51 protein-coding genes, 4 pseudogenes and 1 riboswitch (2 of these 56 only partly in view) are annotated in these 56,233 nt (G+C 72.6%); of the genes and pseudogenes, 31 read left to right on the forward strand and 24 right to left on the reverse strand.

Annotated features, from left to right (window positions below; all coding sequences use genetic code 11):
* On the forward strand, positions 1-901 hold the 3' portion of the coding sequence (locus ACQPZA_RS34615) for a LacI family DNA-binding transcriptional regulator (protein WP_169397046.1). It extends 143 nt beyond the left edge of the window; 901 of the gene's 1,044 nt are visible here — the last part of the coding sequence; the start codon falls outside the window, past its left edge; it ends in the stop codon at positions 899-901.
* Between the two features lie 246 nt (positions 902-1,147).
* A pseudogene (locus ACQPZA_RS34620) lies at positions 1,148-2,083 on the forward strand (NAD(P)-dependent oxidoreductase); the annotation flags it as partial.
* Positions 2,084-2,099: 16 nt separating this feature from the next.
* Here the strand turns inward: ACQPZA_RS34620 and ACQPZA_RS34625 are convergent.
* Positions 2,100-3,761, reverse strand: coding sequence for a DNA repair helicase XPB (locus ACQPZA_RS34625; protein WP_169397045.1), 1,662 nt, complete (start codon positions 3,759-3,761; stop codon positions 2,100-2,102).
* 457 nt (positions 3,762-4,218) lie between these two features.
* On the opposite strand from ACQPZA_RS34625, the gene ACQPZA_RS34630 reads away from it, so the two are divergent.
* The 4 genes from ACQPZA_RS34630 (at position 4,219) to ACQPZA_RS34645 (ending at position 9,871) form a co-directional block, all read left to right on the forward strand.
* On the forward strand, positions 4,219-8,103 hold the full coding sequence (locus ACQPZA_RS34630) for a nitrate- and nitrite sensing domain-containing protein (protein ID WP_433276471.1): 3,885 nt from the start codon (positions 4,219-4,221) through the stop codon (positions 8,101-8,103).
* A complete protein-coding gene (locus tag ACQPZA_RS34635) occupies positions 8,100-8,525 on the forward strand; it encodes a roadblock/LC7 domain-containing protein (protein ID WP_169397043.1) in 426 nt (141 codons plus the stop codon). Before ACQPZA_RS34630 ends, ACQPZA_RS34635 begins: the two co-directional genes overlap by 4 nt.
* A 79-nt stretch (positions 8,526-8,604) precedes the next feature.
* Positions 8,605-9,225, forward strand: coding sequence for a DUF742 domain-containing protein (locus tag ACQPZA_RS34640; protein WP_433276473.1), 621 nt, complete (start codon positions 8,605-8,607; stop codon positions 9,223-9,225).
* Positions 9,226-9,298: 73 nt separating this feature from the next.
* Positions 9,299-9,871: a GTP-binding protein gene (locus ACQPZA_RS34645; protein WP_169397042.1), complete on the forward strand. Its 573-nt coding sequence runs from the start codon at positions 9,299-9,301 to the stop codon at positions 9,869-9,871.
* Positions 9,872-9,974: 103 nt separating this feature from the next.
* Here ACQPZA_RS34645 and ACQPZA_RS34650 read toward each other — a convergent pair whose 3' ends face one another.
* The gene (locus ACQPZA_RS34650) at positions 9,975-12,215 is read right to left on the reverse strand and encodes a helicase-associated domain-containing protein (RefSeq protein WP_433276476.1); all 2,241 of its coding nucleotides are present in this window, start codon (positions 12,213-12,215) and stop codon (positions 9,975-9,977) included.
* Positions 12,216-12,402: 187 nt separating this feature from the next.
* Between ACQPZA_RS34650 and ACQPZA_RS34655 the strand changes: the two genes are divergently transcribed.
* Together ACQPZA_RS34655 and ACQPZA_RS34660 are read left to right on the forward strand one after the other, a co-directional pair.
* Positions 12,403-12,582, forward strand: coding sequence for a hypothetical protein (locus tag ACQPZA_RS34655; RefSeq protein WP_169397040.1), 180 nt, complete (start codon positions 12,403-12,405; stop codon positions 12,580-12,582).
* A complete protein-coding gene (locus tag ACQPZA_RS34660; protein WP_433283108.1) occupies positions 12,579-13,166 on the forward strand; it encodes a nucleotidyltransferase family protein in 588 nt (195 codons plus the stop codon). Before ACQPZA_RS34655 ends, ACQPZA_RS34660 begins: the two co-directional genes overlap by 4 nt.
* A gap of 50 nt (positions 13,167-13,216) precedes the next feature.
* On the opposite strand, the gene ACQPZA_RS34665 is transcribed toward ACQPZA_RS34660, so the two are convergent.
* Positions 13,217-13,816, reverse strand: coding sequence for a transglycosylase family protein (locus tag ACQPZA_RS34665; RefSeq protein WP_433276478.1), 600 nt, complete (start codon positions 13,814-13,816; stop codon positions 13,217-13,219).
* 411 nt (positions 13,817-14,227) lie between these two features.
* Here ACQPZA_RS34665 and moaC point away from each other — a divergent pair, with 411 nt between their 5' ends.
* Positions 14,228-14,707, forward strand: a complete 480-nt coding sequence (gene moaC, locus ACQPZA_RS34670) for a cyclic pyranopterin monophosphate synthase MoaC (RefSeq protein WP_169397037.1) — start codon at positions 14,228-14,230, stop codon at positions 14,705-14,707.
* Positions 14,704-15,629, forward strand: a pseudogene (locus ACQPZA_RS34675) (molybdenum cofactor biosynthesis protein MoaE). Before moaC ends, ACQPZA_RS34675 begins: the two are co-directional and overlap by 4 nt.
* A 63-nt stretch (positions 15,630-15,692) precedes the next feature.
* Here the strand turns inward: ACQPZA_RS34675 and ACQPZA_RS34680 are convergent.
* Positions 15,693-16,367 carry a transglycosylase family protein gene (locus ACQPZA_RS34680; protein WP_246266543.1) on the reverse strand — a complete coding sequence of 225 codons (675 nt, stop codon included), beginning with the start codon at positions 16,365-16,367 and terminating at the stop codon, positions 15,693-15,695.
* A 503-nt stretch (positions 16,368-16,870) separates the two neighbouring features.
* On the opposite strand from ACQPZA_RS34680, the gene ACQPZA_RS34685 reads away from it, so the two are divergent.
* The 3 genes from ACQPZA_RS34685 to ACQPZA_RS34695 are packed head-to-tail and all read left to right on the forward strand — an operon-like array spanning position 16,871 to position 20,012.
* Positions 16,871-17,770, forward strand: a complete 900-nt coding sequence (locus ACQPZA_RS34685; protein ID WP_169397034.1) for an AAA family ATPase — start codon at positions 16,871-16,873, stop codon at positions 17,768-17,770.
* A gap of 3 nt (positions 17,771-17,773) precedes the next feature.
* Positions 17,774-18,907: a vWA domain-containing protein gene (locus ACQPZA_RS34690; protein WP_169397033.1), complete on the forward strand. Its 1,134-nt coding sequence runs from the start codon at positions 17,774-17,776 to the stop codon at positions 18,905-18,907.
* A complete protein-coding gene (locus ACQPZA_RS34695; protein ID WP_169397032.1) occupies positions 18,900-20,012 on the forward strand; it encodes an XdhC family protein in 1,113 nt (370 codons plus the stop codon). Before ACQPZA_RS34690 ends, ACQPZA_RS34695 begins: the two co-directional genes overlap by 8 nt.
* Positions 20,013-20,028: 16 nt before the next feature.
* Here ACQPZA_RS34695 and ACQPZA_RS34700 read toward each other — a convergent pair whose 3' ends face one another.
* On the reverse strand, positions 20,029-20,730 hold the full coding sequence (locus ACQPZA_RS34700) for an ArsR/SmtB family transcription factor (protein WP_433276482.1): 702 nt from the start codon (positions 20,728-20,730) through the stop codon (positions 20,029-20,031).
* Between the two features lie 64 nt (positions 20,731-20,794).
* Between ACQPZA_RS34700 and ACQPZA_RS34705 the strand changes: the two genes are divergently transcribed.
* Positions 20,795-21,589 carry an isocitrate lyase/PEP mutase family protein gene (locus ACQPZA_RS34705; protein WP_433276484.1) on the forward strand — a complete coding sequence of 265 codons (795 nt, stop codon included), beginning with the start codon at positions 20,795-20,797 and terminating at the stop codon, positions 21,587-21,589.
* A gap of 253 nt (positions 21,590-21,842) precedes the next feature.
* A complete protein-coding gene (locus tag ACQPZA_RS34710) occupies positions 21,843-22,454 on the forward strand; it encodes a hypothetical protein (protein ID WP_433276486.1) in 612 nt (203 codons plus the stop codon).
* A gap of 14 nt (positions 22,455-22,468) precedes the next feature.
* On the opposite strand, the gene ACQPZA_RS34715 is transcribed toward ACQPZA_RS34710, so the two are convergent.
* Positions 22,469-23,338 carry a GerMN domain-containing protein gene (locus ACQPZA_RS34715; RefSeq protein ID WP_433276489.1) on the reverse strand — a complete coding sequence of 290 codons (870 nt, stop codon included), beginning with the start codon at positions 23,336-23,338 and terminating at the stop codon, positions 22,469-22,471.
* Positions 23,339-23,436: 98 nt separating this feature from the next.
* Between ACQPZA_RS34715 and ACQPZA_RS34720 the strand changes: the two genes are divergently transcribed.
* Together ACQPZA_RS34720 and ACQPZA_RS34725 are read left to right on the forward strand one after the other, a co-directional pair.
* Positions 23,437-23,976: a gamma carbonic anhydrase family protein gene (locus ACQPZA_RS34720; protein WP_433276491.1), complete on the forward strand. Its 540-nt coding sequence runs from the start codon at positions 23,437-23,439 to the stop codon at positions 23,974-23,976.
* Positions 23,977-23,982: 6 nt separating this feature from the next.
* Complete coding sequence (locus ACQPZA_RS34725; protein ID WP_433283110.1) at positions 23,983-24,111, forward strand: VOC family protein; 129 nt, start codon at positions 23,983-23,985, stop codon at positions 24,109-24,111.
* A gap of 9 nt (positions 24,112-24,120) precedes the next feature.
* On the opposite strand, the gene ACQPZA_RS34730 is transcribed toward ACQPZA_RS34725, so the two are convergent.
* The 3 genes from ACQPZA_RS34730 to thiO form a co-directional block, all read right to left on the reverse strand.
* Positions 24,121-24,918, reverse strand: a complete 798-nt coding sequence (locus ACQPZA_RS34730) for a thiazole synthase (RefSeq protein ID WP_433276494.1) — start codon at positions 24,916-24,918, stop codon at positions 24,121-24,123.
* A 2-nt stretch (positions 24,919-24,920) separates the two neighbouring features.
* Entirely contained in the window at positions 24,921-25,121 is a 201-nt protein-coding gene (gene thiS, locus ACQPZA_RS34735; protein WP_433276497.1) for a sulfur carrier protein ThiS, read from the reverse strand.
* Positions 25,099-26,268, reverse strand: a complete 1,170-nt coding sequence (gene thiO, locus ACQPZA_RS34740; RefSeq protein ID WP_433276500.1) for a glycine oxidase ThiO — start codon at positions 26,266-26,268, stop codon at positions 25,099-25,101. The genes thiS and thiO overlap by 23 nt, the downstream gene beginning before the upstream one ends.
* Positions 26,260-26,366: riboswitch (TPP riboswitch) on the reverse strand. Its footprint overlaps the gene before it by 9 nt.
* A gap of 47 nt (positions 26,367-26,413) precedes the next feature.
* Here thiO and thiE point away from each other — a divergent pair.
* Entirely contained in the window at positions 26,414-27,082 is a 669-nt protein-coding gene (gene thiE, locus ACQPZA_RS34745) for a thiamine phosphate synthase (RefSeq protein WP_433276503.1), read from the forward strand.
* 77 nt (positions 27,083-27,159) lie between these two features.
* Here the strand turns inward: thiE and ACQPZA_RS34750 are convergent, their stop codons facing one another.
* Positions 27,160-28,089, reverse strand: a complete 930-nt coding sequence (locus ACQPZA_RS34750; protein ID WP_433276505.1) for a hypothetical protein — start codon at positions 28,087-28,089, stop codon at positions 27,160-27,162.
* A gap of 257 nt (positions 28,090-28,346) precedes the next feature.
* Complete coding sequence (locus ACQPZA_RS34755; protein WP_312859599.1) at positions 28,347-29,030, reverse strand: DUF3159 domain-containing protein; 684 nt, start codon at positions 29,028-29,030, stop codon at positions 28,347-28,349.
* 160 nt (positions 29,031-29,190) lie between these two features.
* On the opposite strand from ACQPZA_RS34755, the gene ACQPZA_RS34760 reads away from it, so the two are divergent.
* Positions 29,191-29,973: an SGNH/GDSL hydrolase family protein gene (locus ACQPZA_RS34760; protein ID WP_433276508.1), complete on the forward strand. Its 783-nt coding sequence runs from the start codon at positions 29,191-29,193 to the stop codon at positions 29,971-29,973.
* 9 nt (positions 29,974-29,982) lie between these two features.
* Here the strand turns inward: ACQPZA_RS34760 and thpD are convergent, their stop codons facing one another.
* Genes thpD through ectA form a run of 4 tightly spaced genes read right to left on the reverse strand, consistent with a single transcriptional unit; the run spans position 29,983 to position 33,031 of the window.
* Positions 29,983-30,888 (reverse strand): ectoine hydroxylase, encoded by a 906-nt coding sequence (thpD, locus tag ACQPZA_RS34765; RefSeq protein WP_433276510.1) that lies wholly within the window; start codon positions 30,886-30,888, stop codon positions 29,983-29,985.
* A complete protein-coding gene (locus tag ACQPZA_RS34770) occupies positions 30,888-31,295 on the reverse strand; it encodes an ectoine synthase (RefSeq protein WP_433276513.1) in 408 nt (135 codons plus the stop codon). Before ACQPZA_RS34770 ends, thpD begins: the two co-directional genes overlap by 1 nt.
* On the reverse strand, positions 31,292-32,554 hold the full coding sequence (gene ectB, locus ACQPZA_RS34775) for a diaminobutyrate--2-oxoglutarate transaminase (protein ID WP_433276515.1): 1,263 nt from the start codon (positions 32,552-32,554) through the stop codon (positions 31,292-31,294). The genes ACQPZA_RS34770 and ectB overlap by 4 nt, the downstream gene beginning before the upstream one ends.
* Before the next feature lie 18 nt (positions 32,555-32,572).
* Entirely contained in the window at positions 32,573-33,031 is a 459-nt protein-coding gene (gene ectA, locus ACQPZA_RS34780) for a diaminobutyrate acetyltransferase (protein WP_433276517.1), read from the reverse strand.
* A gap of 340 nt (positions 33,032-33,371) precedes the next feature.
* On the opposite strand from ectA, the gene ACQPZA_RS34785 reads away from it, so the two are divergent.
* Positions 33,372-34,157, forward strand: coding sequence for an SDR family NAD(P)-dependent oxidoreductase (locus ACQPZA_RS34785; protein WP_433276519.1), 786 nt, complete (start codon positions 33,372-33,374; stop codon positions 34,155-34,157).
* A 6-nt stretch (positions 34,158-34,163) separates the two neighbouring features.
* Here the strand turns inward: ACQPZA_RS34785 and ACQPZA_RS34790 are convergent, their stop codons facing one another.
* The 3 genes from ACQPZA_RS34790 to ACQPZA_RS34800 form a co-directional block, all read right to left on the reverse strand.
* Positions 34,164-35,594 (reverse strand): FAD-binding oxidoreductase, encoded by a 1,431-nt coding sequence (locus ACQPZA_RS34790; protein ID WP_433276521.1) that lies wholly within the window; start codon positions 35,592-35,594, stop codon positions 34,164-34,166.
* 276 nt (positions 35,595-35,870) lie between these two features.
* The gene (locus ACQPZA_RS34795) at positions 35,871-37,208 is read right to left on the reverse strand and encodes an MFS transporter (RefSeq protein WP_433276524.1); all 1,338 of its coding nucleotides are present in this window, start codon (positions 37,206-37,208) and stop codon (positions 35,871-35,873) included.
* 133 nt (positions 37,209-37,341) lie between these two features.
* Positions 37,342-38,880 carry an acyl-CoA synthetase gene (locus tag ACQPZA_RS34800; RefSeq protein ID WP_433276526.1) on the reverse strand — a complete coding sequence of 513 codons (1,539 nt, stop codon included), beginning with the start codon at positions 38,878-38,880 and terminating at the stop codon, positions 37,342-37,344.
* A 191-nt stretch (positions 38,881-39,071) separates the two neighbouring features.
* Between ACQPZA_RS34800 and ACQPZA_RS34805 the strand changes: the two genes are divergently transcribed.
* Positions 39,072-39,587: a pyridoxamine 5'-phosphate oxidase family protein gene (locus ACQPZA_RS34805; protein ID WP_433276528.1), complete on the forward strand. Its 516-nt coding sequence runs from the start codon at positions 39,072-39,074 to the stop codon at positions 39,585-39,587.
* Positions 39,588-39,594: 7 nt separating this feature from the next.
* Here ACQPZA_RS34805 and ACQPZA_RS34810 read toward each other — a convergent pair whose 3' ends face one another.
* Both ACQPZA_RS34810 and ACQPZA_RS34815 read right to left on the reverse strand, forming a co-directional pair.
* On the reverse strand, positions 39,595-40,662 hold the full coding sequence (locus ACQPZA_RS34810; RefSeq protein ID WP_433276531.1) for an NAD(P)H-dependent flavin oxidoreductase: 1,068 nt from the start codon (positions 40,660-40,662) through the stop codon (positions 39,595-39,597).
* 42 nt (positions 40,663-40,704) lie between these two features.
* On the reverse strand, positions 40,705-41,745 hold the full coding sequence (locus tag ACQPZA_RS34815; protein WP_433276534.1) for an NAD(P)H-dependent flavin oxidoreductase: 1,041 nt from the start codon (positions 41,743-41,745) through the stop codon (positions 40,705-40,707).
* A gap of 208 nt (positions 41,746-41,953) precedes the next feature.
* On the opposite strand from ACQPZA_RS34815, the gene ACQPZA_RS34820 reads away from it, so the two are divergent.
* On the forward strand, positions 41,954-42,946 hold the full coding sequence (locus ACQPZA_RS34820; RefSeq protein WP_433276537.1) for a phosphotriesterase family protein: 993 nt from the start codon (positions 41,954-41,956) through the stop codon (positions 42,944-42,946).
* A gap of 140 nt (positions 42,947-43,086) precedes the next feature.
* The gene (locus tag ACQPZA_RS34825; RefSeq protein ID WP_433276539.1) at positions 43,087-43,968 is read left to right on the forward strand and encodes a TetR/AcrR family transcriptional regulator; all 882 of its coding nucleotides are present in this window, start codon (positions 43,087-43,089) and stop codon (positions 43,966-43,968) included.
* A gap of 174 nt (positions 43,969-44,142) precedes the next feature.
* Here the strand turns inward: ACQPZA_RS34825 and ACQPZA_RS34830 are convergent, their stop codons facing one another.
* The 3 genes from ACQPZA_RS34830 to ACQPZA_RS34840 form a co-directional block, all read right to left on the reverse strand.
* Positions 44,143-45,096, reverse strand: a complete 954-nt coding sequence (locus tag ACQPZA_RS34830) for a DUF5996 family protein (RefSeq protein WP_433276541.1) — start codon at positions 45,094-45,096, stop codon at positions 44,143-44,145.
* A 116-nt stretch (positions 45,097-45,212) separates the two neighbouring features.
* Positions 45,213-46,847, reverse strand: coding sequence for an amidohydrolase (locus ACQPZA_RS34835; protein ID WP_433276543.1), 1,635 nt, complete (start codon positions 46,845-46,847; stop codon positions 45,213-45,215).
* 35 nt (positions 46,848-46,882) lie between these two features.
* A complete protein-coding gene (locus ACQPZA_RS34840; protein WP_433276545.1) occupies positions 46,883-47,194 on the reverse strand; it encodes an antibiotic biosynthesis monooxygenase family protein in 312 nt (103 codons plus the stop codon).
* A gap of 194 nt (positions 47,195-47,388) precedes the next feature.
* Between ACQPZA_RS34840 and ACQPZA_RS34845 the strand changes: the two genes are divergently transcribed.
* From ACQPZA_RS34845 to ACQPZA_RS34860, 4 genes and pseudogenes are all read left to right on the forward strand, one after another.
* Positions 47,389-48,633, forward strand: coding sequence for a M23 family metallopeptidase (locus tag ACQPZA_RS34845; protein ID WP_433276546.1), 1,245 nt, complete (start codon positions 47,389-47,391; stop codon positions 48,631-48,633).
* A 93-nt stretch (positions 48,634-48,726) separates the two neighbouring features.
* Positions 48,727-48,933 (forward strand): annotated as a pseudogene (locus ACQPZA_RS34850) (hypothetical protein); the annotation flags it as partial.
* Between the two features lie 97 nt (positions 48,934-49,030).
* On the forward strand, positions 49,031-49,342 hold the full coding sequence (locus ACQPZA_RS34855; protein WP_433276548.1) for a DUF3040 domain-containing protein: 312 nt from the start codon (positions 49,031-49,033) through the stop codon (positions 49,340-49,342).
* 40 nt (positions 49,343-49,382) lie between these two features.
* A complete protein-coding gene (locus ACQPZA_RS34860) occupies positions 49,383-50,438 on the forward strand; it encodes a lysylphosphatidylglycerol synthase transmembrane domain-containing protein (protein WP_433276550.1) in 1,056 nt (351 codons plus the stop codon).
* Between the two features lie 3 nt (positions 50,439-50,441).
* Here ACQPZA_RS34860 and ACQPZA_RS34865 read toward each other — a convergent pair whose 3' ends face one another.
* Positions 50,442-51,050: a uracil-DNA glycosylase gene (locus ACQPZA_RS34865; RefSeq protein WP_433276552.1), complete on the reverse strand. Its 609-nt coding sequence runs from the start codon at positions 51,048-51,050 to the stop codon at positions 50,442-50,444.
* Between the two features lie 189 nt (positions 51,051-51,239).
* Between ACQPZA_RS34865 and ACQPZA_RS34870 the strand changes: the two are divergent.
* The 4 genes and pseudogenes from ACQPZA_RS34870 to ACQPZA_RS34885 form a co-directional block, all read left to right on the forward strand.
* Positions 51,240-52,073 (forward strand): annotated as a pseudogene (locus tag ACQPZA_RS34870) (Vgb family protein); the annotation flags it as partial.
* Between the two features lie 59 nt (positions 52,074-52,132).
* Complete coding sequence (locus ACQPZA_RS34875; protein WP_433276554.1) at positions 52,133-53,038, forward strand: aminoglycoside phosphotransferase family protein; 906 nt, start codon at positions 52,133-52,135, stop codon at positions 53,036-53,038.
* A gap of 199 nt (positions 53,039-53,237) precedes the next feature.
* Entirely contained in the window at positions 53,238-54,173 is a 936-nt protein-coding gene (locus ACQPZA_RS34880) for a hypothetical protein (protein ID WP_433276556.1), read from the forward strand.
* Positions 54,174-54,196: 23 nt separating this feature from the next.
* On the forward strand, positions 54,197-56,233 hold the 5' portion of the coding sequence (locus tag ACQPZA_RS34885) for a heavy metal translocating P-type ATPase (RefSeq protein ID WP_433276558.1). Its footprint extends 273 nt past the window's final position; only the first 2,037 of its 2,310 coding nucleotides appear in the window; it begins with the start codon at positions 54,197-54,199; its stop codon lies beyond the right edge, outside the window.

Raw genomic sequence — 56,233 nt, forward strand, 5'->3', positions numbered from 1 at the left:
CGCCGACGCCCTGCAGTACTCGGCCAACGCGCAGGCCCAGGCGATGGCCAGGGGCCACACCAACCTCGTGGGGCTCGTGATCGGCGACGTCGGCGACCCCTACTTCTCCTCCATCGCCTCCGGCGCCATCCGGGCCGCCGAGGACCACCGTCTCGTCGTCACGATGGCGTGCACGTTCGGCCGGGAGGAGCGCGAGCTCGACTACGTGGCAGCGCTCCGGAGCCAGCGGGCCCGCGCCGTGATCGTCGTGGGCAGCCGGGTGCACGACCGTGACCTCACCGACCGGCTCGGCGCCGAGGTGCGCTCGTTCGAGCAGTCCGGCGGCCGCGTCGCCTTCATCAGCCAGCGCAAGATCGCGGCCGACACCGTCGTCCTGGAGAACCGGGCAGGCGCCAGGGCACTGGCCGAGGCGCTGTGCAGCCGCGGCTACCGCCGGTTCGCGGTGCTGGCGGGCCGGGCCGACCTGCTCACCGCCCGCGACCGGTTCGCCGGGTTCCGCGAGGGCGCCACGCGCGCCGGAGTGCAGATCAGCCAGGACGACGTCGCGTACGGCGGGTTCACCCGTGACGGCGGCTACGACTCGATGATCGAGATCCTCGACCGCGGCGCCGACATCGACTGCGTGTTCGCGGTGAACGACGTGATGGCGCTCGGCGCGCTGGCCGCGCTGCGCGACCGCGGGATCGCGGTGCCGTCGACGATGGCAGTGGCCGGGTTCGACGACATCACCACCCTGCGCGATGCCACCCCGGCCCTGACGACCGTCCGGTTGCCGCTGGAGGACCTGGGCGCCTGGGCACTGGAACTGGTGCTCGAGCCTCCCGCCGACCAGCCGCGGATCAGGCGGGTACGCGGGGAAGTGATCATCCGCGACAGCACGCCCGGGCGCGCGCGCTCCTGATCCACGGGTTGACCGGATTTCGCATCCGGGACATCGCTCCCGCGCGGTTTGTCGATTTGACCGTTTTCGCCGCCCGGCGGGGGCACCGATGATCTGTTCCAGAAATCGTGGCCGGGCCGCATCAATTCTTCCCGGAGACCCGGCCACGACACGGGTCGATGGCTCGCCGAACGGCGCTGAACAGGCACGATGACCTGCTGTTCGTTCTTGCCCTATTCGGAATAGGCTGGGTCCCGGAGAGGCGCCGAGCGGCACCGACGGCGCCGGAGCGATACGGACAACGCGAGGAGAACGACCGTGACGACCACGACGACGAAAACCGTGACCGTGCTGGGAACCGGCATCATGGGCGCCGGAATGGCAAGGAACATCGCCCGGTCCGGCCTCGCCCTCACGGTGTGGAACCGCGACGCCGGGAAGGCCCGCGCGCTCGCCGACGTCGGCGCGACCGTGGCCGAGGATCCGGCCTCCGCGGTGGCCGGGGCCGACGTCATCGTCACCATGCTCTTCGACGCCGCGTCCGTGGAGGCGGTGATGGAGCAGGCCCTGCCGGCCGCCGCGGAGGGGGCGGTCTGGGTGCAGTCGAGCACCGTCGGGCTCGACGGTGCGCTGCGGCTCGCCGAGCTCGCCGACCGGGCGGGCGTGGACTACGTCGACGCTCCCGTGCTGGGCACCCGCCAGCCTGCGGAGGAGGGCAAGCTCCTCGTGCTGGCCGGGGGGCCGGAGCATCTCCGCGACGCCGTGGCGCCGGTGTTCGACGCAGTCGGCGCCCGCACCGTGTGGGTCGGCCCGCTGCCGGGCGACGGCCACCGGCTCAAGCTCGTGGCGAACTCCTGGGTGCTGTCCGTCATGGGCGGCACCGCGCAGGCGATCGGGCTGGCCGAGGGCCTCGGGCTGGATCCTCAGCAGTTTCTCGACACCATCGCGGGAGGGGGCACCGACTGCGGCTACGCGCAGCTCAAAGGTCGCGCGATGATCGCCGGGGACTACTCGACCTCGTTCACGACCGAGGGTGCCGCCAAGGACGCCTCGCTCATCGCGGACGCCCTCCGCGGCGCCGGCGTCGAGGACAACCTGATGCGCGCACTGCACCAGCAGTTCGCGGCGGCGACCGAAGCGGGTCACGGCGCGGAGGACATGGCCTCCGTGATCGAGGCGGTACGCCACCCGCGGTCGTCCTGATCCGACGGTCCGCGGCTCAGCCCACGTCCGGGACCGCAGGCCCGAGGAGATCGTCGGCGTCGACGATGCGGTAGGCGTAGCCCTGCTCCGCCAGGAACCGCTGCCGGTGCGCCGCGTAGTCGGTGTCGAGCGTGTCCCGCGAGACGACCGAGTAGAAGTGCGCCTGCCGGCCGTCGCCCTTCGGTCGCAGCAGCCTGCCGAGCCGCTGGGCCTCCTCCTGCCGTGAGCCGAACGTGCCCGACACCTGGACGGCGACGCTCGCCTCGGGCAGGTCGATGGAGAAGTTGGCCACCTTGCTCACCACGAGCACCGGCAGCTCACCCCGGCGGAACTGCTCGAACAGCGCCTCGCGCTCCTTGTTCTTCGTGGAGCCCTGGATGACCGGAGCGTCGAGCACCTCGCCGAGCTCGTCGAGCTGGTCGAGATAGGCCCCGATGACCAGCGCGGGCTCGCCGGGGTGCTTGCCGAGGATGGCCTTGACGACGTTCAGCTTGGTGTGGGCGGTGGAGGCCATGCGGTAGCGCTCCTCGGCCTCCGCCACGGCGTACCCGAGCCGTTCGGCCTCGGTGAGCGTGACCCGGACCTCGACGCAGTCGGCCGGGGCGATCCAGCCCTGCTGCTCGATGTCGCGCCACGGCGCGTCGTAGCGCTTGGGGCCGATCAGCGAGAAGACGTCGCCCTCCCGCCCGTCCTCACGCACGAGGGTGGCGGTGAGCCCGAGCCTGCGCCGCGACTGCAGGTCGGCGGTCATCCGGAAGACCGGCGCGGGGAGCAGGTGCACCTCGTCGTAGATGACGAGGCCCCAGTCCCGGGAGTCGAACAGCTCCAGGTGCCGGTACTCGCCCTTGGTCTTGCGGGTGATCACCTGGTAGGTCGCGATCGTGACCGGCCGGACCTCCTTGCGCTCGCCGGAGTACTCCCCGATCTCGTCCTCGGTGAGCGACGTGCGCGCGATCAGCTCGCGCTTCCACTGGCGTCCGGACACGGTGTTGGTGACGAGGATCAGCGTGGTGGCCTGCGCCTGCGCCATCGCGGCCGCGCCGACGAGCGTCTTGCCCGCCCCGCACGGCAGCACGACGACGCCCGAGCCACCGGCCCAGAAACCCTCGACGGCCTGGCGCTGGTAGTCGCGCAGCGACCAGCCGTCCTCGGCGAGAGCGATCGGGTGGGCCTCGCCGTCGACGTAGCCGGCGAGGTCCTCGGCGGGCCAGCCGATCTTGAGCAGCGCCTGCTTGAGATGCCCGCGCTCCGACGGGTGCACGAGCACGGTGTCGTCGTCGATCCGGGCCCCGAGCAGCGGGGCGATCTTCTTCTGCCGGAGCACCTCCTCCAGCACCGCGCGGTCGAGGGCCACCATGACGAGCCCGTGCACGGGCGAGTTCGTCAGCTGCAGGCGCCCGTACCGGCCCATCGTGTCGACCACGTCGACCAGCAGCGGCTGCGGGACCGCGTAGCGGGAGAAGCGCACGAGCGCGTCCACCACCTGCTCGGCGTCATGCCCCGCGGCACGCGCGTTCCACAGCGCGAGCGGTGTCACCCGATAGGTGTGGACGTGCTCGGGGGCGCGCTCCAGCTCGGCGAACGGCGCGATGGCCCCGCGGGCCTCCGTGGCGGCCGGGTGGTCGACCTCGAGCAGCAGCGTCTTGTCGGACTGGACGATGAGCGGCCCGTCGGTCATACGTGTGGTACTCCTCACAAAAACCCGGCGGACGCCGGGGGTGAACGTGATCTGCCGCGTGCACCGGCAGGGGATCCGTTCGGGGGAACGCCGCCGCCCGGCCTCGACGAAGGAGTGATCGACCACTTCGGCTATGCTGTGCCGGCTCTGTCCGAAAGTGCACGTGTGCCACCGCGATCGTACCGGGTCCTGGAGGTCATCGCCCTTCCCCAGAGGGCGCGTGTCGGAGCCGGCGGAGCGCGCACCACGCGGGCCGGAACAGCCGACCGGCCCGCCCCCGACAGAAGGCGCGACGGATCGACCCGATGCCCATTGCACTGCTCCCCGAGCCTGGCACCCGCTCCCGGCCACCCACCGCCCCTGGACCGCAGCTCAGCCTGTTCGGTCTCGCGGGCGATCACCCGAGCATGCCAGAGTTCGCTCGATCGTCGCCGGCAATCATCAGGGGGACGTTGACGTGACCAGCACCGAGACCAGGCCCACCTGGTCCGAGCGGTTCAACCCGCGAAACTGGACGCTGGCCTGGAAGCTGGTCATCGTCTGTCTCATCCCGGCCATGCTGGCGCTCGCCCTCGGCATCCTCCGGGTGTCCGACCAGGCCAGCCAGGCCGCCGAACTCGGCCGAAGCAGCCGCCTGCTGGAGGTGGCGCAGCACGTCTCCAGTGCAGCCGACTCCCTCCGCCAGGAGCGCAACGCCGCCGCACTGTTCGCCGCGGGTAACCGCGTCGACGACCGCGCCGCCCTCGAGGCCGGATTCCACCAGACCGACGGTCAGATCGACCAGATGCTCGGCGCCGTGCACAGCGCGGCCGAGCTCGAGGTCACCACCCGGAGCGCGCTGCAGAAGGCCGAGCGTGAGCTCTCGGGCCTCGGCCCCATCCGCACCGACGCCGCGCAGAACCCTGCGGTCAACTCCGACCAGCTCACCGACCGCTACACCACGATCATCGACAGCGTCGACGTCCTCGGCCGCGCCCTGCTGCGCCAGCTGAGCACGCCGGGCATCGGGGGTCTCCCCGACGCCCTCACCGCCGTCATGAACACCTCGGAGCAGCTGGCCCTGCAGCACACGGTGCTCGGTGCCGCGATCAAGGCCCGCACCCTGCGGCCCTCCGACGAGGAGGCCGCGCTCGCCGCCGACAGCCAGCTCACGGCGGCCCTGCGCGAGTACCAGTCCGCACTCACCCTGGGTGTCGTCGGTAACCCCCTCGACGCCACCGCCAACACGCAGCGCGAGCGCCTGAAGAGCCAGATCCTCGACACCGCGCCCAACAGGCAGATCTCGGTCCCGGCCGTCGCGTGGGACTCCGCCTACGCCGACGCGAAGGCCGCCGCCGAGCGCGCGTCCACCCGTATCCGCAAGGCACTGGCCGGCTCCAGCGCCGCTGCCGAGGAGCGCGCCAGCAACGAGGCCGGTCTCAACTCGGTCATCCTGATGCTCGGCCTGCTCATCGGCGCCACGATCGCCGTGCTCGTCGCCCGGGCCCTGCTCCGGTCGCTGCAGGTGCTGCGCACCACGGCACTCGACGTCGCCGAACGGCGGCTGCCTCAGGCCGTCGAGAGCATGCGCGCGGGCGAGACGCCCGACGTGGAAGTCGACCCGGTGCCACTCACCGGCCGCGACGAGGTGGCCCAGGTGGCCCGCGCGTTCGACGCGGTCCACGGACAGGCGGTCCGCCTCGCGGCCGAACAGGCGGCCCTGCAGCAGAACGTCAGCGCGATGTTCGTCAACCTCTCCCGCCGCAGCCAGGCGCTCGTCGAGCGCCAGCTGCAGCTCATCGAGCAGCTGGAGAGCAACGAGCAGGACCCGGACCAGCTGTCCAACCTGTTCCAGCTCGACCACCTCGCCACCCGCATGCGGCGCAACAGTGAGAACCTCCTGGTTCTCGCGGGCACCGACCTGGCCAAGCGCAACATCGCGCCGATCCCGATGGTCGACGTGCTCCGCGCCGCGGTGTCGGAGGTCGAGCAGTACCAGCGGATCATCGTGCAGGCCCCGCCCACGGTGAACGTCGTGGGCCGGGCGGCGTCCGACCTCGTCCACCTGCTGGCCGAGCTGCTCGACAACGCCACGAGCTTCTCCCCGCCCGACTCGCAGGTGGTCATGAGCACCACCCGCACGGCCGACGGATCGATCGTCATCGAGATCGCGGACCGCGGTGTCGGCATGATCGACCACGAGCTCAACGACGCCAACCAGCGACTCGGTGGTCCCTCGTCCGTCGACGTGTCGGCGTCCCGGCGAATGGGTCTGTTCGTGGTCGGTCGACTCGGCGCCCGCCACGGCATCAACGTGCGGCTCAGCACGTCGTCGGCGGGCGGTCCCGGTGCGGGCCTCACCGCGTCGGTCACCGTGCCCGGCTACCTCATCCCCTCCTCCAGCGAACCGCACGAGCCGCAGCGCCCGGTGCCCGCGGTCCCCAACCGCGCGAACACCATCTCGGCGCAGCGTCCCGGCACCAACGGCACGGCCCGTCCCGGGTCGCTCTCGGCCCTGGTCGCGGGCACCGACGGTCCGGCCAACCCCACGGGCGTCTTCGACGCACCGGCCGGGCATGACGGGCAGCTGTTCTCCTCGCAGCCGCCACCCACGGTCAACGGCTCCGGCTCGATCGGGAAGCTGCCCACCAGGCGACCGGGCCAGTCGGTCCGGCCCGAAGGCCAGCCCCCGCAGCACAGCAGGCCTGATCCGGCCGAGCAGGCGGCGGCCGACCAGGCCGCGGCGGAGCAGCGGGCGGTACAGCGGGCTCGGGATCTCGCCGCACAGGCCGCGTCCGATGCGGCCAAGCTCGAGCAGCAACAACAGCAACAGCGACGCGACCAGCGTCAGACGCCCAACCAGCAGCCCGGCACCACGTTCAACACCGGCTCCTACCGGAACGGCGCCCAGCCCGACACCTCCCGCTCGTTGTGGTCCAGCAGCGACGCTGCTCCCAACGGGTTCGCGCCCAGCGAGCCCACCACCTCCAACGGGAGCCCGACCTTCAGCACCGGCGCCACCCCTGCCGGTCGGGACGCGCGGTCCGACGACTCCGGGTCGAACCCCCGCCAGCAAGCCGCCCCCAGCGGTGAGCAGCAGGGCGACCAGCCGGGATCGGGCCAGGACCGTGCAGCTGAGCAGGCCTCGGCGGGCGCAGCGCCCACCGGTTCGTTCCCGGTCGACACCGGGCGCACCGGAGAGGCGCTGCCACAACGCGGTGCTCCCCCTCAGGTGCCGCCGGCCCCGCTCACGATGCCCATGCCGATCCTGGGCCGGGGCAACCCGCTGCCCCCGCCCCGGGCCACCACGCCTCGGCCGGAGCAGCCGGCTCCGCGGCAGTTCACCCAGGGCACGGGCTCCGACCAGCGCGGTCAGCAAGCCGGATCTGTTCAGCCCGGCCACCACGCTCAGCGTTCCCAGCAGGCCCAGCCCGCTCAGCAGGCCCAGCCCAGCCAGCCCGCTCAGCAGCCTCAGCCCGCTCAGCCTGTCCAGCAGGCCCAGCCCGCTCAGGCCCAGCACGCTCAGGCCCAGCACGCTCAGCAGGGTGAAGTCGGGCAGTCGGCTCCGGCCGAGGCTCCTGTCCAGGCGGACGAGCTGTTCGCCCCGAGCGTTCCGGTCATCGCCGAGCCGGCAGCCGCACCCGTCAGCCCTCGGAGGACCGGCGAGTTCGACCCCAGCGAGACCACGCCGATCTTCGAGGAGATCGCGTCGGCGTGGTTCCGCTCGAACCGCCCGATCCCGGTCAACTGGCAGACCGAGCACGGCGGGCCCCCGCGGCCGTCGGCGCAGCGTCCTCCGATGCGCCAGTCGGCGCCCAGCCCGGCACCGGCTCCCACGCCCGCGCCGGCTCCCACGCCGGCACCGGCACCGCTGCCCCCGGCTCCTGCTCCGACCCCGCCGCCCGCCGCAGCACCGGCACCCGTTGCAGCGCCGAGCCCGACCCCGGCACCCGCTCCGCCCGAGCCGGTCCGCCAGACCCGCCAGGCACCGGAGAAGGCACCCACCCCGGAGCCCGTCGCCCGCGCAGCCGACCAGGAGTTCGCCAGCCAGGCCGACGAGGGATGGCGAGCGGCGAGCACGGTGGTGGCCGAGCAGCCCGACGAGGTCACGGCCGCCGGACTGCCCAAGCGGCGCCCACGGGCACGGCTCGTGCCGGGCAGTGCAGGATCCGCAGTACTGGCCCCTCCGGTCTCCTCGGCACGCAGCGCGGAGACCGTCCGGGGCCGGCTCGCCAGCTACCAGCACGGTGTCCGTCAAGGCCGCGAGAGCCGCATGCGCGGCGTAGCGGACCCGGGCTCAGGGGCCAACGCTGGTTCGAATTCCGCCAACGCTGGTGTCAATCACGACGAGGAGTCTTCATGACGGCGCCACAGACGCAGCCGAGCCGCTTCGGATGGCTGGTCACCAACTTCGCGGAACGGGTGCCAGGTGTCGCCCACGCCATCGTGGTGTCGGCCGACGGACTGTTGCTCACCGCTTCCGACCGACTGCCCCGCGACCGGGCCGACCAGCTCGCCGCGGTGTCGTCCGGGCTGGTCAGCCTCACCCAGGGCGCCGCACGCTGCTTCGACGCCGGTGGCGTCGTGCAGACGGTCGTCGAGATGGACCGCGGGATCGTCCTGCTCATGTCCATCAGCGACGGTTCCTGCCTCGCGGTGCTGGCCTCCCCCAGCTGTGACATCGGGCTGATCGGTTACGAGATGACGCTGCTCGTCGACCGGGTCGGCCAGCTCCTCACGCCGGAACTGCGTGCCGAGCTCCAGGGCTCCTTCGGCGGGTTCTGAGCACCACCCCGCACCACCCCGCAACACCCCGTACGACCCCCGGTATGGCAACCGATCGGTAGGAAGGCAGGTGAGTCCGATGCCCCCCGGGCCCGACGACGAGCGCCGGCAATCCTCGGAGCCAACTTTCGCCGACGTCATGAACGGGTTCAGTTTCGACGCCAAGCGCACGCCGCGCCGCCGCAAGTGGGGGCGCAGGCGAGGTGCCGACGTCGAGCTGAACGACGACGTTCCTGCCGACTCGGACGAAGGTGCGGCCGCTTCGCGGGCAGCTCCTTCGCCCGAGCTGTTCAAACCGGGGCCAGCGACAGCTCCGATCGACATGCGCATCGTCGAGGCGGAACAACTCGGCCAGGAGACGGGTGCGTCGGCGGTCAGGCCGTACGCCTGGACTCGTGGCCGTACCAAGGCCAGGCTCGACCTGGCCATCGAAACTCTGGTGTCCACGAGCCGACTTGGCCGGGACCAGATTGGCCTGTTGCAGGTCGAGCACCGGGTCATCGCCGAGCTGTGCGAGCAGACGCGCTCGGTCGCCGAGGTCGCGGCACTCATGTCACTCCCGCTGGGGGTCGCGAGGGTGCTGTTGAGCGACATGGCGGCACTCGGCGCGGTGACCGTGCACCAGACCGCGAGCAGCGCCGGCAACGTGCCGGACCTCGCTCTGATGGAAAGGGTGTTGAGTGGACTCCGTCGGCTCTAGTTACCCACCTGACGGGTCTCCCCCTCGCTCAGCGTCGGCGTTGACCAATCAATCAGGGGGATTCGGACAGCAGATGATCGCCACCGCGGCAACCATCTCCGCCAAGATCGTGGTGGCCGGCGGCTTCGGCGTCGGCAAGACCACGTTCGTCGGCTCGGTCTCGGAAATCGTTCCGTTGACCACGGAGGCCGTCATGACCGAGGCCAGTGCCGGAGTCGACGACCTCGCGGCCACGCCCAACAAGGTCACCACCACGGTGGCCATGGACTTCGGCCGTGTGTCACTCGACTCGGAACTGATCCTCTACCTGTTCGGCACGCCCGGACAGCACCGGTTCTGGTTCATGTGGGACGACCTCGTGCGCGGTGCCATCGGCGCCGTCGTGCTGGTCGACACCCGCAGGCTCGCCGACTCCTTCGCGGCCATCGACTTCTTCGAGGACCGCGGACTTCCCTACGTCGTCGGCCTCAACTGCTTCGACGGGCTGCTCCAGCACCGCGTCGAGGACGTTCGGGAAGCCATGTCGATCGACCCGGCCATCCCGATCGTCAGTTGTGACGCGCGCATCCGGCAGTCCACGAAGCAGACCCTCATCGCGCTGGTGGAGCACGCCATGCAGCACAGGATGACCGCAGGCGCTCGCTGATCCCGGCAGGCACTTCGCGACCAGGCGTCTCCCCCGGCTCCGCTCTCCCGCAAGGGTGAACGGAGCCAGGGAGGCGCCTGGCTGCGTCTGGGCGTGAGAGCGCTCAGGAGTCGTTCGACGAGCTCTCGACCATCGCGATGCTGGTGATCCTGTGCAGTGGCACGCGGTGCAGGCCGCCCTCCACCGTGTCGCGGCCCTCCACCACACCGCCGCCCACGCTCGTCGGTTCCAGCACCCGCTCGCCGGCCACACCGTGCCCGTCGACGAACCCGATCCAGACGCGCTGCCGGGCAGCGGCGGCCGAGCGCAGCAGGTCGGGGATGCCACCGTTGGCCCGGGTCCCGGCGTCGCGGCGCACGCCGGCCAGCGCGTCCCCGGCGCGCATCCGGGACACGAGCGCGGCGAGCTGCTCACCGCCGGGTTCGGGCGGCGAGCCGGTCCGTCCGGGCGCGCGCCGGCGCGGCGCGGTCCGTCTGCCCTTGTCGGTCAGGTCGAGCACGGCACCGCCGGTGTCCTCGGCGGCCGGGCTGAAACCGGCGGCGCGCAGTCCGTCCAGCAGCTCCACGAGCGACAGCGGGGAGACCACCACCGTGGGCGCGATCCGGCGCAGCTCCAGGGCCGCGCTGTCGGGGTGGGCGAGCACCTCGCTGATGAGCACGGCGTCGTCGGAGCGCAGGAACGAGGACGCCACGCCCCCGCGCAGCCGTCCGTGCCGGCGCGCGACGTCGTCGATGAGGTAGGTCAGGCCCTGCGGCACGGGGGTGGCCGAGCGCTTCGCGAGCAGCTCGTGCAGCTCGTCGGCCGTGCGGCCGGCGTCGAGCGCACGGCGGATGGTGGCGTCGGTGAAGCGGAAGACGGTGGCCCCGCCCGCTGACTCGACCTCGGCCACCAGCACCAGCTCCGCGGCGAGCTCGGGCTGGAGCGGGCCGGGTGCCACGGCGGTCAGATCGGCCTGCAGGAGCACGTGGTCGACAGGCTCGGGCAGGGTGGCACGCAGGGCGCCCACCAGCCCGTCCGGCTTGTCGAGGAGTACCCGCCCCGGCGTGGAGATCGCATCCAGGGCGACCACGCCGAGCACGGTGGCCTCGGTGAGCACCCAGCCCACCACCTCGTCGCGGAGCCGACCGCCGCGGCGCGGGGCGCGCCAGGCGAGTACATCGCGCAGCGCGGCCGGCGACCCGGGCGCCGTGCCCGGACGCAGCTCGGCCAGCCCGGCGAGCACCCGGCGCCGGTCCCGCGGGGCCAGCGGGCGCCGGACGGACTCGGACAGGGCCGCGATCACGCGTCCGGCGTCGTCCTTGCGGCCCACCAGTCCGGGGAGCCGCGGGAGGTCCAGCCAGGTGCGGGCGATCAGCGACCAGCGCAGCTCGGGACCGCCTGCCGCCCACACGTCGGCGTTGGTGGTGGGCACCCAGTCCGGTGCCACGCCGTCGCTCTCCCCGATGAGGTCGGCCGCCACCGCCAGCTCCACGAGCAGGGCCGCCACGGTCTCGTCGACGTCCATCTCCTTGGCCGCCCGGCGCAGCTCCCGCACTCCCAGGCCGCCGGAGCGCAGCACTGCCGGTGGCGTCCGGCCCCAGAAGCCGATGAGGAGCTCCAGCTGGCGGAGCACGCCCAGCGCGGCCCCTCCCGCGGTGCGGTCGACGACGTCGGCGCCGCGCTTCCTGGCCCCGATGTCCGGCGGGCTGACGTCCACGGTGCCGAGCGGCCGGTCGCCCCTCAGTGCCAGCCCCACCTGCCGCGGCAGCTCGACCGTCTCGGCGTCGACGCGCACGAGCAGCCCGCGGGCCAGCAACCTGCCGACCGCGCTGTCCGGGTCCGACCCAGCGCGGCTGCGCCCGATCGGCGGTCCGGCCGCCAGCGCGTCCAGCACCCGGCGCTCGTCGGGAGACACCGCCGCGAGCATCCCGGGCAGCTCCGACGACCCCGCGAGGCCCGCCGTCTCCCGACCGAGCCCACCGGGATGGCGCGGCACCACGTCGAGCGCGGCGGGGACGAGGGACAGCTCGTCGTCGGGCCCCCACACCAGTGCGCGCTCACGCAGCGCCGCCAGCGGCCCGCTGAGCGCCGCGCCGGGCACGTCGGGACCGAGCAGCCGGCGTACCTCGGCGAGCGGGACCGGCGCGCTGTCCGCGCCCGCGACGACGAGCGCCTCGAGGATGATGAGCGTGACCCGGTCGAGGTCGTCGCACGCGCGGTGGACGGACGCCCGGATGCCGGCCCGGGTGGCGAGCACGGTGAGGTCCGCCGGGGGCGGCACGGCCAGGTCCGGACGCAGCCGGAGCAGAACCGCGAGAGTCTCGTCGTCCTGGGCGCGCAACCAGTCGACCAGCGGAGTGGGCATCGCCTCCACGGTAGTCGGCGCCCGTTGCACGACGCCCCTCGTGTACCGCACCTGATCGTCAGGACGACAGTGGGGTGCTGCGACGGGTTCGGATGTGGTCCGAAGTGGTCCGTACCTGACCTCGTCCCTCACCACGCGGTCCGGTACGGGATAATCGGCCGCGACGCCCGACCCCGAGGAGGACACCGTGGCCAAGGCCGCCCGTGAGGGCCGGATCGACCCGACGTGGCCGGAGCTGCCCGACGGCGAACATCCGGTGAGCGAGCTCGCCAGTCCCCGGCAGGGCTCCCTGTCGCCGTTCGGCGACGTGGAGTTCCCGCTCGATGAGGTGCCGTACGTGCACCCCGTCACGGAGATCAACAGATAAGCGTCCCCGCCGGCCTGCTGCTCGCGGCAGGTGCCGGGCGCCGGATGGGCAGGCCCAAGGCGCTGGTCGAGCTGGGCGGCGAGCCTCTCGTCCGGCGAGCGCTGCGGGTGCTCGCCGACGGCGGTTGCGCGCCGCTGGTCGTGGTGCTCGGCGCGGAGGCCACAGCGGTGGCCGACCTCGTCCCGTCCGGCGTTCACGTCGCGGTGGCGCAGGGGTGGGCGGAGGGCATGGGTGCTTCGCTACGCACCGGGCTCGCCGCGCTGGAGGAGCTCGACCCCGTTCCCGACGCCGCGCTCGTCCACCTGGTGGACCTGCCGGGGGTCACGGCGGCCGCCGTGGCCCGGATCGGGGCCCGGGCCACGCCCGACGTCCTGCTGCGGGCCGCCTACTCCGGGCACCCGGCCCACCCCGTCCTGATCGGACGGTCACACTGGGCCGGGGTGCGCGCTGCGGCGACCGGCGACGCCGGAGCCCGCGGCTACCTGGCCGGGCACCCCGATCTCGCTCTGGTGGAGTGCGGGGACCTGGCCGACCCCGACGACGTCGACACTCCCGAGCAGCTGGCTCGCTACCGGTCCTGCTGACCCGCGCCCGGCCCCGTCGCCGGAGGTCGGCTGCGGGTCAGCAGGCGGGATCACAGGGTGATGTGCTGCCCGGGGGAGATCTTGTGCGGGTTCCCGGCGAGCCCGGGGTTCTTGTTCACCAGGGTCTTCCAGCCACCGGCGACGCCGTGCCGGCTCGCGATCGACGACAGGGTGTCCCCGCGCTGCACGACGTACGTGCCGCTCGTGGCAGCAGGGGCGGCGGGAGCGCTGAGCCGCACCTGCTGGGCGGGGGCGCTGCGCTGGGTGGCCGCCTCGCCGACGGCTCCGGCCTTGCGGGAGCAGACGGGCCATGCGCCCCAGCCCTGCTTGGCCAGCACGCGCTCGGCGACGACGATCTGCTGAGCGCGGCTGGCCTGGTACGCCACCGGGGCGAACTCGGCACCGCCGAAACCTCTCCAGGTGCTCGGCGAGAACTGCAGTCCGCCGTGGTAGCCGTTGCCGGTGTTGATGTCCCACCGGCCGCCGCTCTCGCACTGGGCGACACGGTCCCACGTGCTGTCGGTCGCCGCGTGAGCCACCGGGGTGGCGATCACGAGTGGTGCTCCTGCGACGGCTCCGGCTAGTGCGGTGCGGGCGATGGTCCGCCCGGTCGTGGTGGGGGCACGGTGACGGCCGCGGTAGCGCGCCATGGGTGTATCTCCGTGCGCTGCGCACAGACGTCCGCCGGGGAGCTGGCGGGGCGGCAGAGGGGCTGCCACCACGGTCCGTTCCTGTCCCGCGCTTCGTGAGGCAACGGGGAGCCGGGACCGCCGGACAGGGGAGCGCTGCGGTTCCGGGGCCTTCAGAACCTGGGGAGTTCCGGAGGGCCGCGGAGAACGCTACGTCCGTCCGGGCCGGGAGCAAACACAGCGCGCGGAGCGGCACGCGCCCCGATCGTGTACTCCGAACGGCCCAGTGGGACAGAATTGTGGCTGCTCACCATCCCCGGATGATCAACGTTCGAGATCATCGGAGGTTGCTTCACGGTGATGCAGATCACCCCCATGTGCTCGCCTCCGCGCCTTGCGGCGTCGGCTCCGCCCACGCCGTAGGGTTCGGGTGTGGAGCTGACCCACGTCGACACGGCAGGCGCCGCCCGCATGGTGGACGTCACCGACAAGGAACCCACCGCGCGCACGGCGGTCGCCACCGGCACGTTGCGCACCACCGCCGAGGTGGTGGAACTGCTGCGCCGCGACGGCCTGCCGAAGGGCGACGCGCTCGCCACCGCGCGGATCGCCGGGATCATGGGAGCCAAGCGCACCCCCGACCTCGTGCCGCTCTGCCACCCGATCGCCTTGAGCGGGGTGGTGCTCGACCTCGAGCCGGACGGGGCGGAGGTGCGGATCCGGGCCACCGTGCGCACCACCGACCGCACCGGCGTCGAGATGGAGGCGCTCACCGCCGTCGCCGTGGCCGGGCTGGCCCTGCACGACATGGTCAAGGCCGTCGACCCTGCCGCGGTCCTCGACGGCGTGCGGGTGGAGCGGAAGGACGGCGGCAAGACGGGTACCTGGACGCGTCCGGAGGACCGCACGTGAGCGCTCCCGGCCGCCGCGCCCGCGTGGTGACGGCGTCGAACCGGGCCGCCGCGGGCGTCTACGCCGACACCGGGGGCCCGCTCATCGTCGACTGGCTGCGCGAGCGGGGGTTCGAGACCCCGGACCCGTCCGTGGTGCCCGACGGCGAACCGGTCGGCGACGCCCTGCGGGCAGCCGTCGCGGACGGGGTCGACGTGGTGATCACCACCGGTGGCACCGGCATCTCACCCACCGACGCGACACCGGAGGTGACCCGCGGGATCCTGGACTACGAGGTGCCCGGCCTGGCCGACGCGATCCGGGCCGCCGGAGCGCCGAAGGTGCCCACGGCGGTGCTCTCCCGGGGGCTCAGCGGGGTCGCGGGACGCACGCTCGTCGTGAACCTGCCCGGATCGACGGGTGGGGTCCGCGACGGCCTGTCGGTACTCGCCGAGGTGCTGGAGCACGCGGTGGACCAGCTTCGAGGAGGCGATCATCGATGACGGAAGCAACGACCCGAGCGGTAGTCCTGCGGGCTGCCGTCGGAGAGTCGCCGCTCGACGTGGCGGAGCACGCCGCGCTCGTCGACCAGGCCGCCGCAGGCGCCGTGGTGACGTTCGCCGGCGTGGTGCGTGACCACGACGGCGGCCGGGCCGTGCGCGGCCTGGAGTACAGCGCTCACCCGAGCGCGGAGAAGGTCGTGGCCGAGGTGGCCGCCGACATCGCTGCGCGCGCGACGGGCGTGCGGGCGATCGCGGTGAGCCACCGGGTCGGCCGACTCGAGATCGGGGACGTCGCACTCGCCTGCGCCGTTGCCGCCGACCATCGGCGGGAGGCCTTCGAGACCTGCGCCGAACTGGTCGAGGAGGTGAAGCGGCTGCTGCCCGTCTGGAAGCACCAGGCGTTCACCGACGGCACCGACGAGTGGGTCGGCTCGACCTGAGGGCTGTGGCCGCGCGTGGGTACGGAGCCGCGCAGAGCCGCTCCGTACCCGCGCACGGGCGCATCAGTGCAGGTCGAGCTGCTGGCCGATCCGCAGGACGTTCGGGTTGTGCAGAACGTCGGTGTTGCGGTCGAACAGTGCGTGCCAGCCGCCGGGAAGGCGACGCTCCGCGGCGATCTTGCTGAGCGTGTCGCCCTTGACGACGGTGTAGTCCGCGCCGTTCTTGGCGAGGTGCGGGGCCGCGACCCTTTCCACCCGTGCCGGCGCCTTGGCCTGTGCCTTCGCCTTGGCCTTCGCCGGAGCCGCCGCCTTTGCCGGGGCCTTCACGGCAATGGGCTCGGAGACCCGGATCTGGGAGGCGTTGCCGCGCACACCGGTCTTGCGCGAGCAGGACGGCCATGCGTTCCAGCCCTGCGCCGCCAGCACCCGCTCAGCGACAGCAATCTGCTGCTGCCGGCTCGCCTGGTGCGGCATACCCGCGCCACCGTAGGCCCGCCAGGTCGTGGGGTTGAACTGCAGGCCACCGTAGTAGCCGTTTCCGGTGTTGATCTTCCAGTTACCGCCACTCTCGCACTGGGCAAGCTTGTCCCAGGCGGAGTCGGGGGCGGCATTGGCGGTGCCTGCAACAGCGAACGGGACACCAACCGCGACTGCGCCGGCGAGAGCCAGACGCAGGAGACTTCGGCCCTTGCGGGAAACAGGTCGAGAAGTCATTTCTTTGTTCTCCATTCGCACCATCGAGGAGAACGTGCTCGTCAGCGGGCAGGGGGTTCGACCCGGCGAGCAGCTCCCTGCCATCTCGTCAAAGCCTGGGGCGACTTCTCCGAAATGGCGTCCTCGGCCCTGTCCCGTCTCCATCTCGACGGACCGGAACCGCGGGACAGGACCCTGGTGCGACAGCTCCGGATGTATTCCGATCGGCCCTCTCGGAACGACCGGCCGTAGACGTTACGAGGCACCCTCGGGAAATCGTCAAACCCCAGATGGGTGACCGAGGTCACGAGAAGCAACGGACACGGGTGGCAATATCCATATCTCTGCAGGTCAGAGCACCAATCGATTACGGGCGCATCACGGCGGATCGATTACAATCAAACCGGAAGTATTGTTGGTTCGGCAGTAGATCGGCCGGTCACAGCGAGTAGCGAAGGTCCCGCAACTCGGCCGGATCCACCCCCGCCGGGGCTCCCGTGTCCTCACCCGCGGTGGCTAGGGCTCCCCGGTTCAGTCATGCTGGATCCGTGACCGATCGCCCGAACGCCACGGGTTCCCCCACTGAGCTGGCGGCTGCCCTGCGCACCACCGGCTACCTCGCAGACGACGGCATCGCCACGGCCGCGTTCCTGGCCGTGCAGATGAACCGGCCCCTGTTCTGCGAAGGCGAGCCGGGTACCGGTAAGACCGCACTGGCCCATGCGCTCGCGCAGGTGTTCGGAGCCGAGCTCATCCGGTTGCAGTGCCACGAGGGCATCGACGCGGCCCAGGCCCTGTACGACTGGGACTTCCCCCGCCAGTTGCTGCACCTGCGCGCACTCGAGGCCGCGGCGAGCGCCACCGGTGAGACGCTCGACGCCGACGCGGTGGAGGCATCCCTGTACGACCCGCGCTTCCTGCTCGCCCGGCCGATCCTGCGCGCTCTGCAGACCACTCCGAGTGTGTTGCTGATCGACGAGATCGACCGCGCCGACGACGAGTTCGAGGCATTCCTACTCGAGGTGCTCACCGAACACGCCGTCACCATTCCCGAGATCGGCGAGGTCAGGGCGAAGGTGCCGCCGGTGGTCGTCCTCACGTCCAACCGCACGCGCGAGGTGCACGACGCACTCAAGCGGCGCTGCCTCTACATCTGGCTCGACCACCCCGATCTGCAGCGCGAGATCGAGATCCTGCACTCCCGGCTACCCGGCCTGCCCGAGCGGCTCGCCGCGCAGGTGGCAGGGGCCGTCCAGCAGCTGCGCCGGGCCGACCTGCTCAAGCCGCCCGGGGTGGCCGAGACGATCGACTGGGCCCGCGCCCTGCAGCTCGTCGGCGCCCGGCACCTCGACGTCGACAGCGCCGCCGCGACGCTCGGCGCCGTCCTCAAGTACCGCGAGGACGCCGACCGCGTCCGCAAGCAGCTCGACACCCTGCTCGCCTCCTGAGCCATGACCGCGTCCACGCCAGCGCCGACCGACGACCCGGTCCCGGGTCTGGTGGGTTTCACGGTCGTGCTCCGCAACGCGGGGCTCGCGATCACCACCGACCGGGTGGCCGCGTTCCTCGCCGCGCTCGACGCGCTCGACGTCACCAGCCGGACGCAGACCTACTGGGCCGGTCGGCTCACCCTCTGCTCCGACCCCGACGACCTGCCGCGCTACGACCGCGCGTTCGAGGACTGGTTCACCCCGCCGCCGGGGGGCCGCACCGACATCACCGACCACCGCAAGCCGCCACCGCCCACGCTCGCCGCACTCACCCCGGACAACACCGACGGTGAGAGCGACGACGACGGGCAGGAGCCACAGATCCGGGCCCGCGCCAGTGGTGCCGAGGTACTGCGCAACCGCGACCTCGCCGAGCTCACACCGGCCGAGCGCGAACACCTGCGCACGCTGCTGGCCCTGCTGCAGCCCGAGCTGCCGCGGCGCAGGTCCCGCCGGATGCGACCGTCCCGGCACGGCGGCACCGACGCCCGGGCCACCCTGCGCGCCACCCTGCACAACCAGGGTGAGCTGCGCGAGCTGCGCCGTCGCGACCATTCCCGGCGGCCCCGCAAGATCGTGCTGCTCGTCGACGTCTCGGGTTCCATGGAGCCCTACGCCGACGCGCTGCTCCGCTTCGCCCACGTCGTCGTGCGCCGGTCACCCGGCGCCGTGGAGGTGTTCACCCTCGGCACGCGGCTCACCCGCGTCACCCGGGAGCTGCAGATGCGCGACGCCGAACGCGCGCTGGCCGCCACGGGCAAGGCGATCCCCGACTGGTCGGGCGGCACCCGGCTCGGCGAGGTGCTGCAGGCGTTCGTCGACCGGTGGGGGCAGCGCGGTGCGGCCAGGCGCGCCGTCGTCGTGGTCTTCTCCGACGGCTGGGAACGCGGCGGCACGGAGCTGCTCTCCCAGCAGATGGCGCGGCTGCGCAGGCTCGCCCACCGGTTGGTCTGGGTGAACCCCCACGCGGGCAAGGAGGGCTACGCGCCGGTACAGGGCGGAATAGTCGCGGCCCTTCCGTACTTGGACGATCTGTTGGCCGGGCACAGCCTCGCCACTCTGCAACAACTGCTCGAGGTGGTTCGCAATGCGTGACGTAGTTCGCCAGCTCGAAGACTGGTGGGACAAGGGCGAGCCGGCAGCGCTCGCCACCGTGGTCGGAACGTACAGTTCCGCTCCACGTCAGCCTGGCGCGTCGATGCTGGTCGGGCCGGGTGGCGAAGCGGTCGGCAGCGTCTCCGGCGGCTGCGTCGAGGGCGCGGTCTACGAGCTCGGGCAGCAGGTGCTGTCCGACGGGCGGCCCATCCTGCAGCGCTACGGCGTGTCCGACGACGACGCCTTCGCCGTCGGGCTCACGTGCGGCGGGATCATCGACATCTTCGTCGAGAAGGTCGACCCCGAGCAGTACGCACAGCTGGGCGCGGTGGCCGAGGCGATCCGCGACGAGTCGCCGGTCGCGGTGGCCACCGTGGTGTCCGGCCCCGCCGAGCGGCTCGGCACCCGGCTGATCGTGTGGCCCGACCGAACCGATGGCGGCACCGGCTCCGCCCGGCTCGACGACGCCATCCGCGACGACGCCCGCGGGCTGCTCGACGCGGGGCGCAACGCGATGCTGCACTACGGCGTCGACGGGCAGCGTCGCGGCGAGGGCCTCGACGTGTTCGTCGAGTCGTTCGCCCCGCCGCCCCGGATGATCGTCTTCGGTGCGATCGACTTCGCGGCCGCGGTCGCGAAGATCGGCAGCTTCCTCGGCTTCCGGGTCACCGTGTGCGACGCGCGTCCCGTCTTCGCCACGGCGTCGCGCTTCCCCGGTGCCAACGAGGTCGTCGTGGAGTGGCCGCACCGCTACCTCGCCGCCGAGGCAGAGGCCGGGCGGATCGACGCCAGGACCGCGCTGTGCGTCCTCACCCACGACCCGAAGTTCGACGTGCCGCTGCTCGAGGTGGCCCTGCGGCTGCCGGAGGTCGGCTACATCGGGGCGATGGGCTCGCGGCGCACGCACGAGGACCGGCTGGAGCGCCTGCGTGAGGTCGGGGTGACCGAGGCCGAGATCGAGCGCATGTCGTCGCCCATCGGGCTCGACCTGGGCGCCCGTACGCCGGAGGAGACGGCCGTGTCGATCGCTGCGGAGATGATCGCCCTGCACTGGGGCGGCGCCGGTTCCCGCCTGGCCGAGCGCCAGGGACCCATCCACGTCTGACCGCGCGGCCTGTCCGTCAGGTTGGCGCGGCGGCGGGGAGCGTGACGCCGAGCAGGTCGGACAGCGCACGCGTGCCCGACGGGGTCAGCCGGACGGCGCGCCCATCGCCCCTGCCCGCGATCCAGCCGTTGTGCTGCATCCTGGATCGCAGGTGGGCGCCGGCCTGCCCTGCCAGGTGGGACCGCCGCTCGGTCCAGTCGAGGCACGCACGCGCGACCGGACGACGTGATGGGGCCGGCACGAAGCCCAGCTCGGCACGGAACCAGGCCATCCCGTCCGTGGTGAGGGCGAACCCGCCGGTGAGATCGAGAAGCCCGCGCTCACCGAGCGCGGTGGTGATCGCCACCCCGAGCCGCCCGGCGAGGTGGTCGTAACAGGTTCGGCCCCAGGCGAGGGCGGCCGTCGTCGCCACCGCTCGCAGGCCGACCGGCTCCGTTCCCCGTGGGGCGGCGTGAGCGCCCAGGTCCTCCAGGAGCTGCGCCACCTCCGGGGCGGCGAGCTGGACGTACCGGTGCCTGCCCTGGCGGCGCTCCACCAGCAGGCCGCCCGCCACGAGGCGCCCGAGGTGCTCGCTGGCCGTGGAGGGGGCCACGCCGGCGAGCGCGGCCAGCTCCCCGGCCGTCCATGCGCGCCCGTCCAGCAGCGCGAGACAGAACTGCGCGCGCGTCCGGTCGGCGAGCAACGCGGCGAGGTCGGCGAGAGCGGCACCGGTCGTCATCCCCCGATCCTGCCGCGCCGACGTTTCGGCGGCCGCCGAACCGAGGGCGTCCTACCGTGCCCGCATGACGAGGTTCCACGACCTGCACCATGGCGCTGACCCGCTGCTGTTGCCCAACGCCTGGGACGTCGCCTCGGCCGCTGCGCTCGCCGAGGCCGGGTTCGCGGCCGTCGGCACGACCAGCCTCGGCGTCGCCGCGGCTCACGGGCTGCCCGACGCGGCAGGCCTCGCGCGCACCGAGACGCTCACGCTGGTCCGGAGGCTGGTGGCGCTGCCCGTGCCCGTCACCGTGGACCTCGAAGCAGGGTTCAGCGACGACCCGTCCGAGGTGGCGGACCTGGCCGCCGAGCTGGCCTCGATCGGAGTCGCCGGGATCAACCTCGAGGACGGCAGGCCGGGCGACGTCCTGGCCGACGTCAGTACGCAGGTGCGGCTGCTGCAGGCCGTCAAGCAGCGGGCTCCCGGCCTGTTCCTCAACGCCCGCACCGACACGCACTGGTTCGATCCGGCGGCCCCGGTCCACGAGGCGGTGCGGCGGGGCCGGGCTTATGCCGGGGCCGACGCCGACGGCGTGTTCGTGCCGGGGCTCGCCGCACCGGACGACGTCCGCGCCCTCGTCGCCGGAGTGGACCGGCCCGTGAACCTGCTGCACCTCCCCGGCCGCACCAGCGTGCGCGAGCTGGCGGCCCTGGGGGTACGGCGCATCAGCACGGGCTCGCTGCTGTTCCGGGCGGCCGTCGGAGCCGCGGTCGCGGCCGCGGAGGCCGTGCGCGACGACCGGCCGCTCGACGCGGGCACGCCCACCTACGCCGACATCCAGCGCCGCTCCTCCGCCCTCCGGGGCCGGCCTGAGCAGTGATCGTCGCGAGATCCACCGATCCGCCCTCACGAGGGCGCACGGGCCGACCTCGGAAGGATCATGTCGAGACTCGCACCCCGAGCCCGCGGGGAAGGGCGACTCGCGAGCCCGAAGCGGGCGACTCGCGAGCCGGAAACGGGCGACTCGCGCGCCCGAAGCGGGCGACTCGCGCATCCAGGGCGGGCGACTCGCGTGTGGGGAACGGGCGACTCGCCGGGGGGCGCGGAACGGGCGGCTCGTACGCTGCGCCGCCATGCGGTTCTACGCCGAACGTCCGGCGCGGGTAGTGCTCCAACTGCTGGCGGACCTGCTCGCAGTCGGATGGCTGGTGGTGTGTGTCCTGGCCGCGCAGGCGGCCCGCGAGCTCATCCTGGGCCTGCAGGGGCCCGCACAGACGATGGTCGACGCCGGGGGCACCATCCGCGGCGCCTTCGACGAGGCGGCGCGGACCGCCCAGCAGGTGCCGTTCGTCGGGGACGACCTCGCCCGCGGGCTGAGCAGCGGCACCGGGGCGGGCGACGCGCTGGCGACGGCCGGCCGGGAGCAGCTGGAGACGGTCGCGACCGTCGCGCTCGGCACGGCGGTCGGGATCGTGGTGCTGGGGGCGCTGCCGGTGCTGTTCGTGTGGCTGCCGCTGCGCCTGCGGTACGCGCGGGCGGCCCGGTCGGCCGTGGCGGTGCGCTCCGTCGACTCCGATCTCCTGGCCCTGCGCGCGATGACCCGGCTGCCGGTCCGGCGCCTGCTCAAGGTCTCCCCCGACCCCGCTGCGGCCTGGCGGCGCGACGACCGGGCCGTCGTGCACGGGCTCGCGGCGCTGGAGCTGCGGAGTCTGGGGCTGAAGACCCCGAAGACCCCACCGGACTGACGTGCCGGGGGCGCCTATCCGCGGACGGTCACCGACTTGTCGTCGGTCAGAACGGGGCGTCCCTCGCCGCCGGACACGTCGTCCTCCAGCACCCGCACGACGTAGTCACCGGGCGCCAGGGCCACCGTGAAGGCGAACGGGGCGAACCGCTGGCCCTCGCTGGTGCTCGTGACGCCCGACCGCACCACGGCGCCGTCACGCAGCACCTGCCACAGCACCGTCGCCTCGAACACCGCGGCCTCGCCGGTCACCTCGACCTCGCGCCCGACCACCGCGCCGTCGGCGGGCCCGTCGATCTGGACGAGGGAGCGGAGCGCGTAGTCGTCGCCGCGGCGCACCGGCTCGGCCGTCGGCACCGTTCCCCACAGGCGCGCCACCGGCTTGCCGTCCACCAGGATCCGCACGGGGTCGGCGGACTGCAGCGCGCCCTGCACCGTGAACACGAGCTGCTGCACGGTGAGCTCCGCGAGCTCGGGGCTCGGCGGAGCACCGTCCGCCCCCGCCAGGTCGACGACGATCGTGGCGCCCTCGACGCGCACGGGCGTGCGCAGCGTGGTGCCGGACGGCCAGTACGAGTGGTAGTCGGGGTCGGTGCCGGTGGGCTCGGCCAGCATCTCGCGCACGGCGGCACTCGCCCGGTCGTCCGACGGGACGCGGTGGAACTCCCGCTGCAACCGCGGGCCGGCCGGGGTGTCCGCCACGTAGTAGACCGGCACCGCGGCCGTCTCACCGGCCGTGGAGCCCGCCGGTGGGGTCGACCGGACGGTGGGCACGGGCTCGGGCAGCACGGCGCCAGGCGGCGGACCCGACGGCCCGGACTCGGCACCGCAGCCGGCGAGCACCACCGCGAGGACGGCCAGGACCGGGCCACGTCGTGCGATCATCGCCGAGCACCTCCCCACGGTCGGCCACCACGGTGCCCGGCAGGGAGACGGTCCACCGAGCGACGCGCCGGACGCACCCGGGTGGCACGCTGCGGGCCATGCCGCTGTTCTCCTTCGAGGGCCTGTCCCCGACCGTGCACCCGGACGCGTTCATCGCCCCCACCGCCACGCTGGTCGGCGATGTGCGCGTCGAGGCCCACGCATCGATCTGGTACAACGCGGTGCTCCGCGCCGACTTCGGTCCCATCATCATCCGCGAGGGCGCGAACGTGCAGGACGGCTGTGTGCTGCACGGCGGCAATGATCCCATCACGGAGGTCGGCGCGGGTGCGACGATCGGGCATCTTTGCGTGGTGCACGGGTGCGTGATCGGCCCCGAGGCGCTGATCGGCAACGGCTCCACCATCCAGGACGGCGCCCGCATCGGGGCGCGCTGCCTCGTGGGAGCGGGCGCCACCGTCGCCCCCAACACGGTGGTGCCCGACGAGACCCTCGTGCTGGACACGGTCAGCCGGGAGAAGGGCCCACTGACGCAGTCGGCCCGCTGGTGGGTGGAGGGCAACCCGGGCATCTACCAGGAGCTCGCCCGGCGGCATCGCGCCGGCGTGGAAGCGGTCGTGCCGATGCTCGAGGGCTGACGCACGCTGCCGTCATCGTGCCGGCGTGCGCGTCCGGCTGGGGCCATCCGCAGCGGAGGTGTGGTCACCGACGCCCACGGCTCGTTCCAGGTGATGCTCGACCCCGAGGGCAACGAGTTCTGCTTCGTGGAGTGAGCGACGGCCTCAGCCGGGGTCCGGGTCCGGGGAGGAGGCCTGCGCCCAGTAGCGCCGCGGGATGCGGCCCGCTCCCCGCGCGGCGCGTCCCGCCTCCACCGCCAGCCGCATCGCGTGCGCCATCCGCTCGGGGTCTCCTGCCCGCGTGACCGCCGTGGCGAGCAGCACGGCGTCACAGCCCAGCTCCATCGCCAGCGCGGCCTCCGAGGCCGTGCCGATGCCGGCGTCGAGCACGACCGGCACCGAGGCGGCGGCCACGATCATCTCGATGTTGTGCGGGTTGCGGATGCCCAGCCCGGTGCCGATCGGCGAACCCAGCGGCATCACCGCGGCGCAGCCCGCCTGTTCCAGCTTGCGTGCCAGCACCGGGTCGTCGTTGGTGTAGGGCAGCACCGTGAAGCCGTCGTCGACGAGTTGCTCCGCGGCGTCCAGCAGCTCGATCGGGTCGGGCAGGAGCGTGCGTTCGTCGGCCACCACCTCGAGCTTCACGAGGTCGGTCTCCAGCGCCTCCCGCGCGAGCCGCGCGGTGAGCACGGCCTCCGCCGCGGTGCGGCAGCCCGCGGTGTTGGGCAGCACCTCGATGCCCAGGCGACGCAACAGGTCGAGCACGCCCGTGCCGGTGGCCGCGTCGATCCGCCGCATCGCCACGGTGGTCAGGGAGGTGCCGGACGCGACGAGCGCGCGTTCCAGGATCTCCAGGTTGGCCGCACCACCGGTCCCCATGATCAGCCGGGACGGGATCTTCCGTCCACCGATCACCAGGACGTCGCCGTCGACGTCCGAGCGTGTCACGGGCTCTCCGATCATCGTCATCCTCCCTGCACCGCCGTCAGGACCTCGATACGGGCGCCGTCGGCCAGTCGAGTGTCCGCCCAACCGGCCCGCGGCACGACCTCGCCGTCCACCGCGACCGCCACGCCACTGCTCGGCGCGCCCAGCTCGGTGAGCGCGTCGAGCACGCTCGCGCCAGCGCCCAGCTCGCGCTGGTCACCGTTGATCCACACGTGCACGTGCTACCTCCTCGGGGTGCTGATGCGCTCCGCGAAATCGGTGCGGGTCGGCCGCACGCACCGACTCGGGGACGGGACGGCCGTGCAGGAGCGCCAGCACGGCGTCGGCTGTGACCGGGGCGAGCAGCATCCCGTTGCGGTGGTGGCCGGTGGCGACGAGCAGTCCCTCCGGACCCACGGCGCCGACCAGCGGCAGGTTGTCCGGGCTGCCGGGCCGCAGCCCGGCCGCGCTCTCCACCAGTGCGTACTCGGCGATGCCCGGGAGCACCCGCTCCGCGTCACGCAGCAGGTCGCGCACACCGCCGACGGTGACCTCGGTGTCGAACCCGGTCTCGGCCTGCGTGGCCCCGATGACGAGGCCGCCGCCGTCGCGCGGCACGGCGTAGACCGGACGGCCGTCCACGAGCGCCCGTACGGTGCGGCTCGGCGCCGGGAACGCGCCTGCGCGGTGGGCCAGCCGAAGGATCTCGCCCTTCACCGGGCGCACCAGCCCGCGCAGCACCGGGTGCAGCGTGGCGGAGTGGGCGCCCGCGCTGACGAGCACGAGGTCGGACGGGAGCTCGGCCCCGTCGGTGCGCACACCCGTGACGCGCGTCCCGTCGTCGAGGACGGCCCGTGCGGCACTCTCGACGACGGTGGCCCCGGCGCGCTCGGCGGCGGCCCGCAGGGCGGCGAGCAACATGCGGTTGTCGACCGCGAGGTCGTCGGGTACCGACAGGCCACCGCGGACGTCCGGTCCCAATGCGGGCTCCAGGCGCCGCAGCTCGCGGCCGGAGAGCCGCTCGACGGCACGGCCGAGCCGCGCCAGGTAGCCCGCCAGGGTGTCCAGCTCGGCGCGGTCGCCTGCCCCGGTGGCGACCACGACGGTGCCTTCGGTGCGCAGCCCGGCGGGGCGGCCCGCGGCGGCGGCGACCTCCTCGGCGAAGCCGGGCCAGCGGCGCACGGACTCGACGCCGAGCTCCAGCAGCGCCTCCTCGCCCGGCCACGCCTCGGTGACCGGTGCGAGCATCCCGCCCGCCACCCAGGACGCCCCGGAGGCGGGCGCCGGGTCGAGCAGCGTGACCTGCAGGCCGGCAGCCGCGGCTCGCCAGGCGCAGGACAGGCCGATCACCCCTGCGCCGATCACCGTCAACCGTGAGTTCGTCATCTCCCCGCTCCCTGCGCCGGCATGACCCGGATCAGGTTCGACGGTCGGGATCTCCGGATCCCCTCTCAGCCCGCTGCCGGGCTCCCGTGCGTCACCTGTGGTTCACAGTACGCGCCGCGTCCGGTGCCGCGTAGGGTCGGTTACCGTGCCCGGATTCGACGGAGACGCCCTGCGCGCGCGGTTGGCCGACGCGCGCCTCTACCTCTGCACCGACGCGCGGCGCCGCACCGGCGACCTCGCCCGGTTCGCCGACGCGGCGCTCTCAGGTGGTGTCGACATCGTCCAGCTACGCGACAAGGGCGCCGACGGCGCGCTGGAGGCCCGCGAGGAGCTCGCGGCGCTGGAGGTGCTCGCCGAGGCCTGCGCCCGGCACGGCGCGCTGCTCGCGGTGAACGACCGGGCGGACGTGGCCCTCGCCGCGGGCGCCGATGTGCTGCACCTCGGCCAGGACGACCTGCCCGTCGCCTGGGCCCGCAAGATCGTGGGCGACGACGTGGTGGTCGGGCGTTCGTCGCACAGTGCGGACGAGACCGCGACGGCCGCACAGGAGGCGGGCGTGGACTACTTCTGCGTCGGCCCGTGCTGGCCCACGCCGACCAAGCCGGGCCGGCCGGCACCGGGGCTCGATCTGGTGCGGACGGTGGCTGGCCGGTCGCCGTCGCGGCCGTGGTTCGCCATCGGCGGCATCGACGAGGCCCGGCTCGACGAGGTGCTGGCCGCCGGTGCCGACCGCGTCGTCGTCGTGCGGGCGATCACGCAGGCCGAGGACCCGCGAGCGGCCGCCGCCACGCTGGCGGCCCGCCTCCGCGCCTGACCGTCCTCGCAGACCGGCTGCCGTCCTCGCAGACTCCGTAGCCTCTGCGACGAGGCCGCGGGGTCTGCGAGGAGCGGTCAGTTGTTCTCGCCGCCGGGTACCGGGACCAGCGGGGTCGGGACCGCGCCGCCGTTGTTGCCCGAGCTGTCGCCGCCCGATCGGTTGTTCCCGGAGCCGTCGTTCGCCGAGCCGCCGGTTCCCGAGCCACCGGTCCCGGAGCCTCCGGTCCCGGTCCCGCCGTTTCCGGAGCCCCCGGTCCCGGAGCCGCCGTCCCGGAGGTCGCCGGAGTCGCCGCCGGGTGCGGCGGGGCGGGAGGTGGCGCTGCCCCCGTCGTCCGGGTCGTTAGAGGAGTTCGTGCCGCTGCTGTCCTGACCGGCGCCGGGAGCGTTGCTCGGGTCGGTGCTGGGGTCGGCGCTCGTGGTCGGGGTGGGCGTCGGCTCCGGCGTCGGGGTCGGCTCGACCCGCTCCTCCTTGTGCCGGGGCTCGTGGTTGCCCTCGATCACCCGGCCGACGGACGTCCCGGACTGGCCCGAGGTGAGGGTGGATCCCTTCGCCCACTCCACCCCCGTGATCGCGAGCAGGCCGAGCACGAAGACGAGCACGGTCGCCCCCGTCCAGAGGACGAACCGGTGCCGCGGGGACCGCGCCGCAACGACGGGCTGGACGCCCGGCTGGACGCCCGGTCCGACGCGGAGATGGGTGGTGGCCGCCTCGGGCGAGATGCGCGGCATCGGCATGGTGATCTCGGCGGCCCGCTCCTCCACCGCGTCCATGCCGCGGCCACGGGTGAAACGGATGCGGGCTGCGATCTTGTCCCGGGTGCGGTCAAGTGACTGCTGGTAGAGGGTGGCGGCCACGGTGCTCGCGACCGAGCCGAGCGCGGCACCGGTCACCGTGCCCGCTGCGCCGAAGAAGGACCCGAGCACCGCGCTCGTCGCCGCAGCCCCGGCGCCCGCCAGCACCTTGTTGAGGGTGAGGTCGACCCCGCCCTTCGGCTGCGTCTGCACCGTCGCCTGGGTGGTGGGGGTGGTGGGTGGGCTGACCCTGGTCGGAGGCGTTCGAGGCCGGGGGGGCGTGCGCTGCGCCGGTATCCGCACCGGGGGCGTGTGCCGTGCGCCGGGGCGGGAGTGGTCGGGACGGGGGGCGCTGGGGAACTGAGGCATGGCTCCTGTCGGCGATCACATCTTCGGGCTGTCGAACGTCCATGATTTTCAACGCTCCGGGCGTCTGAATCGCTCCGGATGGCGACCGTTGGTGACCGCCTTCACGTCGACGGTCGGGAACCCTCCGCGCCGTCCTCCGGATGGCGCAGTCCGCGGTGTCCCGGCGGCAGCGCCGAACGGAGCACCGGCCAGGACAGCGCGACGCACAGCGCCACGAGCGGCCAGGTGAGCACCGACCGCGCGATGCCCAGTGCGACCACGGCGTCGGCGAGGTACAACGGCACGAACACCGCGAGCCGCACGAGGTACTGGCCCACCCAGACCCAGCTGGCCCGCTGGTAGCCGCGCAGCAGGTCCGGGTCGCGGCGCCACCGGGTGCGCTGGCCGAGCGCGGTGCCCACCACCACCCCGAGCAGCGGCCACCTGATCACGATCGACACGGCCCACACGAGCGCGCTCGCCGCGTTGGACACGATCTGAACCAGGAAGAAGTCGACAGCGCGCCCGGTGTAGAGCGCCACCAGCGCCGCCACCGCCACGCCGAGCAGGCCCAGTAGCACGGCACGCGGCCGCTTGCCGCCGAGCATGCGCACCACGCCGATGACCGCGGCCGCGAGCACGGCCGCGCCACCGGCCCAGGCCACCGGCGAGGCCCACGCCACGGCGTCGGCGATCGTGAACGCCAGTACGAACGCGACGACCGGAACGGTCGCGTCCACCGCCGCGCCGTGGCCACCGAGGATCTCCGCCAGCGAGGCGTCGGGGTTCGGTTTGCGACGAGCCACGAAGTCAGGGTGCCCTATCTCAGCCCTCGTGAGTGCTTCATGTCGTTGTACACACAGCACATCACCCGGCGGACGGTGGCGCGGATCGCCGGTCCTGGGTGATATTGGAGCGATCTGCACCCGTCGAGAGGGTGAAGCGGACCTTAACGAAGGGCGTGACGTGGCAGTCAACAGTTTCGTGGCGCTCGGTGACAGCTTCACAGAAGGCCTGGACGACTGGCGGGCGGACGGCACGCCGCGCGGCTGGGCCGACCGCGTCGCGGAGCGGATGGGCGCCAGCAGGCCGGGGTTCCGCTACGCCAACCTCGCCGTGCGCGGCAAGCTGCTCGACCAGATCGTCGACGACCAGCTTCCCGTGGCCGAACGCCTGCGCCCCGACATGATCGCGTTCTGTGCCGGTGGCAACGACATCATCCGCTTCACCTGCGACACCGACGACCTCGCGCGCCGGTTCGACTCCGCGCTGGAGCGGGTCACCGCCACCGGAGCGCAGGTTCTCGTCTTCACCGGCTTCGACCTTGGCCGGATGCACCCGATCATCCGCCGCCTGCGCGGCCGGGTGGCCTGCTACAACGAGCTCATGCGGGCCAGCGCCGAGCGCCACGGCAGCACGGTCGTCGACCTCTGGGGCATGGCTCCGCTGGCGGATCCCCGCACGTGGGGCAGGGACCGGCTGCATCTCACCGCCGAGGGGCACCGCCGCGTCGCGCTGCGCGTGCTGGAGACGCTCGGCGAGCCCGTCGTCGAGGACTGGCGCGCGCCGCTGCCGGCCGCCGTCCCCGCGCCGTGGCGGCACCGCCAGCGCGAGGACCTGGTCTGGATGCGCGACTTCGTCATGCCCTACGTCCGGAGGCGGATGCGCGGTCACCGCACCGGCGAGGGGTTCGTGCCCAAGCGCCCCGACCTGCTGCCCCTCGACGGCGGCGGTCAGCCCGCTCTGTGACGCCCGCGCTCAGCGCGGGATCGGCGTGATCTCCCGGGCCGCGATGTAGGACGGCCGGGGTGCCGGCGCCGCGAACGGCTCGGTCAGCCCGTTGTCCACGCTGTTGAACACCACGAAGATGTTCGACCGCGCGTACGGGGTGATGTTGTCGGCCGAGCCGTGCATGCAGTTGGAGTCGAACAGCGTTGCCGACCCGGCCGGGCCTGTCAGCATGGCGATGCCGTGCCGGTCGGCGAGGGTGGTGAGGCTCTCCGGGTCGGGGGTGCCGATCTCCTGCTCGCGCAGCGACTCCTTGTAGTGGTCGGCCGGTGTCTCGCCGACACACGCGACGAACGTGCGGTGCGAGCCGGGCATGATCATCAGGCAGCCGTTGTGCGGATGGTTCTCGGTGAGGGCGATGGACATGCTCACCGCTCGCGGTGCCGGCATCCCGTCCTCGGCGTGCCAGGTCTCGAAGTCGGAGTGCCAGTAGAAGCCGCCCCCGCCGAACCCGGGCTTGTAGTTGATGCGGCTCTGGTGGACGTAGACGTCCGAGCCCAGGATCTGGCGGGCCCGGCCGGCCACCCGCTCGTCGGCGACGAGCGCGGCCACGGCGTCGCTGATCCGGTGCACCTCGAAGACGGAGCGCACCTGCCGCGAGCTCTTCTCGACGATCGTGCGCTCGTCCTCGCGGATCCGCGGGTCCGTGGCCAGCCGGTCGAGCTCGGCGCTGTACGCGGCCACCTCGTCGGGGGTGAGCAGCTCCGGCACGGTGACGAAGCCGTCGCGGTCGTGGGCGGCGAGCTCGTCGGACGACAGGGGGCCGGGCACCCTGGTACCGCCCCAGACGGTGGGTTCGACGCGTTCGATCAGCGAGGGCCGGTCCGCCACGCGGGTGGGGTAGCGGTCGGCCGTGGTCGTGTCGAGCAACGTCATCAGGAAGCCTCCTCCTCCGCGGCCGGGACGATCAGCGGGTACACGCCGTTCTCGTCGTGGACCTCGCGCCCCGTCACGGGCGGGTTGAACACACACACCGTGCGCATCCGCGTCCGCGGTCGCAGCTGGTGGCGTTCGTTGCCGTTGAGCACGTAGACCGATCCCGGCTGCAGCCGGTGGGTCACGTCGTTGTCCTTGTCGTACAGCTCGCCCTCGCCCTCGATGACCCAGACGGCCTCGATGTGGTGGGCGTACCAGAAGTCGTTGACCGAGCCGGCGTCGAGCACGGTCTCGTGCAGTGAGAAGCCGACCCCGTCACCCGCGAGCACGATCCGCTTGCTGCGCCAGTGCTCGGTGCGGATGTCTCGTTCGGTGTCGGTGATCTCCTCCAGGGTGCGCACGATCATGCCGCCGTCCCCTCGAGCGTGACCCCGACCGACTCGCGTACCACGGTCAGGCCCTCCTCCAGCTCGGCGTCCGTGATGGTCAGCGGCGGCATGATCTTCATGACCTCGTCCGACGGCCCCGCCGTCTCCATCAGCAGCCCGCGCTCGAACGCCGCGGCGCAGGTCTTGGCCGCCAGCCCGGGCTGCGCGAAACACAGGCCCCTGGCCAGCCCCCGGCCCTTGGGTACGAGCGTGCCGTCACGCGCTGTGCCGGCCAGCTCCTCGAGTGTGTCGTGTATTCGCTCGCCCTTCGCGAGCGTGGAACGCTCCATGACGTCATCGGACCAGAACTCGCGCAGCGCCGCAGCGGCGGTGACGAATGCGAGGTTGTTGCCCCGGAAGGTGCCGTTGTGCTCGCCGGGACCCCATTGGTCGTACTCGGGTTTGATCAATGTGAGCGCCATGGGCAGGCCGTAGCCGCTGATCGACTTCGACAGGCAGACGATGTCGGGCTGGATTCCGGCGATCTCGAAGGAGAAGAAGGGGCCGGTCCGCCCCACCCCCATCTGCACGTCGTCGACGATCAGCAGGATCTCGTGCCGGTGGCACAGGTCGGCGAGGCCCTGCAGCCATTCCACCCTGGCCGGGTTGATGCCACCCTCGCCCTGAACGGTCTCGACGATGACGGCGGCCGGCTCGTTGAGGCCGCTGCCGGCGTCGCCCAGTAGGCGGTCCAGCCATAGGAAGTCGGGCACCGTGCCGTCGAAGTAGTTGTCGAACGGCATGGGCGTGGCGTGCACGAGGGGGATTCCGGCGCCGCCGCGCTTCATGGAGTTGCCGGTGACCGAGAGCGCGCCGAGGGTCATCCCGTGGAAGGCGTTCGTGAAGTTGATGACCGACTCGCGGCCGGTGATCTTGCGAGCCAGCTTCAGCGCCGACTCGACGGTGTTGGCCCCGGTCGGCCCGGGGAACTGCACCTTGTAGTCGAGCCCGCGCGGTCTCAGCACGAGCTCCTCGAATGTGTGCAGGAACTCACCCTTGGCCAGGGTGTACATGTCGAGACCGTGCGTGACGCCGTCCCGGCGGAGGTACTCCAGCAACGGCTCCTTCAGCTGCGGCGGGTTGTGCCCGTAGTTGAGAGCACCGGCGCCGGCGAAGAAGTCCAGGTAGGAGCGGCCGTCGACGTCATTCAGGCGTGCACCCTTCGCGGTGTCGAACACCACCGGCCAGTTGCGGCAGTAGCTCCGGACCTCGGACTCCAGATCGTCGAAGACGGTCATTACTCCTCATCCCTCGTCCTAGGGGTTTCGACGCCCGACCGGACCGATCCTGAACAGGATCTCGGGTTCGTGAGAAGCCCCGAGAAGCTCGGGGCCGAACAGTTCGCTGCGCCGGATGTCGGCGCGGTTCCGGTCGGCGAACGCAGTGAACAAAGCGATCGATCCCGAATTGTCGGGCGTGATCGTGGCTTCGAGATGGTCGGCGTCGGGCACGGCGCCGAAGAGGGCGTCGAGCATCGCCGCGCCCAATCCGCAGCCACGGGCCTCCTCGGCCACCGCGACCTGCCAGACGACGAGTGTGTGCAGCTCGTCCGGACGCCGGTAACCGGTGACGAAACCGATGACCGCGTCGCCCGCTTTCGCGACGATCGACGTCGCGGCGAAGTCCCGGAACCACAGTAGATACGCGTAGCGCGAGTTGACGTCGAGCACCCGGGTATTCGCGGCGAGCCGCCAGCAATCGACTCCGTCGTCCACGTCCGGGCGACAGATCGTCACCCCTCCAGGGCCTCCGACGGCGGCAGCTGAGGGCGTAGCAGGTGCAGCCATGTTGCAGGAAGGTAACAGCGACGCATGCTGATCGCCGACGATGCGGCAACCCGAGCCTCTGCTCCGTCGCCCCGGATCATGAATCCGGTCACGCAGAGGTTTGGCCTGCCGCCGATCGGGTAGGTCCGCCGCCTTCCTGCTCACTGCGTGTTTCGACGGGTCCTCGGGCGGCGGGTGCCATTGCTGCATCCGAGCGCACATCACGGATTTGCAACATCGGTCACAGTGTCCCGCGGTGGCCGGTTCGTCCGGTCCTAGGGTGGTGCGGGTGACGAGGAGCGACGCGGCCCGTTCCTATGTCGTCACAGGTGGCGGTCGCGGCGTCGGACGAGCGGTGGTCGAGCGGCTCCTGCGCGACGGCGGCCACGTCGTCGCCGTCGAGTTCGATCCCGCGGCCACGGGCTGGCTCGCCGGGAACCCCGCCGCGGTCGGGGTCGTCGGCGACGCCGGTGACGAGGCGGTGGCCGAGCACGCCGCCGACCGCGCGGAGGAGCTCGCCCCGCTCGCCGGCTGGGTCAACAACGCCGCGGTGTTCCGCGACGCCTCCCTCCACAGCTCACCGGCGAGTCACGTTCTCGACCTGGTGGCGGCCAACCTCGCACCGGCCGTGGTCGGCTGCACCGTCGCCGTCCGGCGCTTCCTCGCGGCCGGCACCGGCGGGGCGATCGTCAACGTGTCCTCCCATCAGGCCGGGCGCGCGGTACCCGGCTGCACGCCGTACGTCACCGCGAAAGCCGGGATCGAAGGGCTGACGCGGGCCGCCGCGGTCGAGTACGGGCCCCGCGGGGTGCGGGTGAACGCGGTGGCACTGGGCTCGGTCACCACCGAGCGGTACACGGCCCTGCTGCGCGAGCTCGGGCCGGCCGCGGCCGCCCGGGTGGAGGAGGAGATGCGCCTCCTGCACCCCGTCGGGCGGGTCGGCAGGCCGGACGAGGTCGCCGCCACCATCGCCCACCTCCTGTCCGACGAGTCGAGCTTCGTCACCGGTGCCACCGTCCCGGTCGACGGCGGGCGCTCGGTGCTCGCGCGCGACCCCGAGGCGTACGACGTGTGACACGCCCTACGGCGTGGGCACGATGTTGTTGTTCACCTGAAACAGGTTCTCCGGGTCGTACACCGCCTTGATCTGCCCGAGGCGTCGCAGGTTGCGCCCGAACGCGCTGTCCACCCCCGCCTGCACCGGTTCGTCGGCGAGGCCGGTGAAGTTCAGGAAGACGTTGCCGTTGCCGAACTTGCCCAGCTCCTCCCACGCGGCGCGGCCCCAGGCGATCGCCGAGGCGTCCTGCGCCGGGTCGGTCCACATCGTGTCCACCGACACCATGAACGGGGAGGACCGTTCCGCGAAGGCGGTCTCCTCCGGCCCCACGGCATGCACGGCACCGCCGATGTGGAAGGTGTTGACCAGGGTCTGCGGGGCGGGCCGGTCGAGCGCCCGCCCGGCGATGGCGTCGACGGCGTCGTCGGTGAGCTCGTCGAGGTACTGCGACTTCCAGTACGCGCGCAGCGTCCGGCGCGGGAAGATCGGGTCCAACGCCGCCTGCACCACGGAGTACGGCATCGGCTGGGACATGTCGAACAGCGGCGTGCCCAGCTCGCGCAGGGGCTGCATGACCCGCATGCCCTCGTCCGGGTTCCCGGAGTACACCCCGCCGACGATCGCGACCGGCCGGTCGTGGACCACGTCGGGCATCCCGGGAGCGGCGGGGAACGTCATCGTGACGATGAACGAGGTGACCGCGTCGGGTGTGGAGACGACGTGGTCCCGCCACCGGCGCTCGACGTCCGCGAGGTCCTCGAGCGGGTAGAACGTGCCGGCGAACGCCACCACCGGGCCCAGCGGGTGCAGGCGGAAGGTGAACGACGTGACGATCCCGAAGTTGCCCCCGCCCCCGCGGATGGCCCAGTACAGGTCGGGGTGGGTGCCGGCGGAAGCCGTGCGGATCGTGCCGTCGGCGCACACCACCTGCGCCGCCACGACGTTGTCGCAGGACAGCCCGTGCCGGTTCTGGAGGTGCCCGTAGCCCCCGCCCACCGTCAGCCCGGCCACGCCCGTCTCGGAGACCCGGCCCAGCGGGGTGGCCAGGCCGAAGGCCTGCGTCTCGCGATCGACGTCACCGAGCAGGGCTCCGGCCTGCACCCGCACCAGCCGGCGGTCGGGATCGACCTGCACGCCCCGCATCGCGGAGAGGTCGACGAGCATGCCGTCGCGGGCCGTCGAGAACCCGGCCACCGAATGGCCGCCGCCGCGGACCGCCAGCAGCAGCCCGTGGTCGCGGGCGAAGTTCACCGCGTCCACGACGTCGGCGGTTCCGGAGCAGCGGGCCGACACCGCGGGCCGGTCCGCGTGCATCGCGTTCCACACCTCGCACGGCTCGGCCGCGGCCGCCGGGTCCTCGGCCGTGACGAGCGAACCCCTCAGCCGGGACATCAGCTCGGTCACGGCGGCGTCCGGCAGATGTTCCTGCGAGCCATCACGGGTGGCGACGTCCATGGGTTCGGCCCCTTTGCCTGGCTGCCTGCTCCGAGAGCCGGCGTCGCGGGCCGGACGGCGGCCCGGTGTCGGCACTGCCGCACAGAGTTGACCGAACACGCTACGCGCGGCCGCCGTGCCGGCACATCGGCTCTTCAGTGCAGTGCCGGCCGGTCTGCGGTCCGCTCCACGGCGCAGTGCACTGCGCCCGCTGCCGCACGCGGAACGGGCGACTCGCGCGCTCGGGGCGGGCGACTCGCGGACGGGAAAGGGGCGACTCGCGGGGGTGGGGGCCGGTCAGGGGTTCCTGGCGGCCGGTTCTCCCGTGACGGACGCGGTCCTCGTCAGCGTCAGGCCCGTGGTCTCCGGGGCGAGCGTCTGGGAGACGAGCGCACCGACCGCGCAGAGCGCCGCGCCGATGACCATCGAGGCGCCGATGCCGATGGTGGAGATCCCGACCGGGAGCAGGAACGTCCCGATGGCGGCTCCGATCCGGCTGAACGCGGAGGCGATGCCCACCCCGGTGGACCGGACGTCGGTGGGGAACACCTCGATCGGGTAGACGGCGGTCAGGTTGCCCGACAGGGCGTTGAAGAACGAGAACAGCGCGAAGCAGACCACGATCACCAGCGCGGGGGCGTGGGTCCACACCCCGACCACGAGCAGGGCCGCTGCCATGATCCAGAAGGGCCCGATGAGCTGCCTGCGACGCCCCATCCGCTCGATCGTCAGCATGCCCACCACGGCTCCCACCGCGGCGATGGCGTTCGCCGCGATCGTGCCCGCCCGGGGGTCCGCCAGCTGGAGCGCGGCGAACACCTGCGGCGCGAAGGTGAAGATGGCGAAGTAGGGAGCCACCAGGCAGGCCCAGAACGTGCAGACGAAGATCGTGCGCGGGCGCAGACCGGGGGCGAACAGGTCGCGCCAGCCGGCACCCGGCTTCTCCAGGCCGTACTCCTCGCCGTGGAAGTGCGCCTCTCCCCCGAGATGGCGGTCGACGATGGCGCGGGCCTCGTCGACGCGCCCCTGGTGCATCAGCCATCGCGGCGACTCGGGCAGCCCGATGCGCAGTGCCAGCACCACGAGGGCGGGCACCGCGCTCGTCACCAGCACCCACCGCCAGCTCCAGCCGGCCAGGTCGACGAGGGCGTAGGCGGCCACGACGGACACCAGGTAGCCGCCGTACCAGAACACCAGCAGCTTCGACAGCCTGCGCCCGCGTCCCCGCGTCGGGGCGAACTCGGCGAGCATCGCGGCGCCGATGGCGTACTCCGCCCCGATCGCGACACCGAGGAGCAGCCGCACGACGAAGAGCTGCCACGGCTCGGTCACCACTGCCTGCAGCAGGCCGAGGACGACGAAGGCGACGATGTCGATCAGGAACAGGCGCCTGCGGCCGAAGCGGTCGGTCAGGTAGCCCACGATCGGGGAGCCCAGGAAGATCCCGATCAACGAGGAGGCGCCGATCAGCCCGGCCCAGAGCGGGGAGATGTGCATGCTGGTGGCGATCAACGGGAGGACCACGCTGAGCACGCCGAGGTCGTAGCCGTCGAGCCCTTCACCCCACGCCGTGGCCAGGGTCAGGCGACGCAGGACACCGCGCTCGCCACGCGCCGCCTCAGCGCCTCCGCTCATCGTGCCCCTCGCCACCGGTCGCCGTCAGCGCGCAACCGTGACGACCGGGTCCCGCCCGCGCGGCCCGCCCCGTCGGCGAGCCGATCGACGGTAACCACCCCTCGTCGATCACGCTCGTCGTGACGACCGGCCGTCAGACCGACGACGGGTAGTTCGCACGGAGCTTGCCCTTCTGGAGCTTGCCGGCCTCGCTGCGCGGGAGCGCACCGGCGAAGTCGATACTGCGCGGGACCTTGTAGTGCGCGATCCGCTCGCGGAGGTAGGCGATCAGCTCCCCCGCCAGCTCCGGCCCGGCCGGGACGCCTGCGGCGGGCTGGACCACGGCCTTCACCTGCTCCCCCATGTCCGCGTCGGCGATGCCGAAGACCGCGACGTCGAGCACCGCGGGGTGCAGCGCCAGTGCGTTCTCGACCTCCTGCGGGTAGATGTTCACCCCACCGGAGATGATCACGAACGCCTTGCGGTCGGTGAGGAAGAGGTAGCCGTCCTCGTCCAGGTAGCCGATGTCGCCGGTGGTCCCCCAGTTGGCGTGTTCCGGGTGCTGCGACCGGCGGGTCTTCTCCGGGTCGTTGTGGTAGGTGAACGGGAACACGTCGCGCTCCACGTAGACGAGCCCCACCTCGCCGGTGGGGAGCTCCTTCCCGGCGTCGTCGCAGACGTGCAGGATGCCGAACGCCGGGCGCCCGACGGACCCGGGCTTCCGCAGCCACTCCGCCGAGTCGATCAACGTCATTCCCAGCCCCTCGCTGGAGGCGAAGTACTCGTGCAGGATCGGGCCCCACCACTCGATCATCTTCCGCTTGACCTCGACGGGGCACGGTGCGGCGCCGTGGAGGGCGAGCCGGTGCGAGGACAGGTCGTGGGCCGACCGCCGGTCGTCGGGCAGCTTGAGCATCCGGACGAACATGGTCGGCACCCACAGGCTGTGGGTCACCCGGTGCCGCTCGATCGCCTCCAGCGCAGTCGCGGCGTCGAACCGGGGCATGACCACGACCGCGCCTCCGGTGGCGTGGACGGTCCCGCAGAACGCCAGCGGCGCGGCGTGGTAGAGCGGCGCCGGGCACAGGTAGACGGTGTCGGCGTCGTAACCGTGGGCTTCGCGCAGGACCCGGGCCGCGGGCCGGACGTTGGCGTCGATCTGCTCGCCCGGCAGCGGCGGCCGGATCCCCTTGGGCTGCCCCGTGGTGCCCGAGGAGTACAGCAGGGTGGCACCGCGCGGCTGGTCGGCGGACGGCTCGTGGGACGCGGCGGTCAGTGCGGCCTCGTAGTCGTCGTACCCGTCCTGCGGGCCGCCCATCGCCAGGTGGAGCGCCACGCCGGGGGTCCGGCCGGGCAGCCCGGGGGTCGCCTCGGCCATCGCCGCCGAGACGACCAGGGCCTTCGCACCGCAGTCGGTCACGATGTAGGTGATCTCCGGTACCGACAGGTGCCGGTTGATCGGGGTGAAGTAGAGGCCGCTGCGCAGCGCCGCCCAGTAGACCACCCAGAACTCCGCGATGTTCTCCGCGAGGAGTGCGACGACGTCGCCGGGACGCAGCCCGGCGTCGTGGAGCACGTGCGCAAGCCGGACGGAGCGCTCGTCGAGCTCGGCGTACGTCATCACGGCGCCCGTGTCGGACATGACCACTGCCGGCTTGTCCGGCGTGAGCGCCGCGAAGGTTCCGGGGAACACCGTGTCTCCCGCCTGGAGGGTTCGCTCCGATCGTCGGCGCGTCCCTCACGGCGGTCAAGGCAGGGGGTGACCCGCCGGGGCGAGGGTCACACGCAGGACGGGTCTTCCGGACGCATCACCCGGCACCGATGAGAACCACCGCCCGGCGTGGTCCCCATCGCGACGACGACCACGCCAGGAGAGGACACGGGATGCCGAGCACCGAGCCGACCACGCAGATCGACCACCGTTACGGCGATGCGGAGGCCGTTCCCACCCCGTGGTCCACGGCCCAGGAGCACCTCGCGGCGGCAGAGGTCGCCTGGCTCTCCACGGTGCGACCTGACGGCCGGCCCCACGTCACGCCGCTGCTGACCGTGTGGCTCGACGGCGCGCTGCACATCTGCACGGGCGAGGTCGAGCAGAAGGCACGCAACATCGCGGCCAACCCGCACGTCGTGCTCACCACCGGCACCAACGCCCTGCACGGGGGGCTCGACCTGTCCGTGGAGGGACGGGCCGAACGCGTGACCGACCCGGAGCGGCTGCAGGTCCTCGCCGACGCGTGGGAGAAGAAGTACGGCAGCGAGTGGCACTTCGAGGTCCGCGACGGTGGGTTCGAGGGCGGGCACGCTCTGGCGCTCGTGTTCCGGATCGAGCCCGCCACGGTCTTCGGGTTCGGGAAGGGCCCCTACAGCCAGACCCGCTGGTGCTTCCCGGATTCCTGACCCCGGGTCAGGCGAGCAGGCCGGACGCGTCGCGCCACATCCGGGCCACCACCTCACCCGCCGGCTCCTCGGTGGCGAGCGCAGCGCTCTGCCCGGCCCAGTGGTTGACCTCGTCCATGCCGTCCGGTTCACCCCGCCGCAGCTGCCCGACGAGTCGGAGCTGATCCGGGAACGGCGCCGGACGTGGCGCGCCCGGCTCGGTCCAGGACCGTACGTACGGCGTGGGGGCCGCCCGCGCCAGCCGGCCGGAGTAGGCCCGCGTGGCCACGGTGGCCTCCGGAGCCAGGCCGTCCAGCGACGCGGCCCACTCCTTGCTGGTTCCCGTCTCGGGGCAGCGCAGCAACGCGGTGCCCACCTGTACCGCGCTCGCGCCCAACGCCAGCGCCGCAGCGACCCCGCGCCCGTCGGCGATCCCGCCCGCGGCGATGATCGGCACCTGCAGGTGGTCGGCGAACCGGGGAAGCAGGGCGAAGAGGCCGACGTCGGTGCGCTCGGCCGCCTCCTGGTCGAAGCTGCCCCGATGGCCGCCCGCCTCCATGCCCTGCGCCACGATCGCATCGGCGCCGGCCTCCTGGGCGGTGAGCGCGTCGTCGAGCGTGGTGGCGCAGGCGAACCAGGCGATCCCCTGCTCGTGCAACCGGCGGACGAAGTCCGGCTCGAAGACACCCATGATCGAGGAGATCACCGTGGGCCGGGCGGCCAGCATGGCCTCGCACTGCGCATCGAACGCCGGGGGCGGTGGCCCGGGGGCGTCGTCCGGCGTCCCGAACCGCCCGAGGAACTCGCGGGCCTCCGCGACCCGGCGCTCCCGCTCGTCGGGGTCGGCGACGGGCGGTTCCGGGATCCAGATGTTCAGCTGCAGTGCACCCGAGGATCCGGCGCGGAACTGCTCCACCCATTCCGCGATGCGCAACGGGGCGAACTGCAGCACGCCGGCGCCACCCATCCCGCCCGCCTCGGCCACCGCGACGGCCAGCTCGGGTGGACAGGCTCCTGCCATCGGAGCCTGCAGGATCGGCAGCCGCAGGCCGAACCGATCGCAGAACTCCTGCGCCCGCTGTCGTGCGTCCGCCACGGTCTCCTCCTTCGCGGTGCGTGCAGTTCCCCGCACACGCACTCAGCTCGTCGAGAGCAGACGGTGTGCCTCGCTCATCATGCCGGTGACGATCTGCTCGACGGGCTGGACGTCGCGGACCAGACCGACGCCTGCCCCCGCCGGGAACACCATCTCCTCCCACTCCCCGGTGGTGTCGACCGTGGGCGGGATCGCGCTGAACGTCGGCATGTCGTACGGGATCCGCGCGCTGTGCGGGAACAGGGTGGTGTGGCCGATCACTCCGGTGGGCGGGGGGTCGGGGATCTCGCTCTCCCGACCGGCCCACTCGGCGACGGCCCTGGTCGGCAGCAGGCGGTACCGATGCGCCGGCCACTCCGGTCCGAAGGCCGTGGTCACCACGGGCGGCCCGGCGGCGTCCACCAGCCGCCGCTTGTACTCGGGGTGAGCGGGGCTCTCGGCGGACGCGACGAGCCGGGTTCCGACCCACACCCCGTCGGCGCCCGCCCGCAGCGCGGCAGCGGCGGCCACCCCGTCGGCGATGCCGCCCGCCGCGAGGAGCAGCTGCTCGGGAAACCGGCCCCGGATCTCGGCGAGCAGGTCGTGCAGCGGGACCACCCCGCGGGCGTGGCCGCCCGCCTCCACGCCCTGCGCGACCAGGCCGACGACGCCGAGCCCGACCGCGCCCGCGGCGAGCTCGACCGAGGACACCTGCATCCACACCCGGGCGCCCGCATCGGTCAGCCGCCGCACCCAGTGCGCCGGCGGCAGGTCGTGGTGGAACACCACCAGCGGTACAGCGAGCTCGACGCAGGCGTCGACGTGCCCGTCCGTGGATGCCGGACCCATGCCGGTCTCGGCGCAGATCAGGTCCACGCCCCACGGGCCGTCGGTGAGCTCGCGCAGCTCGGCGGCCATCACGGGCAGGCTCGGTGGGGGATCGGGCGAGGCGCCGATGATGCCGAGGCCTCCCGCGTTGCTCACCGCCGCCACCAGCGGCGGATGGGCGACGAACCCCATGCCGGCGCCCACGAAGGGGTGCCGGAGCCCGTACTCGCGCGTCAGCCGGGTGCTGATGGTCGATTCGTCGCAACTCCAGTGCACTGGACGGTCCGCCGAATTCGTGTTCACACCGATCTGGTCCCCCATTTTTCCACTGGAGCACGGCCGTTAGCGCGGAGTCAATTCACCGCATTTATCGCGGAACGACCGAATGCTCTTCCGTCCACCGACACGACTTACCGGATGATCCGGATCCGTACCTGAATCTGACGTCACCATCGGTTACTGTTCCGGCCAAGCAGGTGCGCGCGTGACCGACGACGGAGGCGAAGTGGCAGGACAGGTGGAGACGATCCGAGGGCCGGTCGAGGCCGGCGAGCTCGGCACCGTGCTGATGCACGAGCACGTGTTCGTGGTCAACGAGGAGGTCCACCGCAACTACCCCGACTGGTGGGACGAGGAGCAGGGGATCGCGGACGCCATCATGCGGCTGAAGACCCTGAAGGACCACGGAGTGGACACGATCGTCGACGCCACCGTGGTCGGCCTCGGGCGCGACGTCGCGCGGGTGGCTCGGGTCAACGAGCAGGTGGACCTCAACATCGTCGCCTGCACGGGGTTCTACACCCTCGGCGATGTCCCGCCGTTCCTGATGTACCAGGGCCCGGGCACCGCCCTGGGCGGGGACGAACCGCTGATCGATCTGTTCGTTACCGACATCACGGAGGGCATCGCGGGCACCGGCATCAAGGCCGCGTTCCTCAAGTGCGCCATCGAGGCCGAGCTCACGCCCGGCGTGGAACGGGTGATGACGGCGGTGGCGGAAGCGCACAAGCGCACCGGTGTGCCGATCACCACGCACACCAGCAGCCCGCTCCGCACAGGTCTGGTCATGCAGGAGGTCCTCGGACGAGAGGGCGTCGACCTCGGCCGGGTGGTGATCGGCCACAGCGGCGACACCACCGATCTCGACTACCTGCGCACGCTGATCGGCAACGGCTCGTACGTGGGGATGGACCGGTTCGGGCTGGACATCTTCCTCCCGGCCAACGAGCGGGTGGCGACGGTCGCGGCCCTCGCCGCGGAGGGCCTCGCCGACCGGGTCGTGCTGGGCCACGACGCGTCGTGCCACATCGACTGGTTCCCGGCGGGCTTCCGCGAGCACGGCGCGCAGAACTGGCACCACACCCACATCCCGGACGACGTGGTTCCCGCCCTCCGCGAAGCCGGTGTGACCGAGGCCCAGCTCAGCACCATGCTGGTGGACAACCCCCGCCGGATCATGGCCCGGGACGGGCACTGACCTGGGGCTGCGCGCCGCATCACCACCCGGCCGGGGGGCACAAGGTACGTTCCGGTGGTGAACGGGCATGCGTCCCTCGTCGTCCCCCGTGACCCGCGTATCAGGGGGTCGCGGGTCACGGGGGACGGCGGTTCCGGGCGATGACCGAGCCCCGCGTGCGGCGAGGACGGAGCAGGCAACAGGCCGCGCTGGACCGCGTCGCCAAGCAGATGTTCGACACCTACGGCTACACCGACACCCACATCGCCGGCATCGCGCGCGAGGCAGGAGTGTCGCTGTCCACCTTCTACAGCCACTTCGGCTCGAAGGTGCGGGCGTATCGAGAGGTCATGGGCATGGAGCCGCCGTTGCCGGACGACGACGGCGAGCCAGGCAGGGCGCTGACGGCACGCGCCCGGCGCACCCGTGCCGCCCTGATCGCCGCCGCCCGGGAGTGCTTCGAACGGGACGCGTACCACGCGGTGCGCATCAGCGACATCGCGGAGCAGGCGGGCAGCGCGGTCGGGTCGTTCTACACCTACTTCTCCTCGAAGCAGGAGATCTTCACCGCCGTGCTGAACGGAGCACTCGCGGAGCTGTCGCAGCTGCGCTCGGAGGTCCCCGTCCCCGGCCCCCGGCCCGCAGTCACCCGGGAGGAGCGGCGGGCGCGCGCCGAGGAACGGATCCGGGCGGCGATCGAGTACTACTTCGACGGGTTCACGCTCCAGGCGACGATGGCGCTGCGCGTGGACGAGGCGGTGTCGATGCACCCGGAGCTGATGCCGCTGCGGCTGGCGCTCCACCAGGCGTCCGCCGAGCGCATCGCAGGCAGCGTGCGCCGTTGGCAGGAAGCGGGGATCGCCGACCGCGGCCTGGACCCCGAGCACACCGGCCACGCCCTCGCGGCGATGGTCGGTCACTCCACGCGCGTGTGGATCGCCTACGGGCAGGAGCACGACCGCGCCACCGCGATCGACACGCTGGTACGGCTGTGGGTCAACGGCATCGGTCTGGCCGTGGCAACCGACGCATCCTCCGGGTAGCCCGGTGGCGGCTCAACGACGCCACCCGGTCCTGGCCGGTACGGACGCCGGCGCGACGCGCCCGGCCGGGGCCGCGGCAGGCGACGGCGCGGGCAGTAGCTGTCGCTCAGCACGCGATCCATGGGTCTCCCTCAGCGCCCCGCTCCTGCGCCCGATCCTGCCGTGGCCGAGGGGTCACGCCTGCCGGGCACTGCGCCGCTCAGCCTCGATGACCGGGTCGGTGACGCCGCCTGCCGACGCCCAGCGGTCGATGTCCCAGCCCGCCCGGCCCGCGCCCGCCCGGTAGGCGCTGTCGTAGAACTCGAGCACCGCTCCTCGCGGATCCGGCTCCGCGCGCGCGTCGTCGTAGCGCAGCACGGCGAGGTGACTGCCGCCCCGCTCCACCCAGCCGGCCGCCGACGGACGCAGCGACTCCTCCGCCAGCCCTGCGGGCTCCGGCGACGTGTAGGAGTAGAAGGCCGGCTCGGGAAACGTCTCGTCACCGAACCAGAAACCGAAGCTGACCAGCTCCCGGGAGTAGGCCTCCCGGGTCACCGCGTCCGTCGACGGCGGGTGGTCGACGAGGGCGTCCCCGAACCGGGTGACGGCGACGTCGAAGGTGTGCCAGAAGTGGTGCACGGGGCTGGTCTTGCCGGAGTAGCCACCGGCGAACTCCTCGAGCAGCAGGTTCACCTGGCTCAGCACCCGCCAGTAGCGGGTCACCGCGACCGTGTCGTAGCGGGAGTGCTCGGTGTCCTCGGCGAAGGGCCGGTCCGAGTCGGGCAGATCGAACGGCCGGGGCTGCGCGATCGTGACGTCCGCCCCGACGGCGGACAGCCCGCGGCGTAGCTGTTCGTGGAAGCCGGCGACCGGCTGCCCGGCGAGGGGGAACGAGTACCGCCCGCCGGTGGTTGCGGCGACGTCGAGCCGGTGGTCCAGGAAGTCGAAGTCGATGGTGAAGATCGTGGCGCCGTCGGTCATCGGCCGGGTGGTGATACCGCGGCCGGTGACGTGGAAGGGCACGCTCCACCAGTGGTTGCGGCGCGGGCTGGCCGCCAGCCGGATCTTGCCGACGATCTGGGCGTAGCGGTGCAGCGTCGCGCGGGTGTCCTGCCAGTCCGCGTACGGAAGATCAGGGAACGGTTCCACACGGACGGCATGCCCGTCCCGGGAGGCGGCCACACTCGTCACATGGACACATATCGCTGAAAAACGGCTTCTGGAACAGCGACATGTGACCATGTCGCGCCAGGAGCGGGTCGCTCTCAGGCGGCCAGGTGCACCACTCGGCCGTCCACCACCGTCGCCTCTGGCGACAGGCTCAGCAGTTCGTCCAGCTCACGGGTGAACGGGTCGGCGGGGTAGGCGACCAGATCGGCCGGGGCGCCGGGCACGAGGGTCCCGGTGGCACCGCCGCCGAGCAGCCGGGCCCCCGCGGTGGTGTAGAGGTGCAACGCCTCGGTCCGGCTGATGGCGTGACCGGCACCGAGCAACCCGGCCGGCGTCCGGCGGGTGACCATGCCGTACACCCCCCGCAGCGGGTCGAGCGGACCGATCGGGTGGTCGGTGCCCGCGCTGATGCGCACGCCCGCGTCCATCAGCTCCCGGAGCGGGAACATCTCCGCCACCCGGTCGGCGCCCCAGGCAGCCACCAGCGGCTCGGCCAACCCCTCGAGCAGCGCCTGCTGCACGGTGACGGGGACCCCCAGCTCGGCCGCGTCGGCGATCCGGTCGCCCATGAGACCGCCGTGCTCGACCACGAGCATCCCCGGCGGGAGCGGCCCGGTTCGGCTCTTCACCGCCCGCACCGCGTCGAGCAGCAGCGCAACGGCACGATCGCCGAAAGCGTGCACGCCGGTCGGCCAACCCCGCCGCACCGCCACGGCCAGCGCGTGGGTCAGAGCGTCGAGGTCCCACATCAGCTCGCCGCGGTAGCCGGGCCGGTCGACGTACGGCTGCTCCAGCGCGCCGGCCTCCACACCCCCGTCGAGCACCATCTTCAGGCCCCACACCCGCACCAGCCCGGCGCCCACGCGCGGCCGGACGTCCTCGGCCTCGAGCCCGTCGAGGTAGGCGTCCATCGACCCGGCGGCCCCGATCGCTGCCGGCGTGGTCCAGATCATCGCGTGGCTGCGGACCGACAGGCGCCCGGCCGCCTCGGCGCTCACATAGGCCTGCCATTCCTGCGGGGTGACGGCCGGGTCGCGCACCGTGCCGATGCCGTGCGCCGCGTACTCGGCCGCCGCCCGGGCCAGGCCGTCCGAGAGCAGCGGGACGGGCGTCGGGGGGAGTACCCGGCGGGCGAACTCCAGTGCCGTGTCCTGCACCCATCCGGTCGGGCGCCCCGCGGCGTCGCGCGCGATGAAGCCGCCCGGCAGGTCGGCGGTGTCGGGCCCGATGCCCGCCAGCCGCAGCCCCTCCGAGTTGAGCACGCCGTTGTGCCCGCCACGCAGGACGAGCACCGGGTGGTCGGTGGTGGCGCCGTCCAGCTCGGTCGCCGTCGGCAGCCTGCGCTCCGACAGCCGCACCTCGTGCCAGTCGGCGGCAGTGACGATCCAGCTTCCCGGCGGCGTGCGGGCGGCGCGCTGCCGGATCAGCTCGACGAACTCCGGGATGTCCCGGGCCCGGGACACCGCCACCCCGAGGACGTTGCGGGCCGCGAACATCAGATGGTTGTGGGTGTCGACGAACGCCGGGAGCACGACGAGGCCGGGGTCGTCGAGCACCGTGGTCTCCGGTCCGACCAGGTCGGCCAGCCTGTCCCACTCGCCCAGGCCCCTGCTCAGCGCGACGATCCGGCCCTGCCGGATCGCGACGCCCGTCGCGAGCGGAGCGGCGGGATCCATCGTGTGCACGGTGCCGGCCCGCACCACGAGATCGGCGGCCTTCGCGTCTGCCATGACCCCTGCCTACCCCGACCGCGGCCTCATCGGCGTCAGGCAGGCGGCTCGCCGCGCGCCTCGACCACCACCTCGTGCCAGGCAATCGCGCTCTCGCCCTCCTGCAGTCCCTCCATGCGGGTGCGGGTCTCGGCGAACGCGCCCTCCTCGTGCCAGGCCTGCCAGTCCGCGCGGCTCTGCCACGTGCCGACGACCACGCGCTTGTTCTGCCCGTCGAGCGGGATGAGCAGCTGGCCACCCACCCATCCCGGGCGACCCCGTGCGGCTGCCAGCCGCTCCCGCATCGCTGCGTCCCACTCCGGTTCGGAGCCGCGTTCGAGCGTCACTTCCGTGATGACGGTCATCATGTCGACCAGATCCCCTTCCGCGCGGTGACGCACCAGGGTTTCCCGCGGCACTCGATCCCACTCACACGAACGGCTTCGGGGCGGGGACGGGGGGTAACGCCCCCGGTCCACAGCCGAGTTCCCCCGGTAGAGCTTTTCCGAGTCCGGCGCCGCCGCCGGGGGACAACGGTGCGCCCGCCCGAGTAGGAGCGGTGATGGCACCGTCGCGGCGTGGAACGGCAGTGGCCGGGTTGCTGGCCGCCGGGGCGATGGTCATCACGGGGTGCGTCGCAGCACCGAAGCCCGCCGAGCCCGGCGTGACCCCCACCACCAGCCCGATCAGCGGCGAAACGCGGACGACCACCACGGCCACCGCGCTTACGCCGCTGCTCGTCACGGCCCGAGGGCCCGTGGTGCCGTTCACCGGCTCCGACGGCAAGGTCATCGTCACCTACGAGCTGGCGCTGGAGAACACCACACCGCTCACGCTGACCCCGACCAAGGTCGAGGTGCTCGCCCCGTCCGGGGCGGTTCTCCAGACCCTCGACCAGGCCCAGGCCGCGGCGGCGCTCGCCCAGCCCACGAAGCGCGGGGGCGTCCAGCAGCTCACCGAAGCGCAGACGGCCACGCTGTACGTCACGCTCGAGTTCGGCGCCCGGCCCGACGTCCCCGACCGCCTCGACAACCGGATCACGGTCTCCGCCCCGGGCCTGCCAGCCGGAACGGCAACGGCTGGCCCGGTTCCCGTCACCGTCTCCCCGTTCCCGCCGCCCGTGCTGGGCCCGCCGTTGGAACCCGGCACCCGCTACGTCGCCGCCGACAGCTGCTGCGACTCCCCGCGACATCGCCGGGCGCCGCTACCGATCGACAACCGGGTGTGGCTCGCTCAGCGGTTCGCCGTGGACTGGGAGCAGCTCGACGACCGGAACCGCACCGTCACCGGGGAGAACCCGGCGGACCCCGCCGACTACACGATCTACGGCAAGCGCACGATCGCGGCCGCCGACGGCACCGTCGTCCACGTGGAGAACGGCCTGCCCGACCAGAAGCCCGGTGCGCTCCCCGCCACCACCAGCCCCGCGCAGGCCGACGGGAACAGCGTCGTCATCGACATCGGCGGCGGCCTCCACATGTTGTACGCGCACATGCAGAACGGCTCCATCGTCGTCAACGAAGGACAACGGGTCACCCGGGGCGAGCAGCTCGGGCTGGTCGGGAACTCCGGCAACACCTCGGCGCCACACCTGCACTTCCACGTGATGGACGGGCCGTCGCCGCTCACCTCCGAAGGCGTGCCCTACACGATCGACTCGTTCGCGACCACCGGGGAGATCACCTCCACCGCAGCCTTCGACGAGCTGGAGAACACCACGCGCCCCCTCCCCGTCCAGCCCCTCCCGGGCGACGGCCGGCACCGGGACCAGATGCCGCTGGACCGCGTGCTCGTGACCTTCTCCTGACCCGCCTTCCGGCCGCCCGCGGGGGCAGGCGCTGAAGATCGTGACAGCGATTGTGGCGATGCCTCGCGCGTAGGATGTGGGGGAAACCGCGGGCTCATGAAGTTCGTGATCAACGCCGACACGGACGAGATCCTCGGCGCCCCGCTCCTCCGCATCGACGCGCAGGAGATCATCAATACGGTCCGCTGTCGCCGTGCGGCACGGCGTCACGCGGCCGCGCTCTGCGATGCGATCGACACCCACCCCAGCCCTACCGAAGCGTTTCGACAGCGTTCGACGAGGCGCTCGTCACCCTGGTAACGGCCGACGAGCCTCAGGTCGGCACCGCGACCCCCGGAGAGGATCCCACGTCCATGACGGAGCAGGAGCCGGCCCGGCCGCCGTCGGTGGTCAACCCATGAGCCTGGACCACCATGACTTCCTGCAGCTGAGCAGGATTGCAGAATCAGTGCGAAGAAGTGATCCCGAACTGGCTCGCACACTCGCTGCGCCGATGGGGCCACAGCGTTCTTCGTGGCAGATCATCGCCTACGTCACACTGTTCTCTTCTGCAATACTGTTGGTGACGGGGCTGGCGATCGGTGCTGTCCTACCTGCCGCAGCAGGAGGGATTGTCCTGATCACGATCTATCCGTTTCTTCTGATCAAGGAGAAGAAGCGATCACATCACAGGAACGCTCGATCGAAACGGAACCGGCCGGGGACGTGACCAGAGGCAACGACCAGCAGACGACGCCGGCACGGCGCTGATGCTCAAAAAGCATTGGCAGACGATCGCGCACTGGGTGGTCGTGGGCGTGGCGATCGGCTATCTGGCCTGGCTGGTGCCCGGACTGGCTTCGGAGGCCAGCACCGCCATCGGGCAGCTGGACCACCTGCGGTGGGGGTGGTTCCTGGTCGCGGTCGTGTGTGGGCTCGCGCCGCTCGTCCTCTACGGCGAACTGCACCGGCAGCTCCTCCGGGTGGGCGGGAGCACCCTGCCGTTCACCACGGTGCAGGGCATCAACTTCGTCGAGAACGCCGTGTCCACCACGGTGCCCGTCGTCGGGGGCGCCGGTGCCATCGTCTATGCGATCGACCAGCTGCGACGCCGCGGGGTCGACTCGGCACTGGCCTCCTGGTCGGTGCTCATGGCCGGGGTGCTCGCCACGCTCTGCCTGCTGGTGATGGGTGTACTCGGGCTGGGCCTGGCCGGCCACGTCCCGATCGCCCTCGCCGTGGTGCTCGCCGCGGTGATCATCCTGGGCTCCATCGGCGCGTGGAAGGTGGTCACGCATCCCGCCGTGCTGCGGAACACCCTGCACCTGGCGGTGATGCTGGCCCGCTGGATTCCCGGGGTGTGCCACACGTGCCGGGATACCTGGACGGTGCGCGCCGACGAGGTCGCCCAGCGGCTGTCCACCCGGATCACGCTCCTGCAACCGAGCGTCAGCCAGTGGCTCGGCCTGACCGCGCTGGCGGCGTCCACGTGGGTGCTGGACTTCCTGAGCCTGGCTGCCAGTGTCGCCTCGGTGGGCGCCCCGGTGCCCTGGGGAGTGCTCCTGGTGGGCTTCCTGCTCGTGCAGGGCAGCATCGCTCTGCAGATCTCTCCCGGTGGTGCCGGCCTGGCCGAGACGAGCCTGCTCGCCGCGCTGGTCACCTCCGGTGTCGCCGCCGGTCCGGCGGCGGCGAGCGTGCTGATCTACCGGTCCATCACGTGGCTGGGTCTCGCGATGCTGGGCTGGATCGTGTACGCGTTCTGGATCCACACCGCCCCGCTCCACCTCCACCGGCACGCACCCGAGCTCAGCGAGGCACGCAGCTGACGGTCAGCGGATGACGGCCGCGACGTCGCGATAGGCGCTCTCCCGGTGCTCGGCACGGGCGCGCCGCACCTCGGGGTCGCGGTGGAACAGCGCCTGACGGCCGGGGTGGAACGTCGCGACCACCTTCTCGACCCGGCGGGCCGGCACCGGGTGCCGCCTGGCCAGGCGCTCCCAGCCGGCTCGGGCGTGGGCTCCCTGCAGGAACACCACGCGGATGTCGGGCATGAGCTCGATGAGCTGCACCAGCGGTGCCACGCCCGCGTCCAGCTGGGCCGCCCCGGGAGCGGCGTTGATGTACCAGGGGTAGGCGTTCCACGGCGTGATGTCCGCAGCCCCGATGCCGACGTCCGTGAACATCTGCAACTGCCGCTCGGCAGTCGGGTCGTCGTTCTCGATGCACAGGAACCCCGACCCCGCCCCGTCCCGGGTGGCCGGCCCGGGGTCGCGCAGGATGCTGAGCACGCGGGCCGAGGTGCCGCCGTGGAGCGGAGCGACGTGGGGCAGCCAGCCGCGCGCGTCACCGCGCAGGGCGTCGACCATCTCGTTGATGGGACGCACGTGCGGGGCATAGCGGCCGGCCTCCTGGGCCGCCCGGAAGGCAGGATCAGCCATTCTCCTCGGCATCGCGGCAGCATGCCCGATCAGCTGGGCGAGCGGCACGGCGTATTGCCGCGACAGCGACGACGTCGCTCCGCTCTACTGCACGCGCCGCTTGTCGAACGGCGAAGGAGAATGCTTCGTGCCGAAAGCTGATTTCATCAGGACGATCACCCGCACACCGGGGGCGCGCCGGGCAGCGGCCCGTACGCGGTGGTCGTCGATCCGCAGGACGCCACCTGGACCACGCTCGTCCACTCCGGCCAGGTCGCCCGGCTGCCCGCCGCCGGACCGGTCGAGATCCACGATCTCGGCAACCCGGCCTGCCGCCCGTCGCAGGTGACGATGGGGCCGGACGGGGCGCTGTGGGTCACCCGCAACGGCGACGACCGCATCGACCGCATCACCGCCGACGGAACCCGCCGGAGCTTCGCCGTTCCCGACGGAGCCGGGCCGTACGGCCTCACCACCGGACCCGACGGGGCGCTGTGGTTCACGGCGCTGGGCGCCGGGGCCATCGGCCGCCTCGACCTCGACGGGAACGTGTCCATGACCGTGCTGCCCGACGGCGGGGCGCCCGCGATGATCACAGCGGGTCCGGACGGCGCGCTGTGGTTCACGCTCAACCGGTCGGGCGCACTCGGACGCATCGACGTCGACCGGGACATCACCCTGCACCGGCTACCCGATCCCGCCTGCGGGCCGGTCGGCATCACCGCCGACGCAGCCGCGATCTGGTTCGTCGAGATCGACGCCGGGCGCGTCGGCCGCATGTCACCTGCCGGAGATCTCCAGGAGTTCGACCTGCCGGACCGCTCGGCGCGGCCCCACGCCATCACCTCCGACCGCGCCGGTGGCTGCTGGGTCACGCTCTGGTCCGGCCACTCGGCGGCGCGCATCACCGAACGCGGTGAGATCGCGGAGCTCCACACGTTTCACGACGGCGACGAGCCGCACGGCATCGCCATGGCCGCGGACGGCTCGGTCCTGGTGGCTCTGGAGAGCGGAGACATCGCACGCCTGCACCCCGGCCGCTGACGCCCCCGCGTGCGCGAAATCGGTCGCCCCGGGAACGCGGGGGCGTCAGGATGCGCGCGATGCACCGCGACCGGATCGACGCCGCCCTCGCCGCGCGGCTGGTCTCCGCGCAGTTCCCCGAGTGGGCGGACCTCGCGGTCGTCCCGGTCGAGGTGGACGGCTGGGACAACCGCACGTTCCGCCTCGGGGACACCATGACGGTGCGGCTCCCGAGCGCCGAGGGTTACGTGCAGAGTGTCGCGAAGGAGCACACCTGGCTGCCGCGGCTGGCACCGCACCTGCCGCTCCCGATCCCCGTCCCGCTGGCCCTGGGCGCTCCGACCGACGAGTACCCGTGGCCGTGGTCGGTCCGCCGCTGGATCGACGGGCACCTCGCCACTCCCGGACGGATCGGCGACCTCGTCGCCTTCGCCCGGGATCTCACCGGCTTCCTCGTGGCACTGCGGCACGCCGACGCTGCGGGCGGGCCCGCGGCGGGCGCACACTGCTTCTTCCGGGGCGCCCCGCTCGCGGTCTACGACGCGGAGACGCGCGAGGCCGTCGAGGCGCTCGGGTCGCGGGTCGACGGTGACGGCGCGACCGGCGCCTGGGACGCCGCCCTCGCCGCGCCCTGGACCGGGGCGCCGGTCTGGTTCCACGGCGACATCGCGTCCAACAACCTTCTCGTCGACGACGACGGCCGCCTCGCCGCGGTCATCGACTTCGGCACGTGCGGGGTGGGCGACCCCGCCTGCGACCTGGTCATCACGTGGACGCTCTTCCACGGCGAGAGCCGCGAGACGTTCCGGTCCCTGATGCCTGCCGACGACGCGATGTGGGCGCGGGCCCGGGGCTGGGCACTGTGGAAGGCGCTCATCACCATCGACTCCCCGGACGTCACGCCCGCCGTGTCGGCGGAGGCGGCCCGTATCGCCGACGACGTCATCGCGGAGCACCTGGCGGTCTCGGTGGGCGTCGGTCCCTGATCTCCGGGTACCCCCCAGGGGTACTGCTCCGTTCGACTGATCTTCCTCGCGCGCTCCCACCCGCGGTGCTAACGTCCCGTTCGCAGATACGGATACCCCCTACCTGTATCTGACGAGAGGACCTCTCTGATGAGCGAGAACACCTGACGCGCCGCCCACTGGCCGCCGACAGCAGCGCTCGACCAGGACGGACAAGGACATGAACACCACCGCGAAACTCGCCGCGTACGGCGCGGCGCTCGCCCTGCTCGTGGGCGTCGGATACGTCGCCGGAAGCGCCGTCGGCCCCCGCTCCGTCGCCGCTGCCGGCTCCGGCGCGTCCGGCGCGTCACCCTCCCCGGCCGCGGACATCGTCGTGGCGGCCGCGCCGGATCTGCCCGGCGGGCTGGCGTCGAGCAGGGACGGTTACACCCTGACGCCCACCGACCCGAGGCTCACCCCCGCAACCCCCACCGAGTTCGCCTTCCGCATCAGCGGGCCCGACGGGAGGCCCGTCACCGCGTTCGACGTCGAGCACGACAAGCGGATGCATCTGATCGTCGTGCGCCGCGACACCGCCGCCTACCAGCACGTCCACCCCGAGATGGGAGTCGACGGCACGTGGCGGGTGGCGCTGACCCTCCCGGCGGCGGGCTCCTACCGCGCGTTCGCCGACTTCACGCCCACCGGCGCGGACGCCACCACATTGGGCGTCGACCTGGTCGCCGCAGGCGCCTTCGAGCCCGTCACGCACGCAGCGAGCCGGACGGCCCTGGTCGACGGGTACACCGTCGAGCTGACCGGCGAGCTCGTGCCAGGACAGGACTCGCCGGTGACACTGACGGTCAGCAAGGACGGCACCCCGGTCACCGACCTGCAGCCCTACCTGGCGGCCTACGGGCACCTGGTCGCGCTGCGCGAGGGTGACCTCGCCTACCTGCACGTCCATCCCGACGGCACCCCCGGGGACGGCCGCACCGCCGCGGGACCGCAGATCTCGTTCCTCGCCGCGGTCCCCAGCGCGGGCACCTACCGGCTGTTCCTGGACTTCCGGCACGGCGACGTCGTCCGCACCGCGGAGTTCACGGTGCCGACCGGCGCCGCGGTCGCGGACGTCGCACCGCCGACCGGTCACAGCGACGGCCACGGCCACTGATCATGAAAGGCGCAGCCGGATCGATGACCATCACCACGGCGCCCGCGGACGCCCCCACCACCACCACCACCGACATCGAGCTCACCATCGGCGGCATGACCTGCGCGTCCTGCGCGAACCGGATCGAACGGAAGCTGAACAAGCTCGACGGGGTCACCGCCACGGTCAACTACGCCACCGAGAAGGCGAGGGTCACCGCACCCGCCGGCGTCGCACCGGCGGTGCTCGTCGCCCAGGTGGAGGCTGCCGGCTACACGGCCACCCTGCCCGCACCTCCCGCGGCCACCGGCAGCTCACCCGGGCCCGAGGAGCCGGACGCGACGCTGCCGTTGCGGCACCGCCTGCTCGCCGGCGCCGCGCTCACCGTGCCGGTGATCGCCATGGCGATGGTCCCCGCTCTGCAGTTCACCTACTGGCAGTGGATCTCGCTGGTGCTCGCCGCACCGGTGGTGACCTGGGCGGCCTGGCCGTTCCATCGGGCGGCCTGGGTGAACCTGCGCCACGGCGCCGCGACCATGGACACCCTGGTGTCGATCGGGGTGCTCGCGGCGTTCCTCTGGTCGCTCTACGCCCTGCTGTTCGGCACCGCGGGCGTGCCCGGCATGACCCATCCGTTCGAGCTGACCGTCGCCCGTGGCGACGGCGCCGGGAACATCTACCTCGAGGTCGCCGCCGGCGTCACCACGTTCATCCTGGCCGGGCGCTACTTCGAGGCGCGATCCAAGCGCCGCGCCGGCGCCGCCCTGCGCGCGCTGCTCGAACTGGGCGCCAAGGAGGTCACCGTCCTGCGGGACGGCGCCGAGATCCGGGTCCCGGCCGACCAGCTCGCCGTCGGCGACCGGTTCGTCGTCCGTCCCGGCGAGAAGATCGCCACTGACGGCGTCGTGGAGGCCGGAGCGTCGGCCGTCGACGCCTCGATGCTCACCGGGGAGTCGGTGCCGGTCGAGGTCGGGCGCGGCGACACGGTGGTCGGAGCCACCGTCAACGCCGCGGGCCGGCTGGTCGTGCGGGCCACCCGGGTCGGGTCCGACACCCAGCTCGCCCGGATGGCCGGGCTGGTCGAGGACGCCCAGAACGGCAAGGCGCCGGTGCAGCGGCTCGCCGACCGGATCTCCGGGGTGTTCGTCCCGATCGTCATCGCACTGGCCGCGGCCACCTTCGGCTTCTGGCTCGGCACGGGCGGTGGGGCCGCCGGCGCCTTCACCGCGGCGGTGGCCGTGCTGATCATCGCCTGCCCGTGCGCGCTGGGCCTGGCGACGCCGACCGCGCTGCTGGTGGGCACGGGGCGGGGCGCACAGCTGGGCATCCTGATCAAGGGGCCCGAGGTGCTGGAGTCCACCCGCCGGGTCGACACTGTCGTGCTCGACAAGACCGGCACCGTCACGACGGGGCAGATGAGCCTCGTCGCGGTGACCATGGCCGAGCCGGCCGCGGCCGGTGCCGACGGCATCGACGAGGACGGCGTGCTGCGGCTGGCCGGTGCGCTCGAGAACGCCTCGGAGCACCCGGTCGCCACCGCGATCGCCCGCGGCGCCACCGAACGCGTCGGCGCCCTGCCTGAGGTCGAGGAGTTCGCCAACCACGAAGGCCTCGGCGTCCAGGGCGTGGTCGAGGGCCACGCGGTGCTGGTCGGGCGGCCGGAGCTGCTGGAGCAGCGGAGCCAACCCCTGCCCGACGGTCTCGCCGCGGCGAAGGCCGCGGCCGAGGCACAGGGCCGCACCGCGATCGCCGTTGCCGTCGACGGCACCCCCCGGGCCGTGCTGGTGGTCGCCGACACCGTCAAGCCCACCTCGGCGCAGGCCGTCGCCCGGTTCCGGGCGCTCGGCCTCACCCCCGTGCTGCTCACGGGCGACAACACGGCCGTGGCGCACGCGGTCGCCGCCGAGGTCGGCATCGACCCCGGCCCCGACACCGTGATCGCGGGGGTCCTGCCTGCCGACAAGGTCGAGGTGATCACGCGGCTGCAGGAGCAGGGCAAGGTCGTGGCGATGGTCGGTGACGGCGTGAACGACGCCGCCGCACTCGCCCAGGCCGACCTCGGCATGACCATGGGCACCGGC

The sequence above is a fragment of the Pseudonocardia xinjiangensis genome (assembly GCF_050948425.1).
Lineage (GTDB): Bacteria > Actinomycetota > Actinomycetes > Mycobacteriales > Pseudonocardiaceae > Pseudonocardia > Pseudonocardia xinjiangensis.

What these genes read in the sequence shown, in the direction of transcription:
- ACQPZA_RS34625 (WP_169397045.1), bottom strand. Translation starts at nt 3,761, where the DNA reads ATGACCGACGGGCCGCTCATCGTCCAGTCCGACAAGACGCTGCTGCTC.
- ACQPZA_RS34635 (WP_169397043.1), top strand. Translation starts at nt 8,100, where the DNA reads ATGACGGCGCCACAGACGCAGCCGAGCCGCTTCGGATGGCTGGTCACC.
- ACQPZA_RS34640 (WP_433276473.1), top strand. Translation starts at nt 8,605, where the DNA reads ATGCCCCCCGGGCCCGACGACGAGCGCCGGCAATCCTCGGAGCCAACT.
- ACQPZA_RS34645 (WP_169397042.1), top strand. Translation starts at nt 9,299, where the DNA reads ATGATCGCCACCGCGGCAACCATCTCCGCCAAGATCGTGGTGGCCGGC.
- ACQPZA_RS34650 (WP_433276476.1), bottom strand. Translation starts at nt 12,215, where the DNA reads ATGCCCACTCCGCTGGTCGACTGGTTGCGCGCCCAGGACGACGAGACT.
- ACQPZA_RS34665 (WP_433276478.1), bottom strand. Translation starts at nt 13,816, where the DNA reads ATGGCGCGCTACCGCGGCCGTCACCGTGCCCCCACCACGACCGGGCGG.
- ACQPZA_RS34680 (WP_246266543.1), bottom strand. Translation starts at nt 16,367, where the DNA reads ATGGTGCGAATGGAGAACAAAGAAATGACTTCTCGACCTGTTTCCCGC.
- ACQPZA_RS34690 (WP_169397033.1), top strand. Translation starts at nt 17,774, where the DNA reads ATGACCGCGTCCACGCCAGCGCCGACCGACGACCCGGTCCCGGGTCTG.
- ACQPZA_RS34695 (WP_169397032.1), top strand. Translation starts at nt 18,900, where the DNA reads ATGCGTGACGTAGTTCGCCAGCTCGAAGACTGGTGGGACAAGGGCGAG.
- ACQPZA_RS34700 (WP_433276482.1), bottom strand. Translation starts at nt 20,730, where the DNA reads ATGACGACCGGTGCCGCTCTCGCCGACCTCGCCGCGTTGCTCGCCGAC.
- ACQPZA_RS34705 (WP_433276484.1), top strand. Translation starts at nt 20,795, where the DNA reads ATGACGAGGTTCCACGACCTGCACCATGGCGCTGACCCGCTGCTGTTG.
- ACQPZA_RS34710 (WP_433276486.1), top strand. Translation starts at nt 21,843, where the DNA reads ATGCGGTTCTACGCCGAACGTCCGGCGCGGGTAGTGCTCCAACTGCTG.
- ACQPZA_RS34715 (WP_433276489.1), bottom strand. Translation starts at nt 23,338, where the DNA reads ATGATCGCACGACGTGGCCCGGTCCTGGCCGTCCTCGCGGTGGTGCTC.
- ACQPZA_RS34720 (WP_433276491.1), top strand. Translation starts at nt 23,437, where the DNA reads ATGCCGCTGTTCTCCTTCGAGGGCCTGTCCCCGACCGTGCACCCGGAC.
- ACQPZA_RS34730 (WP_433276494.1), bottom strand. Translation starts at nt 24,918, where the DNA reads ATGATCGGAGAGCCCGTGACACGCTCGGACGTCGACGGCGACGTCCTG.
- thiO (WP_433276500.1), bottom strand. Translation starts at nt 26,268, where the DNA reads ATGACGAACTCACGGTTGACGGTGATCGGCGCAGGGGTGATCGGCCTG.
- thpD (WP_433276510.1), bottom strand. Translation starts at nt 30,888, where the DNA reads ATGACGTTGCTCGACACGACCACGGCCGACCGCTACCCCACCCGCGTG.
- ACQPZA_RS34770 (WP_433276513.1), bottom strand. Translation starts at nt 31,295, where the DNA reads ATGATCGTGCGCACCCTGGAGGAGATCACCGACACCGAACGAGACATC.
- ectB (WP_433276515.1), bottom strand. Translation starts at nt 32,554, where the DNA reads ATGACCGTCTTCGACGATCTGGAGTCCGAGGTCCGGAGCTACTGCCGC.
- ACQPZA_RS34790 (WP_433276521.1), bottom strand. Translation starts at nt 35,594, where the DNA reads ATGGACGTCGCCACCCGTGATGGCTCGCAGGAACATCTGCCGGACGCC.
- ACQPZA_RS34795 (WP_433276524.1), bottom strand. Translation starts at nt 37,208, where the DNA reads ATGAGCGGAGGCGCTGAGGCGGCGCGTGGCGAGCGCGGTGTCCTGCGT.
- ACQPZA_RS34805 (WP_433276528.1), top strand. Translation starts at nt 39,072, where the DNA reads ATGCCGAGCACCGAGCCGACCACGCAGATCGACCACCGTTACGGCGAT.
- ACQPZA_RS34825 (WP_433276539.1), top strand. Translation starts at nt 43,087, where the DNA reads ATGACCGAGCCCCGCGTGCGGCGAGGACGGAGCAGGCAACAGGCCGCG.
- ACQPZA_RS34835 (WP_433276543.1), bottom strand. Translation starts at nt 46,847, where the DNA reads ATGGCAGACGCGAAGGCCGCCGATCTCGTGGTGCGGGCCGGCACCGTG.
- ACQPZA_RS34840 (WP_433276545.1), bottom strand. Translation starts at nt 47,194, where the DNA reads ATGATGACCGTCATCACGGAAGTGACGCTCGAACGCGGCTCCGAACCG.
- ACQPZA_RS34845 (WP_433276546.1), top strand. Translation starts at nt 47,389, where the DNA reads ATGGCACCGTCGCGGCGTGGAACGGCAGTGGCCGGGTTGCTGGCCGCC.
- ACQPZA_RS34855 (WP_433276548.1), top strand. Translation starts at nt 49,031, where the DNA reads ATGAGCCTGGACCACCATGACTTCCTGCAGCTGAGCAGGATTGCAGAA.
- ACQPZA_RS34860 (WP_433276550.1), top strand. Translation starts at nt 49,383, where the DNA reads ATGCTCAAAAAGCATTGGCAGACGATCGCGCACTGGGTGGTCGTGGGC.
- ACQPZA_RS34865 (WP_433276552.1), bottom strand. Translation starts at nt 51,050, where the DNA reads ATGGCTGATCCTGCCTTCCGGGCGGCCCAGGAGGCCGGCCGCTATGCC.
- ACQPZA_RS34875 (WP_433276554.1), top strand. Translation starts at nt 52,133, where the DNA reads ATGCACCGCGACCGGATCGACGCCGCCCTCGCCGCGCGGCTGGTCTCC.
- ACQPZA_RS34880 (WP_433276556.1), top strand. Translation starts at nt 53,238, where the DNA reads ATGAACACCACCGCGAAACTCGCCGCGTACGGCGCGGCGCTCGCCCTG.